Source organism: Imperialibacter sp. (assembly GCF_040222815.1).
Classification (GTDB): domain Bacteria; phylum Bacteroidota; class Bacteroidia; order Cytophagales; family Cyclobacteriaceae; genus Imperialibacter.
In genome coordinates this window covers 115,343-173,013 of the sequence record NZ_JAVKCH010000025.1, presented here as the reverse complement: position 1 = coordinate 173,013, position 57,671 = coordinate 115,343, and the positions used below count along the sequence as shown (strand labels likewise).

Annotated in this window: 46 protein-coding genes (2 of these 46 running past the window's edge); 17 read left to right on the top strand and 29 right to left on the bottom strand. The window is 46.6% G+C overall.

Annotation, left to right across the window (positions count from 1 at the left end):
• The 6 genes from RIF36_RS13630 to RIF36_RS13605 all read right to left on the bottom strand — a co-directional run.
• On the bottom strand, positions 1-369 hold the start of the coding sequence (locus RIF36_RS13630; protein WP_350119350.1) for an alpha/beta hydrolase family protein. It extends 1,032 nt beyond the left edge of the window; 369 of the gene's 1,401 nt are visible here — the first part of the coding sequence; the start codon lies at positions 367-369; its stop codon lies off the left edge, out of view.
• Positions 370-572: 203 nt separating this feature from the next.
• Positions 573-1,376 carry a DUF2306 domain-containing protein gene (locus RIF36_RS13625; protein WP_350119347.1) on the bottom strand — a complete coding sequence of 268 codons (804 nt, stop codon included), beginning with the start codon at positions 1,374-1,376 and terminating at the stop codon, positions 573-575.
• 60 nt (positions 1,377-1,436) lie between these two features.
• The gene (locus RIF36_RS13620) at positions 1,437-2,021 is read right to left on the bottom strand and encodes a Crp/Fnr family transcriptional regulator (RefSeq protein ID WP_350119344.1); all 585 of its coding nucleotides are present in this window, start codon (positions 2,019-2,021) and stop codon (positions 1,437-1,439) included.
• A gap of 347 nt (positions 2,022-2,368) precedes the next feature.
• Entirely contained in the window at positions 2,369-2,863 is a 495-nt protein-coding gene (locus RIF36_RS13615) for an outer membrane beta-barrel protein (protein WP_350119341.1), read from the bottom strand.
• A 139-nt stretch (positions 2,864-3,002) separates the two neighbouring features.
• Positions 3,003-3,497 (bottom strand): hypothetical protein, encoded by a 495-nt coding sequence (locus RIF36_RS13610; RefSeq protein WP_350119338.1) that lies wholly within the window; start codon positions 3,495-3,497, stop codon positions 3,003-3,005.
• Between the two features lie 85 nt (positions 3,498-3,582).
• Positions 3,583-4,086: a hypothetical protein gene (locus RIF36_RS13605; protein WP_350119335.1), complete on the bottom strand. Its 504-nt coding sequence runs from the start codon at positions 4,084-4,086 to the stop codon at positions 3,583-3,585.
• A 149-nt stretch (positions 4,087-4,235) separates the two neighbouring features.
• On the opposite strand from RIF36_RS13605, the gene RIF36_RS13600 reads away from it, so the two are divergent.
• Positions 4,236-4,562: a PadR family transcriptional regulator gene (locus RIF36_RS13600; protein ID WP_151996749.1), complete on the top strand. Its 327-nt coding sequence runs from the start codon at positions 4,236-4,238 to the stop codon at positions 4,560-4,562.
• Positions 4,559-7,156, top strand: coding sequence for an FtsX-like permease family protein (locus RIF36_RS13595; protein ID WP_350119332.1), 2,598 nt, complete (start codon positions 4,559-4,561; stop codon positions 7,154-7,156). The genes RIF36_RS13600 and RIF36_RS13595 overlap by 4 nt, the downstream gene beginning before the upstream one ends.
• A gap of 70 nt (positions 7,157-7,226) precedes the next feature.
• On the opposite strand, the gene RIF36_RS13590 is transcribed toward RIF36_RS13595, so the two are convergent.
• On the bottom strand, positions 7,227-7,733 hold the full coding sequence (locus tag RIF36_RS13590) for a fasciclin domain-containing protein (RefSeq protein WP_350119329.1): 507 nt from the start codon (positions 7,731-7,733) through the stop codon (positions 7,227-7,229).
• Positions 7,734-8,016: 283 nt separating this feature from the next.
• Here RIF36_RS13590 and RIF36_RS13585 point away from each other — a divergent pair, with 283 nt between their 5' ends.
• Positions 8,017-8,907, top strand: coding sequence for an NmrA family NAD(P)-binding protein (locus tag RIF36_RS13585; protein WP_350119326.1), 891 nt, complete (start codon positions 8,017-8,019; stop codon positions 8,905-8,907).
• Here the strand turns inward: RIF36_RS13585 and RIF36_RS13580 are convergent.
• The 12 genes from RIF36_RS13580 to RIF36_RS13525 all read right to left on the bottom strand — a co-directional run bounded on the left by RIF36_RS13580 (position 8,904) and on the right by RIF36_RS13525 (position 32,140).
• Complete coding sequence (locus RIF36_RS13580) at positions 8,904-9,794, bottom strand: polysaccharide deacetylase family protein (protein ID WP_350119323.1); 891 nt, start codon at positions 9,792-9,794, stop codon at positions 8,904-8,906. The genes RIF36_RS13585 and RIF36_RS13580 overlap by 4 nt on opposite strands.
• Positions 9,795-9,819: 25 nt before the next feature.
• Positions 9,820-10,530, bottom strand: coding sequence for a 3-keto-disaccharide hydrolase (locus RIF36_RS13575; RefSeq protein ID WP_350119320.1), 711 nt, complete (start codon positions 10,528-10,530; stop codon positions 9,820-9,822).
• A gap of 231 nt (positions 10,531-10,761) precedes the next feature.
• Positions 10,762-13,905 carry an efflux RND transporter permease subunit gene (locus tag RIF36_RS13570; protein WP_350119317.1) on the bottom strand — a complete coding sequence of 1,048 codons (3,144 nt, stop codon included), beginning with the start codon at positions 13,903-13,905 and terminating at the stop codon, positions 10,762-10,764.
• A gap of 34 nt (positions 13,906-13,939) precedes the next feature.
• Entirely contained in the window at positions 13,940-15,061 is a 1,122-nt protein-coding gene (locus RIF36_RS13565; RefSeq protein WP_350119314.1) for an efflux RND transporter periplasmic adaptor subunit, read from the bottom strand.
• Positions 15,062-15,083: 22 nt separating this feature from the next.
• Positions 15,084-16,439 carry a TolC family protein gene (locus RIF36_RS13560; protein WP_350119311.1) on the bottom strand — a complete coding sequence of 452 codons (1,356 nt, stop codon included), beginning with the start codon at positions 16,437-16,439 and terminating at the stop codon, positions 15,084-15,086.
• 55 nt (positions 16,440-16,494) lie between these two features.
• Complete coding sequence (locus RIF36_RS13555) at positions 16,495-17,112, bottom strand: TetR/AcrR family transcriptional regulator (RefSeq protein WP_350119308.1); 618 nt, start codon at positions 17,110-17,112, stop codon at positions 16,495-16,497.
• Between the two features lie 156 nt (positions 17,113-17,268).
• Complete coding sequence (locus RIF36_RS13550) at positions 17,269-21,027, bottom strand: PKD domain-containing protein (RefSeq protein ID WP_350119305.1); 3,759 nt, start codon at positions 21,025-21,027, stop codon at positions 17,269-17,271.
• A 241-nt stretch (positions 21,028-21,268) separates the two neighbouring features.
• A complete protein-coding gene (locus RIF36_RS13545; RefSeq protein WP_350119303.1) occupies positions 21,269-25,660 on the bottom strand; it encodes an FG-GAP-like repeat-containing protein in 4,392 nt (1,463 codons plus the stop codon).
• Between the two features lie 186 nt (positions 25,661-25,846).
• Positions 25,847-28,618: an ATP-binding protein gene (locus tag RIF36_RS13540; RefSeq protein WP_350119300.1), complete on the bottom strand. Its 2,772-nt coding sequence runs from the start codon at positions 28,616-28,618 to the stop codon at positions 25,847-25,849.
• Positions 28,619-28,777: 159 nt separating this feature from the next.
• Complete coding sequence (locus RIF36_RS13535) at positions 28,778-30,526, bottom strand: histone deacetylase family protein (RefSeq protein WP_350119297.1); 1,749 nt, start codon at positions 30,524-30,526, stop codon at positions 28,778-28,780.
• A 136-nt stretch (positions 30,527-30,662) separates the two neighbouring features.
• Complete coding sequence (locus RIF36_RS13530; RefSeq protein ID WP_350119294.1) at positions 30,663-31,163, bottom strand: SRPBCC family protein; 501 nt, start codon at positions 31,161-31,163, stop codon at positions 30,663-30,665.
• Positions 31,164-31,228: 65 nt separating this feature from the next.
• Positions 31,229-32,140 carry a helix-turn-helix domain-containing protein gene (locus RIF36_RS13525; protein ID WP_350119291.1) on the bottom strand — a complete coding sequence of 304 codons (912 nt, stop codon included), beginning with the start codon at positions 32,138-32,140 and terminating at the stop codon, positions 31,229-31,231.
• Between the two features lie 327 nt (positions 32,141-32,467).
• On the opposite strand from RIF36_RS13525, the gene RIF36_RS13520 reads away from it, so the two are divergent.
• The 6 genes from RIF36_RS13520 to RIF36_RS13495 all read left to right on the top strand — a co-directional run bounded on the left by RIF36_RS13520 (position 32,468) and on the right by RIF36_RS13495 (position 39,644).
• Positions 32,468-35,527 (top strand): PAS domain S-box protein, encoded by a 3,060-nt coding sequence (locus RIF36_RS13520; RefSeq protein ID WP_350119288.1) that lies wholly within the window; start codon positions 32,468-32,470, stop codon positions 35,525-35,527.
• Positions 35,528-35,758: 231 nt separating this feature from the next.
• Positions 35,759-37,447, top strand: coding sequence for an FAD-dependent oxidoreductase (locus RIF36_RS13515; protein WP_350119285.1), 1,689 nt, complete (start codon positions 35,759-35,761; stop codon positions 37,445-37,447).
• 106 nt (positions 37,448-37,553) lie between these two features.
• Positions 37,554-37,739: a general stress protein CsbD gene (locus RIF36_RS13510; RefSeq protein ID WP_152000033.1), complete on the top strand. Its 186-nt coding sequence runs from the start codon at positions 37,554-37,556 to the stop codon at positions 37,737-37,739.
• Between the two features lie 164 nt (positions 37,740-37,903).
• Positions 37,904-38,299 carry a hypothetical protein gene (locus RIF36_RS13505; RefSeq protein ID WP_317491593.1) on the top strand — a complete coding sequence of 132 codons (396 nt, stop codon included), beginning with the start codon at positions 37,904-37,906 and terminating at the stop codon, positions 38,297-38,299.
• A gap of 180 nt (positions 38,300-38,479) precedes the next feature.
• On the top strand, positions 38,480-39,271 hold the full coding sequence (locus tag RIF36_RS13500) for a HipA family kinase (RefSeq protein WP_350119282.1): 792 nt from the start codon (positions 38,480-38,482) through the stop codon (positions 39,269-39,271).
• Positions 39,249-39,644: a DUF3037 domain-containing protein gene (locus tag RIF36_RS13495; RefSeq protein WP_350119279.1), complete on the top strand. Its 396-nt coding sequence runs from the start codon at positions 39,249-39,251 to the stop codon at positions 39,642-39,644. Before RIF36_RS13500 ends, RIF36_RS13495 begins: the two co-directional genes overlap by 23 nt.
• Positions 39,645-39,721: 77 nt before the next feature.
• On the opposite strand, the gene RIF36_RS13490 is transcribed toward RIF36_RS13495, so the two are convergent.
• Both RIF36_RS13490 and RIF36_RS13485 read right to left on the bottom strand, forming a co-directional pair.
• Positions 39,722-40,585 carry a sigma-70 family RNA polymerase sigma factor gene (locus tag RIF36_RS13490; protein ID WP_152000029.1) on the bottom strand — a complete coding sequence of 288 codons (864 nt, stop codon included), beginning with the start codon at positions 40,583-40,585 and terminating at the stop codon, positions 39,722-39,724.
• A 222-nt stretch (positions 40,586-40,807) separates the two neighbouring features.
• A complete protein-coding gene (locus RIF36_RS13485; protein ID WP_350119276.1) occupies positions 40,808-41,821 on the bottom strand; it encodes a helix-turn-helix domain-containing protein in 1,014 nt (337 codons plus the stop codon).
• Between the two features lie 196 nt (positions 41,822-42,017).
• Here RIF36_RS13485 and RIF36_RS13480 point away from each other — a divergent pair, with 196 nt between their 5' ends.
• From RIF36_RS13480 to RIF36_RS13470, 3 genes are all read left to right on the top strand, one after another.
• Positions 42,018-42,683: a c-type cytochrome gene (locus RIF36_RS13480; RefSeq protein WP_350119273.1), complete on the top strand. Its 666-nt coding sequence runs from the start codon at positions 42,018-42,020 to the stop codon at positions 42,681-42,683.
• Positions 42,684-42,708: 25 nt separating this feature from the next.
• A complete protein-coding gene (locus RIF36_RS13475; RefSeq protein WP_350119270.1) occupies positions 42,709-43,212 on the top strand; it encodes a hypothetical protein in 504 nt (167 codons plus the stop codon).
• A gap of 216 nt (positions 43,213-43,428) precedes the next feature.
• Positions 43,429-44,154, top strand: coding sequence for a hypothetical protein (locus RIF36_RS13470; protein WP_350119268.1), 726 nt, complete (start codon positions 43,429-43,431; stop codon positions 44,152-44,154).
• A 26-nt stretch (positions 44,155-44,180) separates the two neighbouring features.
• Here RIF36_RS13470 and RIF36_RS13465 read toward each other — a convergent pair whose 3' ends face one another.
• From RIF36_RS13465 to RIF36_RS13455, 3 genes are all read right to left on the bottom strand, one after another.
• Positions 44,181-44,675, bottom strand: coding sequence for a GNAT family N-acetyltransferase (locus tag RIF36_RS13465; protein WP_350119265.1), 495 nt, complete (start codon positions 44,673-44,675; stop codon positions 44,181-44,183).
• A gap of 82 nt (positions 44,676-44,757) precedes the next feature.
• Positions 44,758-45,108, bottom strand: coding sequence for a DoxX family protein (locus RIF36_RS13460; RefSeq protein WP_350119263.1), 351 nt, complete (start codon positions 45,106-45,108; stop codon positions 44,758-44,760).
• The gene (locus tag RIF36_RS13455; RefSeq protein ID WP_350119260.1) at positions 45,108-46,850 is read right to left on the bottom strand and encodes a serine hydrolase domain-containing protein; all 1,743 of its coding nucleotides are present in this window, start codon (positions 46,848-46,850) and stop codon (positions 45,108-45,110) included. The genes RIF36_RS13460 and RIF36_RS13455 overlap by 1 nt, the downstream gene beginning before the upstream one ends.
• Positions 46,851-47,013: 163 nt before the next feature.
• Between RIF36_RS13455 and RIF36_RS13450 the strand changes: the two genes are divergently transcribed.
• Genes RIF36_RS13450 through RIF36_RS13440 form a run of 3 tightly spaced genes read left to right on the top strand, consistent with a single transcriptional unit; the run spans position 47,014 to position 48,759 of the window.
• Entirely contained in the window at positions 47,014-47,820 is an 807-nt protein-coding gene (locus tag RIF36_RS13450) for a hypothetical protein (RefSeq protein WP_350119257.1), read from the top strand.
• Entirely contained in the window at positions 47,810-48,322 is a 513-nt protein-coding gene (locus RIF36_RS13445) for a DUF350 domain-containing protein (protein WP_350119255.1), read from the top strand. Before RIF36_RS13450 ends, RIF36_RS13445 begins: the two co-directional genes overlap by 11 nt.
• A gap of 23 nt (positions 48,323-48,345) precedes the next feature.
• Entirely contained in the window at positions 48,346-48,759 is a 414-nt protein-coding gene (locus RIF36_RS13440; RefSeq protein ID WP_350071471.1) for a nuclear transport factor 2 family protein, read from the top strand.
• Positions 48,760-48,793: 34 nt separating this feature from the next.
• Here RIF36_RS13440 and RIF36_RS13435 read toward each other — a convergent pair whose 3' ends face one another.
• The 5 genes from RIF36_RS13435 to RIF36_RS13420 all read right to left on the bottom strand — a co-directional run bounded on the left by RIF36_RS13435 (position 48,794) and on the right by RIF36_RS13420 (position 55,091).
• The gene (locus tag RIF36_RS13435; RefSeq protein ID WP_350071468.1) at positions 48,794-49,327 is read right to left on the bottom strand and encodes a hypothetical protein; all 534 of its coding nucleotides are present in this window, start codon (positions 49,325-49,327) and stop codon (positions 48,794-48,796) included.
• Entirely contained in the window at positions 49,324-50,103 is a 780-nt protein-coding gene (locus RIF36_RS13430; RefSeq protein WP_350071465.1) for a succinate dehydrogenase/fumarate reductase iron-sulfur subunit, read from the bottom strand. Before RIF36_RS13430 ends, RIF36_RS13435 begins: the two co-directional genes overlap by 4 nt.
• Complete coding sequence (locus tag RIF36_RS13425) at positions 50,103-52,010, bottom strand: fumarate reductase/succinate dehydrogenase flavoprotein subunit (protein WP_350119413.1); 1,908 nt, start codon at positions 52,008-52,010, stop codon at positions 50,103-50,105. Before RIF36_RS13425 ends, RIF36_RS13430 begins: the two co-directional genes overlap by 1 nt.
• Positions 51,923-52,726, bottom strand: a complete 804-nt coding sequence (gene sdhC / locus RIF36_RS28440) for a succinate dehydrogenase subunit SdhC (RefSeq protein ID WP_502880856.1) — start codon at positions 52,724-52,726, stop codon at positions 51,923-51,925. The genes RIF36_RS13425 and sdhC overlap by 88 nt, the downstream gene beginning before the upstream one ends.
• 169 nt (positions 52,727-52,895) lie before the next feature.
• Positions 52,896-55,091 (bottom strand): acylase, encoded by a 2,196-nt coding sequence (locus RIF36_RS13420; RefSeq protein ID WP_350119253.1) that lies wholly within the window; start codon positions 55,089-55,091, stop codon positions 52,896-52,898.
• Between the two features lie 169 nt (positions 55,092-55,260).
• Here RIF36_RS13420 and RIF36_RS13415 point away from each other — a divergent pair, with 169 nt between their 5' ends.
• Positions 55,261-56,346, top strand: a complete 1,086-nt coding sequence (locus tag RIF36_RS13415) for an alpha/beta hydrolase (RefSeq protein WP_350119250.1) — start codon at positions 55,261-55,263, stop codon at positions 56,344-56,346.
• 137 nt (positions 56,347-56,483) lie between these two features.
• A protein-coding gene (locus RIF36_RS13410; protein ID WP_350119247.1) for an ammonium transporter crosses the window boundary here: on the top strand, positions 56,484-57,671 show its 5' portion. It continues 141 nt past the right edge of the window; only the first 1,188 of its 1,329 coding nucleotides appear in the window; it begins with the start codon at positions 56,484-56,486; its stop codon lies beyond the right edge, outside the window.

Below are 57,671 nucleotides of genomic sequence, written 5' to 3'. Positions count from 1 at the left end.
AACAACCCTTTCCTTTTCAACGATATCCTTTGATAGATTCATGGCAAAAGATTGACCAGCTTGCTTGAAGTTTCCAACCACCACACCGTCGCTGCCTAACTCGCCTTCATACACAATTCCAGCATTTGCGACGATAAGTTTCAAAGTGGCATTTTCAAAACTTGTGGTGGTAACGGGTATTCCTCTGGCCCCCTGGTCGGGACTGTCCATTGTGGATCGGTAGCCATCTCCAACCTTGTTGATATTAAACACAACCCTTAATTGTATTCCCTGCACTTTCAGGATACCATTCCACTGTCCTGTTATGTCTTGCCCATACGTTGATACAGCTATCAGGATCATCAATAACAATGCGACCAGGCTTTTCATGTTTGGGCTTTTTTAAGTATTGACTAAAAGCGGGAATGTGGATCGGAGCCTTTCTCAAAAATGATTTTGGTAGGTAATAATAGTAAAATATTTAAAGAGAATGATTGTTTCCCGTTGAGAAAAAGAGGTTACTCTTGTGGTGCTGGCTAGAGTAACCCCTTTAATCAACAGGTTCAGTTGAGTAAACGCCTCCCTTTCTACACCTACATCCTTGGCACCCACAACCCAATGGTAGCTGCGACAATGCCCAGGGCAGTGCCTATAGTGATCAAAAAAACGAGGCCGGAAAACGCCCATTTTGTTGCGGACACCTGTGACTTTTTAGCCAAAAAATAGAAAGCCACAATGGCTTGCGGAAAGACGTAGACCATGAAGCCAAGAAAGTTCAAGAATGGCCCGGTGAAAGTTTCGGGGTCAAAACCTACAGGTGCTCTCCATGCCATGATCCACAACATCAGGAATACCCGGAACAGCCAAACGCCACTCATTGCCAGGAATAAATGTACTGCCCATTGATTGTGTGAAGCGATGTTTCTGCGAATAGCATTTTTCACGGCAAAAAAGGCGCAAATCATAATAATTACAGCATTCATGGTGATAACCACAGAACCTTCCAGCCCTCCAACAGACCCTTTTATCCAGCTGAGGTACAGGCCTGCCAGGCTGATAATAAAGGCAGAGGCAATGTAAATGCGTCCACTAGCTCTGTGAAACCTGGGCGCATAGCTGCGAACCTTTGGAACGAGCTGCATAGGACCTAAAATGGTGATGATGGCTGCCAGGGCTACATGTAAGCCAAAGATGGTATTACCCAACAGGTCGCCCTTGATGTAGAAGTGTCCTGTGGCGCTATTCCACCTTTCAAAGTCACCGAGAGCCGCCGACTTCCAGTAGAGCATGAGCACGTAACAGGCAAAGATCATTTGCCCTATTACCGCCACTACAAACCACGACTTTGCGGCAAGATCCACAGCCTTCGTTACTGCGGAATGATTCTGTACTTTCATATTGAGTTTTTTTGACCAGACAATAATAGCTGACCAAAAAGCAAGCACACTTAACAATTGTTAGGAAAGCAACTCCCGCCTGATGCGACTCAGGCTCTCGGGCTTGATGCCCAGGTAAGAGGAGATGTATTTGAGCGGGACGTTTTTTGGAATGTTTGGCCTTTCGTCAACCAGCTTGAGGTAGCGCTGCTCGGCGCTGAGGGTAGCAAGGTCAGTCGTTCTTTGCTTGTCTTCTTCCATGAGCTTCTGAAAAAGTAATAAAGCGTAGTCTTTTGCGGTCAAACCAGTGGCCACCGTGATGTCAAAACCTTCCTTGGTGATTCTAAGCAGCTCGCAGTCGGTGATACAATGAAGGCTCTCGTTGGAAACGGTTTGGTTAGCAAAGTGAAAATAAGAAGTGAAAAACCTTGGGCCATCGTTCAGGTCGACTGTTACTTCTTCCCCTTTTTCATCAAGCCGGAAATTCCTCATATAGCCCGACACGATGAAATTGTGGTATTTGGGCACTTTTCCAGCTTCTTCAAGTATGGTATCTTTTGGCACCCAAAGCGGGGTAAAATACTGTCTGCATTGCTCCTTGTCACTTTCAGGCATGGTAAGAATCTGTTCCACATAACTAAAAAATGTTTCGAAGTAGTGGTTCATTGTGCGTGAGAGTTAACCGGAAGGACAATATAAGAGATATCCCTTTAATAATTGAAGAGCGCAAGAAAATGACCAACTGAGAAGGGTTGTCTGACTGCCGCTCTTCCCTGTGCGAGGGAATTTTCCTTCTGGCAGAAGCTTTCTCTCTGTCAACCTGCGGACTACGAAATGGCTTCGCTGCACACTGATTTGGTCCCGAAACCGGAAAAGCTTAAACAGTACGATGTCTCTGTTTTAAAAAAATAGGAGCCGCAGAGCTGAATTGCGAAGTTGCAATTGTGGTTAGCATGACACAAATAAGAACAGCCGGTCTCCCAATGCAGACCGGCCATCCTCCCTGCGAACTATTATAACTTATAGAACACGCCAAATCCCAACATGCCCTGGTCTGCATTGCCCAGGATATATTTGATCTCAAAGAATCCGTCAATCTTGCTCGTGAAGGAATAAGCCAAGCCGCCACCCATGTTCAGACCTACTTCAGTGTTGGTCGTTTTGGTGTCATTGACTTTTACTTTTCCGGTTGTGAAGTTTATCCCCACCAAAGGATACAATTTGACTGCCCCTCCCGGTGTGAAATTGTAGTGTCCGTCCACGTCGAACATCCATATGTTGGACTTCACTTTAGTTCCGTTTCCATTATTATAGGTATCAGGAAAGAACAACCCAAAACCTCCTGCTAGATCGATTTTCGGCGTGAGGCCTACCCTGGCTCCAAGTAGCACCCCTAATTTTTCACTTTGCATGGCGTACCCAAGACCCCCTTTCAGGCTTACATCCTGGGCTTTTACTTGCAGAAAACAAAGGGCACCAAAAAACGATAGAATGATAAATTTTCTCATAATGCTGGTTAGTTAAAATGATCTGATAATTCAATGCCCGAATAAAAGCAAAATAAATCAGTTTTGCTTATCAAAATTGATGGATACAGCATTTGAAAAGAAGGTCTCCAAATTATGACTTCGGCTTAGGCCCCACTACTCAAAAAGGTTGGTAAGTAAGCAGATAAGTATCAGCTAGCTCCTCTCTGGTTCGATGCAGTTGAAGTACAAGAGACTTTTCCTTTAGCTCGATGATGTCATACACTGTGGTTGCTGGGCCGTTGGTTAGAATGAGCTGGCTCCCTCCTTTGCAAATACACCAGGTTCCCTTCTCATACACCTGTGGGCTTTCGGGCCGGGCTTTGACTGGCCCCTCGTCGAAGACATAGGTGCCTTTCGCATCAAAGATGGCTACGTCATCAAGATCAGATGGATTGAATTGGCCGGTAACGTCTTTGAAATCTTTTGTGGTCGGCATTGCACCGTCGGATAACCTCCTGGCCTCTATGCTTACCTCCTGCCACCTTTTGTTGGCAAGCAACAGTGCCTGTTGAGTAAGGCGAAATTTACATGGAGGCGTATTTCTGGTCAGCAGCGTTCTATTGCAAGAACTAAAGGCTAACAGCAAAAGAACAAGCGCCGGAAATCTATTCATACATGAGGAAGCACGGTGGTGACTCCTCAAAACTAAAAATATAGTTAAATATAAACTAATGTTTTAGTTAATAATTAGTATGCTGTCAAAGTTGTCTCGTTTCAGCCTCTTTTGGAAAATGGCTTTTGAACCGCCTGTAAAACCAAAACATGAGGGCTGCCCCTATCCCACCCCAAAGAATGAAGCCAACCCAATTGTTGGGGTCTGCTTCGCCCGCTACAATATAGGCTTCAGGTACTGTGGGGTTTACAAGAAGGCTGAGTGTGTCACCGGTATGCACTTCGGAAGGATCGTCGGTGCTACCTTTCAAAATCACCCGAGTAAATTGGCGGGCCGTATCAATAACAGTCTTTTGCGGATGCTCAAAAGTTAAAACTGGCGTTATTTCCAAATAGTCTCTGTAGCTACCGGTGCCGATTCTGTCTCTTTTTTCAACAACACTCTCCCCAATCACATAAGCCTTTGTTGGTAAGCCATAATCATAAAGGGTCTCTGCTTCGAGTAGGTACTGGCAAGTTGACTGGTACAATACAGCTATACCAAGCAGACCGATGCCGATTGTCAAAACAAATGCGAATCCCTTTTTCATCTTCTTAAACTACGCTATTCCGCTCAACAATGAAACAAAAGTTCTATCTAAAGGCCATATGATACCGATCAATTGTAAAATTCTGTCATGTCTTCATTTAAGAAACAAATAAGTCTTTATATTTAGTCTTCAATTAGGACACTAATACTATGAAGGGAACGCAGCTCGGTGAATTACAAGAGGTTATACTTCTTTCGATACTGATACTTGATGAAGATGCTTATGGACTGAAAATTCAGCAGGACATCAGTGAAAGACTCAACAGGCGTTTGAGCCGGGGCGCATTGCACACAGCTCTCACACGATTGAGCGAAAAAGGGTTTGTTACCTCCCACTATGGCGGTGCTACTCAAGAACGTGGCGGTCGGCGCAAGCGCTACTATGCGCTCACTGTGAGTGGCAAAGCCAGCCTCAGGGAAATGAAAACCCTCAGAGACGAAATGTGGAGCCTTGTCCCTTCAACACAACTGTTATGAGTCATCCGCACTTACCCAAGTTTTGGTTCCGGCTGCTACAATGGTTTTGCAGGGAAGAACTGTTCGAAGAGCTTCAGGGAGACCTGGAAGAGGCTTTTGGAGAAAACATTGAAAGCTTTGGTTTGAAGCGAGCACGAAGCATTTACCGGCTAGAGATACTAAAGCTGATGCGTCCATCTGTAATCAAAAACGTACCTGCCGTGAGGATCAGTCAGTTGCCAGGAAATTACCTTATTACTTCCATTCGGGCCTTCAAGCACAATCCATTCTATATAGGAGCCAATATTCTGGGTATGGCCCTTGCGCTTTCCATCGGCACCATCGGGTATTTCAACTATCGGTTCAACGATACTTTCAACGAATATTTCCCTGAGGCGACATCCCTTTATAAAGTCAACGGACTGCGCATTGGTGAGTCAACCGTAGGTACCAGTCCGGCAGCCCTTGCCCCTGCCCTGAACCTCGTCGGCATAGCAGCCTTTCGCTATCACGACGAGCGCATAGCTGTGAAGCTTGAGAACCAGGCTGGCACCGGAAGCGGACATAAGCTGTTCATGGAAGGCTTGTCCTTTACCGACCCTGGCTTCATTCGCTACTTTGATTTGATAAATATCAACAACGAACCATTGCCAGCCCTGAGCCATGGTGAAGTTTATGTGTCGGATGAAACGGCTATGAAGTTCTTTGGCGAGCCTTATCCGGTTGGCAAACTGCTGACGGTTATATTGCCAAATCATCAGGAACGGCTATTGACTGTGAAAGACGTTTTCCCAAAGCTCCCTAACAATACGAGCTTCAGGCTGTCTGTCATTGCCGACTTTGATCACTTATCAGACTTTTATGGAATAGATGAAAATAGCTGGTCCAATTGGATCGATGGCACGTTTATTTACGCACCTGAAGGCGATATGACCAGGGCGGTGTCACAAATGAATACTTACCTGGATGTTCAGAACCAAGCGAACAAGGACTTACAAATCAGTGGGTACAGACTCGACAATATACTGGAGTGGCCAGCCCTAGAGGCATCGTTGCACAACTCGGCTTTTGTACCGCAAATGCATCCGGCAGCAGTAGCTGGCACGTTGGGTTCTGCCATTGGTATTTTGCTTTTGGCCTGCTTCAATTTTATCAACACCAGTATTGCGCTGTCGGGCAACCGCCTCAAAGAGATCGCTGTGCGAAAAGTGCTGGGAGGAAATAGAACGAGCACAATTGCCCAGTTCATTCTGGAAAACTTCCTGATGATAGGGATAGCTGTGGTGATTGCGCTGGCCCTTACCTATTATATGATTCCAGGCTACAATGCCATGATGAGCTACGAGATCATTCAACCTGATCAGATTCCATGGACCACTTTTGTATACTTTGGTTTGGTACTGGTGTTGTGTGTCGGGCTGATGGCAAGTTCCTACCCTGCTTTCTACATTTCAAAGTTTCCCTCGCTTGCCATCTTCAGAAACAAAGTAGTGCTTTCTGGTAAGAATAGGCTGATGACGGTACTGCTTACAATGCAGTTTACGCTCTGCTTCTACAATATATTTGGCCTGCTGGTCACCGCCGACAACGCATCGTATCAGGAAAGGCTCGATAGAGGCTATGACCTTGGGGGAGTGATTAATATTCCTTTGAGTCAACCCCAACAGTACACTGCATTAGAAGATCGCCTGAAACAGCAAACTGATGTCAGGCAAATGGCTGGTACGAGCTCGCTGATTGGGTTCAGCTTTAACAACCACTCAATTGGTTTCAATGGTCAGGAATATGAAGTCGCCGAACTGGGTGTAGGTGCCGGATACCTTGAAACACTGGAAGTAAGGCTCATCAATGGCTCAATGTTTTCGCAAAGTGAGACCAACACAGGCGAGGCCAGGAAAGAAGTGGTGATCAACAAAATGCTTGAAGAGCAGCTGGGAGGCGATGCGCTCAACAAGCCGGTCACATTTAATGGGGAGAAATACACTGTGATTGGCGTAGTGGAGAACTTCAATCTGCGCCAAATCATGTTCGACAACAAGGTAAAGCCTTGTATGATGCGCCTTGAAGCTCCTTCAAGTTACAGCTATGCCACACTGAAAGTGGATGGATTGACAACAGACAAAAACAGGGAATTGGAAGCCCTATGGTATGAGCTGTTTCCACAGGAGCTCTACGGTGGGTTTCTTCAGGAAGACGTTATGCAGCAGGTGAGGCAAACCAACTTTATCATGATCAATATCAGCACGATAGTGGCCACTATTTCCATTCTTATATCTATTCTTGGGCTGTACACGCTCATTTCACTTATCGCACAAAAGCGAAAGAAGGAGTTTGGTGTTCGGAAAGTAATGGGCGCCTCGTGGCAGCAGATCACCCACCTGCTGGGAAGGGACATCTATTGGATCCTTGGTATCGCCGCCCTCATTGGCCTTACCGGCGGGTCAGTGGTGATGAACGCTGTTTTTGATAGTATCTATGCCTACCATATCGACATTGACCTTCTCCACTATGTTTGGCCAACCATGATCATTCTTGGGATTGTTGTAAGTGCTGTGGGCTACAAAATGATGCAAACCAGTAAGTTGAATCCTGTGGAGCAGTTGCGAACGGAGTAAGATGGCTTCGAATAAATTAACAAAAAAGCCCTCCGTGAAAGGGGGCTTTTGATCAACTCAATAGGATAAATTACTTGGGTAACACCACAGTATCAATGACATGAACAAAGCCATTTGTACCCTTTAGATCAGTTGCTGTTACATATGAAGCATTGCCTGATTCGTCAGTCAATTTCACCTTCATTCCCTCCATCGACGCAACTAGCCTACCACCACTCACAGTTGTTAATTCCGCCTTTCCCTTCCCACTTTTGATAGCGGCCACAACGGCAGCAGCATCGAATCTTCCGGGTACTACATGGTAGGTTAATATTTTTGCCAACTGTGCTTTGTTCTCCGGCTTCAATAAGCTTTCAACAGTGCCTGCCGGAAGTTTTGCAAACGCAGCGTTGGTTGGCGCAAATACAGTGAAGGGCCCTTCACCTTTCAGCGTGGCAACTAGGTCAGCCGCTTTTACTGCAGCAACAAGCGTAGTGTGATCCGCAGAGCCGATCGCAATATCGACAACATCTTTTCCCTGACTGAAAGCCACTGATGAAGTAGCTAAAGCGAGCATTAGAACGAATAATTTTTTCATGATTGCTTTTGTTTGATTGCAGTCCGAACAGAGTGTTCGCAAATAGGTTTTCGAAAAAGGATGTTTTTTTTTGAGCTAGCTCAAAAAGCCAACTATCCAAACTTGCCATGTGAAGGCAATCAATAGCCTGCGGTACCGGCGTGTCGTCTGAAGAGAAAATGCTCTGACTTACTAGTTTGATTTTGGTATAATTGTTTGCCATTTCGGTGAAAGGCACAATTTGAATAGTGGGTATTTGCCCTTTCGATTGCTCTGGTAAACGTGGAATTGTATAACTAAGAAAATGAAAAGAGTACTAGTAACTGGTGCAACGGGAAACATCGGAAGAGAGGTGATACACTTTCTCAACGAATTGAACCAAGAATGCGAAATAATCGCCGCCGCCCGAGATGTTGAGAGCGCAAAAAAAGAGTTTTTAGGGTACCCGAGCTTGTCCTTTGAATGGTTTGATTTTGAAAATCGGAATTCGTTTGCTTCGGCGTTTGAAAGTATTGACACGCTGTTTCTTCTTAGGCCGCCCCATATTTCGGAAGTTGAAAAGTACTTTCAACCTCTTTTGCTGGCAGCTAAGGAAAGTGGCATTGAAGAGATAGTTTTTTTATCGGTTCAAGGCGTGGAAAAGAGTAGCATTATCCCTCACAACAAAATAGAAGCTCTTATACGGAGTTATGGCTTCAAGTATATTTTTGTCCGTCCCGGCTACTTTATGCAGAACCTGACAACGACGCTTTTAGCTGAAATCCGGAAGAACCACACAATCACACTCCCTTCAGGACACGCCAAATTCAATTGGATTGACATAGGGAACATTGGAGAGGCTACAGCCATGCTAATTAACTCATTTCCTGAGTATCAGAATGCTGGCTACGATATTACTGGCACCGAAAACAAAGACTTCTACCAGGTCACTTATCTAATGAGCAAAGTGATCGGCACAGAAATTTGTTTCAACAGTATCAACCCGTTAAGTTTTTACTTTAAAAAGAGAAATGAGGGCGTTCAAAAAGGCTTCGCATTAGTGATGACGATGCTTCACTTTTTACCAAGGTTTCAAGAAGAGCCTGAAATCTCTGAAAACTTCGAAAAACTAACAGGCAAAAGCCCCACTAGGTTAGTTGACTTTATCGAAAGAGAAAAAATAAAAATGACCCCGGCTCAATTGGATGTGAGCTAGGATTTGCTGATCACATTTTTTATATCACTCCAGGTAATCAATTTGATGTCATTTTCAAAAAGCGCAGTTCGGCATCGCTGACTGGAAAAATAGTCATAGTCAGTCTGCCTCCATTCTGACCCAAAGTTGGGATGGTTGATGGCAATACCTTGCATCTCATGGTTATCGAAGGCTGGGTGGATCAAAATGACATTCAAACCAGAAGGTAACCGGTTCAGTACCTGCTCATAATAGTCGGCAAGACGGCCTTTCTCAAAATCAGAAAACGTGCCGAGAAAAACTCGGTCTACAACCAAATCGTCTTTGCGAATATGCAAGTCTGCGTTTAGTCCAACCTGTTCCATCATTTGCCTATTGATCAATGTCGGTAGGCCGTAAAAACGTCCTAAACCTCTGTAGATATCCAGAAATTCGGCACGTGCGCCAACACTGTACATGTGTGAGTCCAAATGAGAAGGCCTCAAACCAAAATTTAAGGCTCTTTCTACCTGAGCCTTAAGCTCTTTTCGTATCTCGTCGCTTACGGCATGTTGGGCAAGCAACTTCCTGCTTGGGTAAAAATACCCATCTTTGTCCACCAGGCTCGGAACTTCATCAGCCGGAAGAACCGGGCCAAACTTATAGTCCTGCCATTCACAAGTTAGCGTTAAATGGATGCCGTAATCTATGCTTGGCTTGCGTTTTGCGTATTGTGCCATCTCGTTAAACCAAGGGCACGGAACCATGATACTGTAGGAGTTGACCATTCCAGTTTCAACTGCCTGCATCGTAGCTACATTTTCAGCATGACAAAGGCCAGCATCGTCGGCATGAATAATGAGCAACTTACTATTCTCCGAATAGCCAAGAGCTTCTATGAGTTTAATAAACAGAGTACCGGTTTTCAACACAGGGACAGCTTAGGCGCTTCGATTATAGTTGTCTGATTTTGATGTTCCTGTAAACCACCTTTCCTGCATTCTGCAATCCGATATGGCCTGATTTCGCTTTGCCATAGTTAGGAACTTCTGCCCATTTACCCGATGCTTTTCTATTTTCCCAATCTTCGCTGCCAAAGTCATACTCTACCACTTTGACTCCATTAAGCCAGTGCTCAACATGGGGATAGTTGACAGTGATTCTAGTAGTATTCCATTCTCCAGCCGGCTTCACTTCGGTGCCAATCGGTGCATGCATCGCATAATTGGCAGCGGTATATTGATTGGGTTTCATTTGCTGCGGCCATCCTTTATCATCCATCACCTGATACTCCGGGGCAGACTCGTAAATAGGCTGATCGCTGTCTCTCTGAACATAAAAAAATATGCCTGAACTATTTTCGGGTGCGACCTTCCATTCTAACGATAAGTCGAAATTGGCGAATGTCTTTTTTGTAATAATGTCCTCATTTGCATCCCAGCCAGCGCCCGAAGCGTGCAGCTCTCCATTAATCAGGCTCCAGCCTTTAATGCTATCCTGGCTATACATTTGCCACTGATCCAGTGTGTTCCCTTCCAAAAGTAGCGTCGAATTTTCAGGCTGATCGCCTGTAGCCGCTGTCGCACTTTCGCTTCGCTTTTCACTGGTACAGGAAAATAGGGCGAACGTTGCAAAAAGTAGGGAAAGTGATTTAATCTTTTTCATGCTTTAAATTCTTCTTGTGCAACCACAAATATAGTGGATAATCCAATTTAATATATGGCATACTGTCTCTGACAACGGTATAGAAATTGAACGAATCAAATTTAGATTTCTTACAACACGGAGCATACATTGAAACCAAATCGAATGACAATTCGACCAAAAGATAGAATAAGAAGGCCCGGATTATCCCCGGGCCTGTTCAATTTTTGCTGTATCAGTTTGGTTAAGGCACTAGCTGGTTGCGGCCTTCCTCATTCTTCTCCTATAAGCAATTTTCGAAATAGCGACGTAGAGTACCGGCACCACAAAGATAGCCAGGGAGCTAGCCGCCACCATCCCTCCTGCCACCGTCCAGCCAATGGTTTTTCTGGCTTCAGCACCGGCGCCCGTGGAGATCGCCAACGGCAGCACACCCAAAATGAACGCCAGCGACGTCATGATAATGGGCCGCAGACGCAGCCTTACAGCTTCTAGCGTTGATTCTATAATGTCCTGCCCGGCGTCAACTCGCTCTTTTGCAAATTCCACAATCAGAATGGCGTTCTTGGCTGCCAGCCCTATCAACGTAATCAAGCCAATTTGAGCATAGATATTGTTGGTAAGCCCCGGAAGAAATGTGAGGGTCAATATTGAGCCAAAGGCACCGATAGGCACGGCAAACAGCACCGAAAATGGAATAGACCAGCTTTCGTAGAGTGCCGCCAGAAACAGGAAGACAAAGACAATGGACACGAGAAATATGATACTCTGCGTATTGCCAGCCTTTACTTCCTCGTAGCTCATGCCACCAAACTCATAGCTATAACCATTTGGGAGTACTTCGGCTGCCACTTCCTGCAACGCTTTCAGGGCATCGCCGCTGCTATAGCCCGGAGCGTAAGTGCCGAGAATCTCAGCCGACCGGTAGATATTGTAGTGTGAGATAAGCGCCGGCGTTTCTATCACCTTGGTGGTGATAAGAGCGCTCAATGGTACCATCTCACCCATACTGTTTTTCACAAAGTACTTACCGATGTCATCGATGTCTTTTCTGTACACAGTATCGGCCTGGGTTACCACCCTAAAGTTTCTCCCGTAGATATTAAAATCGTTCACGTAGCTGCTTGCCAGCAAAGTCGACAAAGTACTATATGCCTGCGCCACGTTGACGCCCATCTTTTTTGCCTTTTCCTTGTCAAGGTCGACCTGGTAAGCTGGGGTACGGGCCGAAAAGAACGAGTAGGCCGCTGCTATCTCAGGCCGCTGATTAGCCGCTGCAATAAACTTTTGCATGGTCGCCTCAAAACCGAAGATATCATCGGGGCTACTGGTTTGCAGCAGCTCGAAAGTGAATCCGGACGACCGTCCAAGACCCGGGATAGGCGGAGGGGCAATTGCCAGTACCCTGGCTTCTTTAATATCAGAAGTCATGGCCATGACCTGCCCAATGATTTTTTCCACACTCTCCGTTTCGGGGTCACGTTCGTCCCAGTGTTTTAGGTTCACAAACAGTGTTCCTACGTTCGATTTATTGGAAAAGGTGAGGATGTTCAATCCGGCCAAACCTCCCACTACATCCAGCGATGGTAGTGTCATGATTCGCTTTTGAAGCTCCAACTGCATTTCAATACTCCGATTTGTAGACGTGCCTTCTGCCATTTCATACGTCACAAAAAAACGTTTTTCGTCCTCAGTAGGAATAAAGCCGGTCGATTTGTTTTGAAACAGAAAGAAAAGCCCAACGAAGAGGCAAATCATCATCACCAGCACATACGGAGTTCCCTTGATCCACTTTCTTACCCCGTTGGTATACGAACCCGCCACTTTGTCGAACCAACGGTTGAACCGGCTGAAGAACCACTCCAGCCCTTTCTTGCTTTTAGACTGATCAGACGGTCTCAACAGCAACATACACAACGCCGGTGTCAACGACAGCGCAACGAAGGCTGAAATCAATACTGAAATGGCAATGGTAATGGCGAATTGTTGATAGAGTTTGCCGATAATACCTGGCACAAAGCCAACCGGAACAAACACCGCAGCCAAAATAAGGGCGATGGCAATGACCGGCGCAGAGATCTCCTTCATGGACTTAATGGTAGCGTCCTTTGCTGAAAGCTTATGAGTATCCATATTGTGCTGAATCGATTCCACCACCACAATGGCATCATCGACGACTATACCGATGGCAAGCACAAACGCAAACAGTGTAAGGGTGTTAATCGTAAAGCCAAAGGGAATAAAGAAGATAAAGGTGCCAATCAGCGACACTGGGATCGCCAGGATGGGGATCAATGTAGCCCTGAAGGTCTGAAGGAAAAGAAACACTACCAGGATCACCAAAATCATGGCTTCCATGAGCGTAAAGGCCACCTCTTTGAGCGACACTTCCACAACAGAAGTCGTTTCTAACGGAATCAGATAATCAACGTCTTTGGGGAAGCTGGCTTTAAGCTCTGCAAGAGTTTCCCGCACACCCTGATTTGCTTCGAGAGCATTGGCACCCGGCTCCAGGTAGAGAAGAACAAACGAAGCCGGCTTACCCATTACAAAAGGATGGTTACCATAGCTGGACTTGGCCAGTTCTACCCTGGCTATATCCTTGAGGTAAACCATATTTCCCGTGACTGGATTGGTTTTTACCACAATATCTTCAAAATCTTCAACGGTGCTTATCCTGGCGTTTGTTAGTATATTGAACTCAAATGTCTGCGTCGATGCCTGAGGTGTGCTGCCAATTGTTCCCGCCGAAATCTGAAGATTTTGCTCCTGCAGGGCGGCGTTCACTTCGGCTGGGGTAATTTTGAGATTGGCCAGTTTTTGAGGATTCAGCCAAATACGCATGCCAAAATCGTCGCCCACTGAAAAGATATCCCCCACTCCCTTTACCCTGAGCAGGGCATCTTTCATGTAGATATTGGCGAAGTTGCCAAGGAAAGTGGCATCATGTGTGCCTTCAGGAGAGTAGAGAGCCAGTGCCATAAAGATACTCGGGTTCCTTTTACGCACAGTAAGTCCCAACCTCCTCACAATCTCGGGAAGAGTGGGCTCAGCCACACTTACCCGGTTTTGGACGTCGAGCGTAGCAATGTCGATATTAGTGCCTATGTCGAATGTGACAGTGACGCCACTCGCACCGCTGCTGGTACTATTGCTCGACATGTAGGTCATGCCCGGCGTACCGTTTATTTGCGTTTCTATCGCCGTGGTGGTGGTTTGCTCCACTGTTTCAGCATCAGCTCCTATATACAGGCCACTCACTGCTACCGTGGGAGGCGTAATATCAGGGTATTGAGAGATGGGCAATGTGCTCATCGCTATCAGACCAACCAGCACAATCACAATAGATATGACGATGGCGGTTACGGGTCTTTTTATAAAAACATCTGCGACCATTTTTTCTTAATTGAATAGATTCTGGTTGAATTATTTACTTCGCTACGGCAGGTGAGGCAACGCTGATGGCTGCGCCTTCTCTAAGATTCTGAACACCCTCTACCACAATTACCTCTTCTTGCTTCAAACCATCTACGACGACGATGTTGTTGCCAATTTGTTTCCCCAGTTTCACCCGTCTTTGCGATACCTTGCTACCGTCGGACACGTAGACAAAGAATTCGCCCAGCTGCTCCGTCACCGCTTTATGAGGTATGGTGATAGATTTACCCGACACATTCGACAGCACTTGCAGGCTGCCACTCATGCCCGGGCGCAACATGTGCTCGGGATTTGGCAGTTCCACCCGAATTTTGATGGTGCCCGTTTGTGGATCTACCGCCCTGTCGATAAAGCTTAGCTTTCCAAAATGTGGATACAAAGACTTGTCAAGCACCAGTTGGAAAGTGGAATCGATGTCGTTGTCACTGCCTTTAGCCAATATCTGGCTAAAGCGACTGATTTTACTTTGGTCTATAACTACATCCACTGCCATGGGGTCATCGGAAGAAATAGTGTTAAGCAGCGTTTGGCCGGGCGTTACCGACGCACCAAGCTTCACTGCCGAAATGCCAATGGTTCCGTCAAATGGCGCCACAATCGTCGAGTAGCGCACATTGGTTTGCACGCTGTTCACAGTGGCTTTCGCTGCCTCTACAAGTTGCTTGGCTGAGGAGTAGGCCGACTCAGCATAGTCTACCTGTTGTTTGGCAATCGCATCGTCTTTTTCAAGCTCTTTGTATCTTTCAAGATCCTTTTTTGCTTTATCGAGATTAGCCTCCTGCACAGCAAGGTTCGCCAATGCCTGGCTATATGCCGCCTGCGACTGCTGCTGATCGATGGTGTAGAGCTTCTGCCCTTTTTTTACTTTATCACCTTCTTTAAAGAAGATTCCCGTGATATAACCGCTGACCTGCGGACGAAGCTCCACTTCCTGCAAAGCCTTCACAGTAGCTGGGTATGCTTCATAATAAGGAGCGATTGTGTAATTGACCTCTTGCACGGTAACGGCTACCGGGCCCCGTGCTGGCCTTCCTTGTTGATTGTCACTTCCGCATCCTGCGGCAATTAGCAGTAAGCCAAAGGCAAAAAAGATGTAAATTTTATTCACTGACATGTATGGTTGAGTAATTAAAGAATTAATAATTGATTTGGCCCAGGGCTTTCAGCACATCCATTTTGCTGGCAAGCACCATGTACAGGGCATTGTAATAATTGATACGGGTAGTTCTCAAGTCGCTTTCTGCGATAGTGACTTCGAGGTAGGTTTTTACGCCACTCTGGTATTGAAGCTGAATGATGTCATAGACTTCCTCAGCAAGTTCAACATTGTCCTTTTGAGCCTGATAGAGTCCCAAATTGCTTTTGTAGGAAGCCAGCGCTCTGGTGTACTCAGTATTTATGGCGCTCTTCAGGTTTTTCAGTCCAAGGTCTAACCTCCCGTTCGACAGGTTCGCTTCCTGTATCTTAACAAGCCTTTTTCCTCCCTGCAAAAGCGGAACACCTAATGTAACACCCACAAAAGAAAAGGGATAGGTGGTGTTGTACAAGTCGCTGAAGTTATTGTTTTGATAATTTAGATTATAGTTCCCAAACAAACTGACAGACGGTAGAAAGGCCCACCTACTGTAGTTCACATTGGCCTCCTGAAGGCTTTTCTGTGACTGCATGATCTGAAAGTCAATATGATCAGCGTAATTCACTTGCTGTGTAGTGTCGAGCATTATTTCCTCTTCCATCAACAGCGGATCATACTGCACCGGCAAGTTCTGATCAAGCGGATAGCCCATCAGCGTTTTCAGGTACTCTTGCTTGTACTTCAATAGTTCCTGGTTGGTTTTCAAAGAGGCTTTGGCGTTGGTTAGCAAAATAGTGGCTCTTTTGTAGTCCGTTTTATCCGACACACCCGAATTATACCGGCTTTGTGCATCCTTCAGGCTCCGCTCCAGCCTAACGATTGATTCCTCGCTCACCTCTATTTGCTGCATCATGGCCAGGGCATCATAAAATGCCTTGGCCACATTCATTACCACGTCAATTTTACTGCGGCTGGTATTGAGACCTGCCTGACTTCTTACCTGAGAAGCGGTACTGCTGGCCAGTAGTACATCTCTGTTGAAGACAGCCTGGCTGGCACTGAACTGTGCCGAAGAGGTATTATTAACGCCAAACCGGATCACGTTCCCTCCTATCACGCTCGCCTGCAAGTCAATAAACCGTTGGTAGTTATAGGTGAAATTAACCTGAGGATACCAGTCGGCCAGCTTCCCTTTGATGGCCTTGTCGGTAATTTCTTCGTCAATCAGGGCTTGCTGCACATTGGGCTGGTGAGCCAGGGCATATTCCACCACCTTGTCAAGTGTGGCAACCTCCAGTGGGTCGCCACTCTGGCCCAGCGATAAAGTGGTATTCAATAAAACTAACACAAGTGTCAGCATCGACATCCTGAGGGATGCTTTTTGAAACAAATGTGCTTTCCGTAGAAAAAGCTGCATACTCAAATTTGTTCTTAAAAGTTTGTTAATAAGTTACCGGTTGAAGAAGAAGTCATTAGCTAACTGATGGCATTTCTTCCTTAAAAATGGTCATGTAGATGACCTGTTTTCGTTCAAGCAAAAATTCGTGGTAAGCCTCTTCCGTCATGCCGTGAATAGTTCTCAAAATAGGCTTAGCCAGCATTGGATAGTTGCATAACGCAATAAGGTTAACCAAAAAATGTTCGGGCGTAATGGGTGCCAGCCTTCCCTGCTGGATTTCTTCGGCCAGCTGATCACGAATCAGGTCACTTGATCGGGACTGGTTCCTGGCGCAGTAGGCTTCGGTTCTATCCTTGTTTCTCACAGTTTCGCTGATGATGAAGTTCTCCAGATATGGATACGTCATGTTGTAAGTAATGATCGCATCAATGTACCTGGCTATCTTTTCCCTAAACGGTAGGTCGAATGACAGAATGCTTTTTACCCGTTCTCGCTTTTCTTCCATCGCTTCGTCCAGCAGAATACTCAGCATATGCTCCCTCGACCTGAAGTAGTAGTGGATCAAAGCCCTGTTCACCCCAGCGGCGTCAGCAATTTCCTGGGTAGTTGTTTTGATCAGCCCTTTCTTAAAAAACAGCTCTTTGGCCTTCTCTTTGATCACCTGCTCAGTCTGTGCTTCTTCTATTTTCATGGACAAAAGCCCTTTACTTTTTTGTTTAACATTTTTGTTAACGCAAGCTTTAACTTTTGGTTCAGAAAGGTCAAAAGAAAAATTCAAGTGGTTGCTAACAGTGATTCATGGCAGTAGATTATACCAGGGCAGCGCCTTTACCGCTCACCTTTAGCATTACCTGACAAGGTGAAGGTAGCCCTTCATCTTTTTTTCAGGCCGCAGCTCGTTGGCGAGCTGATAGAAGTAAACACCGGCGGCCAGTTCTCCTCCCTCCCAGTCATTTGCGTATCTTTCCCTGCGAAATACCTGATTGCCCGACCGGGAGTATATTTCAAGTGTCCATAAGCCGTTTTCCACACCAGGCAGGTAGAGAGAATTATTGAAACTGTCGTTGTTTGGAGAAAAGGCATTGGGGAGATCTGTGACTTCCTCTTGCACAAAAAAAGAATGGACAACAGCAGACCCGCATCCCACTGTGTCTTTTGTAAAGAGCGTCACATCGTTGTCTCCATAGTTTTCGAAGGCCACGGCAACTTCATTTCCCTCCCATTCTATGCCATCTACTAGCCAGAAGTAGGCCAGACTATCTGAGCCATCGGTTACTGAGACCACCACTTCCTCATGGGTAAAAGGGTATATTTCACTGATTGTAAAGTCGGACTCGGGCCCGGTTGCCACGGTGATGGCAGGTGATACCTGATAGGGCACAGTACACCCTTGTGAATTGATGAAGACCAGGTTTAAAAAATAGCTACCAGCTTCATCGTATGCTCTGTTTATGGAACTACTTTGCGTATCCACCACGTCTCCATCACCAAAATCCCATCTGTAAGTCGATGTGTTTGTGCCATGTGCTTCAAACAGTATATCAAAACCTTCGCAAGTGCTCAAACTATCAAAGTCAAGTGAACCATAGGGGCCGCCTACGCTGACTATAGTATCTTTTGTAACGCTGCTTGTGCAGCCATACTCATCAACTACAGAAAGTGACACTGAGTAGTCGCCTGGAATGAGATAAGTCACCACCGGCTGGGCCAGTGCCGATGTTTGCCCATCGCCGAAATCCCACTGGTAAGAGGCAATGCCTTCTCCAGACTTATCCTGAAAGGTGGTGATCAGAGGTGGGCATTCGGTAAAAGTATTGACAGCCTCGAACTTAGCCTGCGGCTGTGCAACAATGACCTCTTTGATCGCTGGTTCTTTGCTCAGGCATCCATCAACGTCTTGCGCAAGAAGCTTGATGGTGTAACTGCCCGGCGTGTTGTAAGAAACAACCGGCCCCAGCTCAGTGGATGTGCTGCCATCTCCAAGTTCCCAGCTATAGCTGACGGCGTTCATCGATATGTTTTCTAATACCAACGTATCATTCACACAATACGCATCGGCTTCCGTCATGAACCTGGGAACAGGCTTAACAAACGAAATAACGTTTTCTCTGAATATTGAGCACCTGCCTTCGGTATTTGTTAGTGTCAGCCCGATATTGTAGTTCATCTCGTCGTAATAGGCATGTACAGGGTTTTGCGACGTGGACGAGCCGCCATCCCCAAAATCCCATTCCCAGGCGACTATGCCTGGCGATCCACGGGAGAAGTCTTTGAAGTCAACTACGAGAGAGTCACATTTATTATTTGTAATAAAACTGAATGCACCATCGATGTCCAATACCCTGACGACTTCCTCTTTTTTTATGGTAGAAGTACACTCGTCGGGGTCAGTAACAGTCAACTCTGCTCCAAAGTAACCGGCATCATAGTAGATTTGCATCGGGTTGGTAACATCCGACCTGCTGCCATCAGGAAACGTCCAGGCCCAGTGTTCGGCATCAGTTGATGCATCGTTAAATTGAACAGGGATACCTTTACAGGTGGTGGTGTCGACAGTGGAAAAATCAGCCCGAACGTTGTAAATGCTTACTCCCTGCTCTACCGATACCACGCAGGACGTTTCATTGTTGAATGCGGTAGCTTTCAATGTATAAGTGCCCCGGCCTGGATAGGTGTGCGATGGGGCTATTTCGTTGCTCTTAGTGCCGTCGCCAAATTCCCACGTGATGCCATCGTAGTCACTTGAAAAGTTACTTATACTAATCGTGTTAGGATCGTCGCAGCTTTTCGAAAAATCAAAACCAACAAAAGGGTTCAATACCTCTATTAGTTCTGTTTTAATAATCTCGTCTTCACAACCGGCATTTTTTGCTTTCAGCTTCACCGTGTACAACCCCGGCCGTTCATAACTATGTATCGGGTTCTCTTCAATAGTCCCTGTACTATCACCAAAGTCCCAGCAATAAAAAGTAGCATTCAGGGACTCGCTTGTAAAGTTGATCGGCTCCCAGGCACAAACAACCTGCTTGCTGACAGTGAAGGCCGCTGTTGGCACTGTGGATGACACCACCACGTCCACTTCTTTCCTGCTCGTGCAACCAGATGCGCTTGTCGCCAGCAGCACAACCTCATAGGTACCCGGCTGAGCGAAAACATGCATCGGATTGGCTTCGGTGGTCGACGTATTGTCGCCAAAGATCCAGAGTAAGGAGTAGCTTTCACTTGCCTCTGTTACAGAAGTAAACGGAAGTGTGAACGGTGCGCAACCCGACAGCGAAATTTCGCTACAGCTTTGCTGGTCTTCGGGGAGAATCTTTGTATTGACAATATGAACCACCTCAACTTGCTGACTCAGAGATGCTTCGCATCCCACATCGCTATAGCTGGTTAAAGTTATCTGATACAACCCCGGAGCGGCGTAAGCATGAATGGGTGACTCGTCTTCCGATGTCATTCCATCACCAAAATTCCAACTCCATCGGGTGCTGTTAGTCGAGCTGTTCGAAAACTGGATTTGAAGTGAGCACTTTTGCTGGACGGTAAACGACGGTGCCGCATCTGCCCCCACGATGATCTCTTTCACTGTTTTTGCTTCACAAGCCTGCCCTTGAAGCTGCGCCGTGAGCACTACCTGATATTTGCCGGGCTCGCTGAAGGTGGTGACCGGAGAAGCTGCATCGGATGTCTTCCCGTTTCCAAAATCCCAGTGTCGGGAGAGTATCGTCTTGTCAGATGTTTCTATAAAGTAAACCTGGTTGCCAACACAAGTCTGTGCAGCAGACGCTGTGAAGGAGATACCAGCGCCGCTGCCTATGACAACTGAAAGCTGCTGGCTATCCTGGCAGCCTTTTTCGTCAGTTGCTGTCATTGTTACCTTATAATCACCCGCAGTTGAGTAGGAATGCGGCGGGTTTTGGGCTGTGCTGCTGCTGCCATCGCCAAAGTCCCATTTATAGCTAGTGTTCAGGCCAGTGCCGGTTACGGTTGAGCTAAAGCTCACTTGTGCTGGCGTTTCACACAAAACGGTTTTATCGGCCCCGATAGTTGCCTTGATACCGTGCGCCTTGATTATAGCACTTTTTGAAACAGTGTTTTCGCAGCCAAATTGGTCTTTTGCGACAAGCGTAACTGAATAGTCGCCCTGGCTTTGGTAAGTGTTCGTAGGTGCTTCGTCGTTGCTGGAGCCGCCATCTCCAAAAACCCACTCGAAAGACTGTAGGGTCTTTCCTGCTGTTAGGCTCTCAGCAACAAACGACACTGGCAATGGGCTGCATCCTTCCGCAGGGGAAAACGAAAAATCAACGGGAGGCTTATCATGTACCACAATGTCCATCGTTTTAGTCCCCAGCGTAGTGGCGCCAGATTTAGCCACCAATGTCACTTGAAATGTGCCAGAACCGGTATATACTGCGCTGGGGTTTTGAAGTACGGAGCTATTTCCATTGCCAAAAGTCCACTGATAGTTAGTGACCGGGCTCGCAGTGGATTTGTCGGTAAAATTGACAGTCAGCGGAACACAACCTTCCGAAAAATCGACTGAAAAATCGACACTTTGCGCAAGGCAGGACAAAGGAGGCAAACAGAGAAAAAACAGCAGATATTTCATGAATGACGACTCATTCAAATATATTGGAAAAATACACAACTGATTGAAGCCAAAAAAATAACCCTACTTACAAAGGCTAGTAGTCAAAAGTATAGCGAATGCCACGTTTTAGCAAACAGGAATGTGTTAAATAATCGTAAGGTATTGCTTTAAATGAAAGAGAGACCTCATTTTCTCCAGACCAGAAGTGTTATTTTATTCTTTGAATTAACCCATTCTTAATCAAAGAAGTGTTCCACACCTAGTGCTTGATAAATGAGGTTCTCAGTGAACTATCGCTGCTGTTGTGTTTCTTGAATATAAGGTGGTATACACCTATTGGTAAGCCTACTACAGACAGTTTGACCTCCACTTCGCCTGCCCTGACTGTTTGTTTGACGACTGGCGTGCCTGTAAGGTCATACACATACACCTCTCCATTATCAAAGCTGGTGTCTTTCGCAGACCTCATCATTATAAAATCTGTAGCCGGGTTTGGATAAACGACAACGTCGGCTGCCAACGCATCCTTAGCTCCCAGCACTTCGTTGCAGGTGCCTTCTACGGTTAATTCTACTGTTTGCGACGATGTGTTCCCATAAACATCGACACCTGTGAATTCTATTGTACTCGTCCCAAGGTCTTCACAGGTAAAAACTGTCCTGCTCAATGTGTATTCGGCCGTTGAGCAGTTGTCATAACTCCCGTCATTTACCTCATCGACGGTTATTTCGGCTTGCCCAATCTCGTCCAATGTAACAGTGAGAGACCTGGTAAAAAGGTTTGGAGGTTGGTTGTCCGCTACAGTCATGGTGATCTCTTTCACGGTGGTGTTACCACTTTTATCAACGCCAACTAAACCTACCAAATGGTCACCTACTTGTTCGCAATCAATGAAACCGGAAGGCCAGTCCAAATACAGAGCGTCAAGCTCGCAGTTGTCGGTCGTCCCAAAGTCGATAGCTATATCAGCCACTGCTGCTACCCCATCTCCATCGAGGTATACAGTTATGTCGTGTCCAACAACCACTGGTGCGATGTTGTCCAGTACCTGAACCTTCACGGCAGCGGTAACCGTGTTGCCAGTGGGGTCTTTCCCCGTCACTGTAGCTTCATTTTCCCCAAGATTCTCACATGTGAAAGTTGTCTGGCTCAAACTAAGTGTAATGCCACAGTTGTCGGTGCTCCCATTGTCAATATCAACAACAGACAGGGCGGCAGCTCCCTCATTCCCAAGGTATATAACAGCCTCCCGTACCTTCAAAACGGGAGGTATGTTATCTACAATGGTGACGGTAAAGTCTATCGAGGAACTGTTGCCAGCCCCATCTGTTGTTGTAAAGGATATTACGTTTTGTCCAATATTATCACAGGAAAAGGAAGTCTGGCTTAAAGAAAAGTCAATCTCCCCTCCTGCCGGGTCAGTGCTTCCATTGTCAACCATGGAAGGGTCTATTGTTGCGGTGCCGTCTTCGTTTAGTGCAACCTCGATGTCTTTGGCTACAGCAATAGGTGCGATATCATCCCCCACGGTTATTTCAAATACCTTTTCAATTTGTCCTCCGTTCTGATCGTCGGCCATTATTCTTACGGTGTAAGTGTCTGCCGGTAATGCAGTAGCATCCAGTGCCCGCAAGGCATTATCAGCCACGGCAAATAGTTCGTTGTGTTCATCGCCCTCACCACTGGACAGCGAAAAGGTGTGAGTGTCGGCATTGTCGGGGTCTATCGCAGAAAAACTACCAACCAGGGCCTGTGAACCGGCAGATTGTTTGAGATGAGCATTGTCAAGCAGTATGTCGGCAGGCGCCTGATTGGAAAAAAGCTGGTTGAGATATAATTCAGAAATGACGTTACTCCCATTGAACCCTGTGATCAGATAGTCCAGGTCGAGGTCGCTGTCAATATTGACCCATTGCAGCTGGCCAAGGATTGCCCCCGGCAAATCCATTAGCAGGTCGGAAAAAGTCTTGTCGTTGTTTTCAAAAACACGGGTAGTAATGTTTTCCGACACCACCAATGAGCCTGTGGCAATGATGTCGAAATCACCGTCATGATCGTAATCTGCCCAGTCTACGCAACTGCTTCCAAAACCCAGAAAGAGCTCCGTTTCTACAAAGCTGTCGCCGTCATATTCGTAGATGTAGGTATGAGTGACCCAATCAGTATCAATGCCGTGAAGCAATAAGTCTAAGTCACCATCATTGTCATAATCACCCCACGTCATAGAGTTAACCCCCACTGCCGTGATGCCAGCCTCAATGTCGACGAATTGTCCACCATCATTTCTGTAAACCTTGCCAACAAATTCAAACCAGCCATCACCAGCCAAAGCCAGGTCCAGATCTCCATCACCGTCATAATCGCCCCACTCTACAACTCCATCCGACACCACGGCCAGTGTAGCCTCAATGTCGATATAGGTTCCGTCATCGTTTCGATAGATTTTTGAGTACTTTATACTGTTGGCGGTAGACCCCGTCAGCACCACATCCTGGTCACCATCCTGGTCATAATCCGCCCAATCGGCATAACTTGATCCAAGATCGCCAACGTCTACAAAGTTGCTGGCATTCTTATTCCACCCTCCATTCTCGTAATGATAAACACCTGTTTGAGCAACTCCGTCGACTGAGCCTGTCAGCAGCAGGTCGGCATATCCATCAGCTGTTTTTTTGCCCCACCTCGCAGCACCACCCAACACAGCTGGTAGGCTGGCTTCGGTATCAACAAAAGTACCCTGGTCGTTTTCGTAGATTCTTGCCACCGGCTGGCTGGATTCACCTGTTCCAACGATGAGCAAGTCCTGATCGCCATCGCCATCATAATCCGCCCAATCAGCGTCGGTGAAAGTCATCGCATGCAGAACTTCGGAGGCAAGGTCATTGCGCACGAATGTCCAGGGAATGTCATCAATCACGTCAATGACAAAAGCTTGCTCAACGGCGGCCCCATCCTGGTCTACTGCCATTATGCGAATGCTGTAGGCTCCCGCCGAAAGGCTTCCCGGACTGTTGACAGTCAGCGCATTGCCTTCAATATTAAATTGGCTATTGAAGTCGTCTCCTTCTCCGTTGGCCAGAGAGTATTCATGCTCATTATCTGCATCTGGGTCGTTGGCTGCCAACGTCCCTACGAGCCCTCCATTTCCGACTGATCTATTGACTGACGGGTTATCTAGTTGGATGGACGATGGCGTCTCATTCTGATCCGTTACTTCAATTGTAAGCCATTGAGAATGTATCACTTCTCCTTCGGTGAACACCTCAATGCTGAGCGAATAGCTGTTTCGTGATTCATAGTCAAATACAATGTCGGATATGAGTTGATTTCCGACTATACTGAACGACTCGTTGTCTTCTATTCCCTCTGCTAAACCATAGGTATAGGTACCGGCCGGAACGGTAGACAACGTACCGATGAGGGTGCCTATCGGCGTGTTCTCATCGACAATCGCCAAATCAATGGATGTCTCCGGCAGCAATGTATTGGTATAAATCTTTCTGACCCGCAGGTCGTCATAAATGTATTGTTGCCCAATGAGAACAAAATCAAGGTCGGTATCACCATCATAATCGCCCCATTGCCCATGGCCAAAAATGGTTACTGGGAGTGGCACGTCTAAGTCAGTAAAAGTCCCGTCACCATTACTTTGATATATTTTAGTAATAGCTTCCCCTTCCTGATAGTTTGTAAGACCAGTTATGATAAGATCGTCATCGCCATCATTGTCGTAGTCACCCCATTCGGAGGAGCCATACATCACATTGTCAATCCCAGCATTTATGGCCGTGAAAGCACCGTCGTCATTTCTATAGATAAAAGACTTGGGCACCCCTGCCGAGTGGCTGGCGAGGCTATTGGCGGAGCCTGTTAGAATAATATCAAAGTCGCTGTCTCCATCAAAATCACCTGCACTGGCTGAACTATACATAACGCCGGAGAGCCCGGCGCCGATGTCTTCAAACACACCCTCCACTCTTTTGAAAATGCTGCTTTGTGTTTTGAATGCCGTTCGGTTGAACCCTGTAACCAACAGCTCCAGGTCGTCTGATTCATCAAAATTCGCCCAGGTTACTGTGCCTTCTTCAGCTTCGGGTAGGGCGGCACCAATGTCCGTAAACACACCACCATTGTTCTCGTAAATAATAGCTTTGATTTTGCTGTCTTTTGTGGCGATCACCGCCAGGTCGAGGTCATCATCGCCATCAAAATCGCCCCAACTCCCAAAATGTGAAAGCGTGTTCGGTAAGCCCACTTCATTAGTTACATCTGTAAAAATCCCCCCCTCATTTTCATACAGTTTCAGCAAATAATCGTCGGAAAATGATCTGGAACGAGTAACCAGTAAGTCGAGGTCATCATCTCCATCGTAATCCCCCCATTTTATATTGCCGCCGTTGGTGCTAAAGATGCCTGGGTTTGAGAGTGTAAAAGTGCCCCCCTCATTGATATATAGCTCCACGAAAAGAAAACTAAAGGAACCAATGACCAAATCCAGATCGCCATCATTGTCGTAGTCGCCCCAATCACTTACTCCACCGGCTGAAGTCTCGTTGATGACGATGCTATTGACTGCGTCTTCATTAAACTGAGCCCAGGTTGGCCTTACAACAGATAGTACCAAAAGGGCGAAGATCATTCTGACTTTCATAGAGCTGAATTTGGATTCGTCTTAATTCAGTCTCAAAGCTCAGTATTAGCATTTTCTTCGGCTTAAGGATTTGATGCAAATGCTTAAGGTTTTGAGGCGAAGAGGGATATTTCCAGAATAAGCAGGGTTTTGTCGAAGCAAAATTGCCTTACTGACTAGCATGTCGAGAGTGGTCGGGTTGATTCTCTAATCCGGCTTATTGCGTTGAACCTGTCCCGGCACTATACCAAATTCATCTTTGAACACGGCATTGAAGTAGTTGGGACTGGAAAAGCCGGTCATATAGGCAATTTCAGCTATCGAGCCAGCGTTCTTTGCCAGTAGTTCATAGGCTTGTTGCAGCCTGAAGCTCCTTATCAGCTTATTAGGTGTTTGGCCTATCAACGCCTGTAGCTTGCGGTTGAGCTGGCTTTTGCTCATGCCCACCTCCCTGCTGAGTTCGTCTACTGAAAATCCTTCATCGGCCAGGTGGGTGTTAACCGCCGCAATCACCTTTTCCAGGAAAACCTTGTCGACGGAAGAGACTGCAATCTCCTGGGGCTTCAGGATCGTCTGCTGACTGTATTTACGCATGAGCTGCCGCCTGCTCTCCAGCAGATTCCTTAGCCTCACAATGAGCTCCTTTTGATCAAACGGCTTGGTCAGGTAGTCGTCGGCCGCCGTCTCCAGCCCCTTGATTTTACTTTCCTTGTCGGCTTTGGCAGTCAGCATCACAATGGGAATGTGACTGGTCTTTTCGTTTTGTTTCAATTGCGCACACACCTCAAACCCATCAATACCCGGCATCATCAAATCGCAGATGATCCCATCAGGCATTTGCTCAATGGCTGTTACGATGCCTGAGGTTCCATTGGAGGCGGACAACACCTCAAAATCGTGGCTTAAGACTTCTGCAATAAGCTGGCGTACCTCATCATTGTCTTCAATCACCAGTATCCTGGGAGTTTCCCCGTTGGCGGTAACGCCTGTCGCCTCTTCGGAAGCAATAGCAGCACCACCAATTGTGGAGCTGCCCTCGGTCTCGTCTTTCTCCAGGGGTAAGAAAAGCCTAAAACAGGTTCGAACGCCCGGCTCACTCTCTACCGTAATCTCACCATTTAGCTGATCTACCAGCGCCTTTACCAAACTAAGCCCGATACCTGAGCTTGCCTGCTTGTCACTCTCTGTATGGCAGAACCTGTCGAAAATGAAAGGCAATTGATCTTGCGGTATGCCAATACCAGTGTCTTCAACATCGATTCTGGCTTTTGTGCCTTCCAAAGAAAGTGTCAGGGTTATAGTTCCTCCGCCCGGCGTAAACTTGAATGCGTTCGACAATAGGTTCAATACGATCTTTTCAAGCGCATCAGGATCGGTCCAGCCTGAAATCTGATCGCTGGCCCTTAGCAAGAGCTTGATACTGTTTGATTTCGCCTCCAGTTGAAAGCTCTCCACAGTTTCACTAATGAATTTACTGACGTCAACATACTCTTTCACCAGCATTTGGTGCCCGGCATCAAGCTTTGCCAACTCCAGAATTTGGTTGACCAGCTTTAACAAACGGCTGGCGTTGTTTTGGATGGTTTTCAAATACTTTCTGGGGCGGCTATCGTGAACGGTTAGTAAGAGCTCCCGCACAGGCCCAAAAATCATGGTAAGCGGGGTGCGGAACTCATGAGAGATATTGGCGAAAAACCGAGATTTGGCTTCATCCAGTTGCTTCAATTCTTTGGCTTGTATTTCAATCTCCCGTTTTTGCGAAGCAGTTTCAAGCTGTAGCGCCCTTGCGGAACTAAAGGCTTTGCCAATTTTCTCAGCAAAGGCAAAGGACATGACAAAAAAAGTGGCCGTAAACAACACGCTGATGGCGTTGGGCCTGGTAAGAATCAGGTTATAATGGTAAGCCGACAAAATCACGATCGCCAAGGTGCAAAGGGCCAAGCCTAGAAAAATAGACAAAGAGCCTCCCCTTTTCCGCACTCGTGCCACCAAAGTGATGTAAAACCCATAAATGATATACAACAAAGCAACAACACTGAACGGAACCAGGGTTAGCGTATAAATGCTCATGGGCAATACCAATGCGGAAAGGCACAGGGGAACAGCAATAATGAGAGCAATCCTTGAAACAATTTTATGAAAATCCTCCTTGAACAGTTCGCACAGAAAAAGTGTGTAAAACAGCCACGCCAGATACATGGTCAGGTAGGTGATTTTTAGCTTGATCCGGGCAGGAACGGCAGGAAAAACTGTACCGAACACATACTGACCATAGTTGCTGATATACAAGGCGTACATAATGACAAACAGACCGTAGAAAAGGAATGATTTGTCTTCGCCCAGATAGAAAAACAAGCCGACAAAAAAGCATCCGATAAGAAACACCCCGCCAATATTGAACGTTTCGATGATGAGGTTGAGGTCTCTTTCGTGTGGAAGAATATCGGGGTCGCCAATAATGATGGGTTTAAAAAAGCCTCCATTGGAGTGATCAAAATTGGCCACCTGAACCACTATTTCATTTTCGCCCTCGTGCAGCATCACGGTTTTCATGCTGACGGTCCAGTCGGGGACGTAGGAGCCTTTCGAGTAGGACACCACGCCATCGCCGCTGATCAGTTCGCCGTTGAGAAAAAGTGCATACGACAAATTGAAGCCAGGTATTTCCATGGCGACCCTGTAGTCCTGAGTTGACTTCACAACCAGCCGATAGGTAGCATAGCCAAACGCTGGTAGCTGCTCCTCCAGCTCTTGGTGGGTATTCCAATAGGACACTTGTTTTACGTACGTAGGTGGGTTGGCGGTAAATGCCTCATCTCCGGGCTCCAGAAGCTGCTTCCAATAAAAGGCCCATTCACCATCCAATGCCAACCTTTCCTCTCCGGCATATGTTAGAACGCCCTTCACTGCCTGCGCATAACTACCGAGTGGAACGTGCAGTGTCAAAAAGATTAAAAAACTGAAAAGTCCTCTTTTCATGAAAAAATAGCCAGCTGATTGATTGGTCAATATAGGCCGTTCAAATTGTTTGGCATAACAATACATTCCATAAACATACGAATGCATGCGTGCTAGCTAACGCAAAGAACGCATTAAGATTCACTAACAACTATAAGCAGGCAATACCTTTCCGGGAGCTTAGGCTTCATTCAAATAGTAACCCTCCCACAACCCCTGAAAGAACCTTCTGGCATTCACACCAAGCACCTTGTTCTTGTAGCCACCTTCCTGAATAACTAAAGTGGGCAGCTTGAGTTCGGCAATCATTTTGCCGTTGATAGCAAAATCGTCCGGCGACAGCAACCAGGTGCCGGAGGGGTCTCCCTTGGCGATATCAAGACCGAGCGCTATCACAAGGTAATCGGGTTTGTACTTTTTTATGGCCTCAAGTGCTTTCTTCAATGCCTTATGATAAGCTGGTCCTTCTACGCCCTTGGGCAAAGCGATATTGAGGTTAAACCCTTCTCCCTCCCCTTCACCAATTTCGTCAGTAAACCCGGTGAAGTTGGGATAGGCGTATTCCGGATCGCCATGAATAGAGACCGTAAACACATCAGACCTGTGATAGAATATGTCCTGCTGGCCATTACCATGGTGATAGTCAATATCGAGAATCACCACTTTTTTGCCCCTTTTACTCAGGTAATGCCCAGCCACGGCATTGGAGTTTAGGTAGCAAAAGCCGCCAAAATATTTCCGCTCGGCATGATGCCCCGGAGGCCTCACCAGGGCATAGGCCATAGGTTGGCCGCCCAAAACGACATCAGCGGCAGTGAGTGCACAGTTCACGGCACCTCTGGCAGCCTTGTAGGCATTGGCATTGAGCGGCGTGGAGGTGTCGATGCAGTAGTAGCCAATTTGAAGCTCAATGTCCTTCGGAAGCCTGGCTGCGTTTCTGATAGGAAACACATCACCGTACATGGTGGTCGTTTCGCCGATCCACGCACAAATCTTCTTCAAAAACTTCAGGTATTGCCTGTCGTGCACTGCTTCAATATGGCTATCGGGGTACGCTTTGGCGGGCGTATCTCTAAAAATTGAAGTCTTTTTCAATTCCTTTATGATGGAAGTAACCCGCACCGGCGATTCCAGATAGCCCCTTTCTCTGACGTGATGTATCAGGTGGCCCTCATTTACAACCAACGCTATTTGCTTATCGGCAGGAACGGATGCCTTTGTGGATTCTACCGGCTCAGATTTAATATACCTGAAAGGTCGCAGTGCTATCGATCCCTTTATCGAGCGAAGCACCTGCCCAACGTATTCATCCGACACCTTCCCTTTAGCCTTGTTTTCCAGAATACTTGAAACGATGCTCTTGCAAAGCTGAGCCGAAAGGTGGTCTTTCTTGCCTAATCCATCGAAAACGAGATAGAAGTAAGACTCGTCGTCACGGCGCAAGTCATAGCTAAACCCCTCAAGTGGGCGGGCCCCATACTTCTCGTAAAATTTCAGTCGGGCCAGATTCTGTTTGTGCTCCGCTGCGTCAACGGCCCACTCCCGTTTGTCTGTCAAACAATCAAAGAATACTCCAACGGCCGAGATACTGTGCGCTTCGTCTCTCAGTCGTTCGTAAAGCGCCCCGCCTATTCCACCACTGATGCGGTGCTTATTGGTAGCGATAAAATCGAGAAATATAAAATTGTCTTTTATAAAGTGAGATGCTATGGCTACCCCCAGTACTTGCTTGTCTCTGCCTTCGGCAATGATCACGATGGGCCGGTAGGGCTTGATTGAATGCTCGCCCGCATCAAGTAGCAGGTCATCAGCTTCCTTTTCGCTCATGTAGGGAAACTGGGAGAGCAAAATAGCCCGGCACTGTTCAAGCGCAACGATGTTGTATTCCGTGGTGTGATCGTATATTCGGCGAATGGAGTTAAGACCCATACTTAAAAGCAGTTAGTTAGCCATTTGGTGGCGCAAAGCTACTTTAAGTATAGGTCAGTTGTAGCTATGAATCGGTATTATCTTTAGCCGTCAATCCTCTTCACACCGCTCGGAAATATACCTGCAAAGTCTGGGATCAAGCTGTAATGACGTTTGTGATTTCCATCCTTTTGTTTCGCAAGTCCAGCCCTCCTTCCAGCACCGACTTTAAATTCGCCAGGTAAAAAATCCACCCCCTTGAGTCGCCTACAAAATGCTTCATCGCTGTGTCGTCGTCAAGAGGCAGTCCGCTTTCAACCAATTGAACAATCAACTCGCCAGCTTCTTCGTACATATTGATAGTAACAGGGCATTTCATGGAAAAGGTAAAGCTAAAGAAGTCTTTACCATTGGCTTTCAGCACTGTCCCCTTCTCCACCACACTATCGGGATAGCCGTGCCAATACCACTCATACGTATCGCCTTGTTCAATAGGTGCGTCCTCTGACTTTTTCATCCCAGCCTTGTCCCTGAATAAGGCTTTTCTCAAAAACCATTTCTCCAACCCGCCGGGAGTTGCCCATGAGTTGTAAACTTTATCTGCCGGGGCGTCAACATTTACCCTCAGCTTAAACTGGCTCCATTGATCTCTCTCCATTTTATTGTGTTTTTTTTCAAAACTAGTATCACCAACTCCCTCCGGCTTATCGAAAATGGAGAATTTTAGTGCAGCCTCATTTTCCGCCGGTAACGCCCAGGCGCTTCGCCATAGTTTCTTTTGAACAGACTAGTGAACGAAGGAACACTATCGAAGCCTACAGACCGGCAAATGTCAGAAACGGCCAAATCCGTCTCTTCCAATAGTTTCTCTGCCCTTTCTAGCCGCACTCTGGTCAAAAAGTTGTGAGGTGTAATTTGATAGGCCCGCTTGAAAAGCCTGAGGAAATGCTGCTTATCAAGCATGGCAACAGCTGCCGCTTGCTGCAAATCAATTGGCTGCTGACAATTGTTGATTATCCACTCCCTGGCGGCAGCCAATCGCTTGTACAGTGCTATTTTTGTAACTGTTTTCACAACTCTGAGCTTCTCCGAAATTTGAAGGGCATGATGATTTTCGCTTATCAAGCTATCCAGTATAGATCGCACAACCATGTCAGCTTTTAATGAGTGAAAAGAGGCACAACTGTTTCCAAGCTCCATCAGAAGTTGAAACTGTTCTCTGAGCGAAGCATTCATGAAATGTACGTGCTCCACGAGCGAGAAGTCCTCTTCACTAACTGCTGACCAACCGGAAGTTTCATCGCTGATTTTCATCAGTCCGTTGTATAACAGCTTCGAAAGCGCTGCGTCAAAGTACAGCAAGGCGACCTGGGTATCGTCCCGTTCCAGCTCAAAAGACAGCTTGCTTCCTCTGTTAACCACCAGAAAGCTATCCTCATTTATTGCTATCACCTCCCTATTAATCCGAAACGTTGCCTCGCCGCTCATGACCACCGCTACTCCCAGTCCTGCGATGTGTGCGGGAACCACCGCCCCTTTGCCTCCCACATATTGGCAAAGAGTGTGATCAGAGAATTCGGGTGGCTTGTTGCTAAACAGCGGAGCGTCTGCTACCGGCGACCGACTAATTATCATACGTTTTCAATTTGACTGCATCCCACATTACGCTCATCAAAGTAACAAAATGCATCAATACACATTCGAAAGCCTGGTGCCGACTGGTAAAAACCTCTTAATATGTAAGATGCCGCTTAAGCACAGAATGGGTGAATCTTGGCAAATCGGTACTTGAATAGGTAAAATAGGCGTATCTTTCCTATATTTAACTCCCATCCCCCTCAATAGTCAGTGTATTACTGAAATATCCTTCTGTCCTACACTTCTAGTTAAGTTCCTGTTGAGGCTTTCAATATTTTTAAGGTGCTGGTTTTCGCACAGAAACTGGCTGAATAAAAAGCATTCATGTTAAACAAGTCATCAAATCATGATGCACACCAGGGCATCGATTTTGGAGTACTGTTTGCTGACCACATCGGGGCAATGCTCGCCTATTGGGACAAAAATGAAGTCTGCCGATTTGCCAATAAAGCTTATCGGGAATGGTTCGGTAAAAGCCATGAGCAAATGGTCGGCAAAATCACGATGCAGGAGCTCCTCGGCTCTCTTTATGAGAAAAACCAGCCCCTCATTGCCGAGGTACTGAAAGGGAACGCTCAGCATTTTGAACGTGAGTTAACCAAGCCGTCCGGGGAGGCACGCAATGTCCAGGCCAACTACTATCCCGACATTCAAAACGGTGAGGTAATGGGCTTTTTCGTGCATGTAGCAGATATCTCAGCCACCAAAAAGCTTGAAAACGAAATAAAGGCCTCAGAAATGAAATTCAGAGGCCTGCTCGAAAGTGCTCCAGATGCCATCGTGTTAGTGGACAAAACTGGTGCTATCAACATGATCAATTCAATGAGTGAAAAGCTTTTTGGCTACACCAGAAATGAATTACTTGGCAAACCAATAGAATTACTGATCCCGGAACGCTTCAGAAAAGCGCACCCAAGCCAGCGTTCAGGGTTCTTTACCAATCCTCACGCCAGGCCCATGGGTGAAGGGCTCGAACTTTTTGGGTTGAAAAAAAACGGCACTGAATTTCCGGTTGAGATTAGTATCAGCCCTATTGAGTTGCCCGAAGGCATGTTCGTGTCGGCAGCCATCAGGGACATTTCCTGGCGAAAAAAGGCGGAAGAGGAACTGCGTGCGTCAGAAATGAAGTTCAGAGGTTTGCTAGAAAGTGCTCCTGACGCAATGGTAATGGTGGATAAAAATGGGGTTATCAATATGGTAAATTCCATGACCGAGGAGCTCTTTGGATATAAACGAGATACCTTATTAGGATGCCCAATTGAAACTCTTATCCCAGAACGCTTCAGAAAGGCCCACCCTGGCAAGCGCTCCAGGTTCTTTGCCAATCCTCACGCCAGACCCATGGGCGAAGGGCTTGAACTTTTTGGATTGAAAAAAAACGGCACTGAATTTCCGGTTGAGATCAGTATCAGCCCTATTGAGTTGCCCGAGGGCATGTTCGTGTCGGCAGCCATCAGGGACATTTCCTGGCGAAAGAGCGTTGAGGAGGAGGTAAATGCCAGCAACGAGCGAAACAAGATTTTTGTTGATCAGTCTCCTAATGCCATTGCGATGTTCGACACTGAACTTCGTTATATGGCTGCGTCCAGGAAATGGATAGACGACTACAGTCTGTCAGGCCGTGACATTCTGGGGCACTCCCACTACGAGGTTTTTCCGGAAATCGGAGATGAGTGGAAGACAATCCACAGGGAATGCCTGGCAGGAGCAATTAATACTTGTGAGGAGGCCTGTTTTAAACGAGCTGACGGCACTGAACAATGGATTACCTGGGATATTCGACCCTGGTACATTTCTGAAGGAAAAATTGGTGGATTGCTCATGTACACCACCGACATAACACAGTCTAAAATCAGAGATATTGGAAAAAAGCGAGTTGAATACATTCTGGAAAAAACGAATCAAATAGCAAAAGTCTCAACCTGGGAGTTTGATATTGACAGGGGAATCACCATCTGGGACGACATTGCTAATGACATTTTTGATCTCCCCCAGGGCACCCGTCCCGACAAAGACGCTATCATCAACTGCTACGAGCAGGAAAGCAGGAACAAGCTGCTGGCGGCCACTGAAGAACTTGCAACAACGGGCAAACCCTATGACCTCGACCTGCAGGTAATTTCCGCCAAAGGAAACCAAAAGTGGCTGAGAATTATCGGAGAAGCTGAGTTTGCTGACGGGCGTTGCGTGAAACGATATGGAATGATAGAAGACATTACCGACAGAAAACTGGCGGAAGAAGCGCTTCATAAAGCCAACGAAGAGCTGAATGCCATCGTTAATACAGGCCCCATCGCCATCATTGGCACAGACAAGAATGGAACAATCACCCACTTCAACCGTGGCGCAGAGCTAATGTTACAATACTCAGCCAAAGAAATGGTAGGGCTACAGACACCCCAGCTGATTCATGTCGAAGCGGAAGTACTGAAACGGAGTACCGAGTTGACAGAACTGTTTGGCCGGGAAATCAGTGGGTTTGACACGTTCGTGGAACTAGCCAAACAGGGTAACCACGAATCCAGGGAATGGACTTACGTAAGAAAGGACGGAACCAAATTTCCCGTTCAGCTTATTGTAACTGCGCTTAGGAACCAGACGGAGGAGATTTCTGGCTTCCTCGGTATTGCCACTAATATTACCGAAAGGATTGAGGACCAGAAAAGGCTACTAGAGGCAAAAAACAACCTGGAAATTCTTGCCGAGCGCCTGACCAAACAAAATTCCCAACTCACCAATTTCACTCACATTATCTCGCACAACCTGCGATCTCCAGTTGGCAACCTTACATCATTACTTCACTTGTATGAGATTTCAGAGGAAAAGGAAGAAAAAGAGCTGATATTCAGCAAATTTGAAATCGTTATCGAGCACCTTTCCTCTACTCTAAACACATTAATTAACACGTTAAAAATAAAAACAGAGGATGCTAATATACTGGAGTCTGTCAGGTTCGACGAAGTGCTCAAAAAGACAATGGAAATCATCACGGTTCAAATAGAAGAGTCAGAAATAGCCATTAAAAGTGATTTTTCCGCTGTGGCCGAAATACAATACAACCGCAGCTACATTGAGAGCATTTTCCTCAACTTGCTTACCAACGCTGTTAAGTACCGGTCGGCAAAGCGAAAACCTCAGGTGTCAATTGTTTCAACAAATGAAAACGGAAGGGTAATCCTGAAATTCTCCGACAATGGTTTGGGCATCGACATGGACAAATTCGGTGACAAGCTTTTCGGGTTAAACAAAACTTTCCATGGCAATGATGAGGCGAAAGGAGTCGGTCTTTTTCTGACGAAAACGCAAATAGAGGCCCTGGGAGGCTCCATTACCGCTGAGAGTGAGCCAGGCAAAGGCACCACCTTCATCATCACGTTTTCCTAAGCCACGTGGCAATTGTACTGTAGGTATTCTTTTGAAAACCATAAAAATGGCGCCAGGGTGGGGCGATGGGAGAACAAGAATCTCCTACCAAAAAGACTAGTACCTTTTCCAGTAACGACTGCTTTAGTCCTCTAAGAATTGACAAATGTCATAACACATCTGTCACATTTGTCACTGCGCAGCAGCTGTGCCTTCTCCAATTTTGCTGTCATATTTTAGCGACAGCAAAAGATGAAAAAAACGAGGATAATAATCGTAGGCGGCCTTTCTGCAGGCCCCTCAGCAGCAGCTAAGGCACGACGGACAGACGAAAACGCAGAAATCATCATGTTTGAAAAGACATCACATGTGAGCTATGCGACCTGTGGCATCCCGTACGCACTTTCTGGCAAAATAAAAACCAGGGATAAGCTCATTGTAGTGCAACCAGAGCTGCTTGAAAAGAGGTTTGGAGTAGAACTTCATCTGGATGAGCCAGTAACAGACATTGACCCGGAAGCACACATAGTATACACCGACAAAGGCGTTTATGAATATGACAAACTTGTATTCGCAACCGGCGGCCAGGCGGTTTTGCCTCCTATTAAAAACATTGAGAGCTTCGAAAATTGGGCTCACGCCAAAACACTTGAAGATTTTGACAGGGTGATGAAAAGCGGTGTGATGGACAGTGCCGAGCATTTCACCATCCTGGGTGCCGGACTCATAGGACTGGAAACTGCTGAAAACCTTGTTCACGCAGGGAAAAAGGTGACAGTGATAGAGCTTGGCGTCCAGGTATTGGCAAACTGGGATGTGAAATTTGCCCATCTTGCAAAGAACGTGCTTGAAGACCATGGCATTGATGTCCGCCTTGGCGTGTCAGTCGTGGAAGTTGACCACACCACCAATGAGTTGATCCTGAGCAACGGAAAGCGCCTTTACACAGACTACCTTTTGATAGGCATTAGCATTAAGCCAAATACGCAAATGCTGGTTAGAAAAGGCGCCAGGCATCTGCCAAACGGTGCTCTGCTGGTAAACAAGCACATGGAGACCTCCATTCCTGATATTTATGCGGCTGGCGACTGTGCAGCCATCACCAACATGATAACGGGTGAGCATAGCTGGTACCCCATGGGCACTCATTCCAACAAAGGAGGCCGGGCCGCTGGTGCGAATGCAGCCGGGGGTAATGTAACTTTTGAGGGGGGCTATGGCACAGCAATTATGAAAATATTTGACTACGCCATTGCACGCTCAGGTATGGGCCCTAAATCACTCGAAAGGGCTGGTATTCAATTTAAATCGACTCTGATTATCGCAGGCTCCACTCCCGGTTTCTTCCCCGATCAAAAAGACTTGTTGATAGAAATTCACTACGACCCGGGAACCGGCGTTTTGCTCGGTGCAGAGCTGTTCGGTGAGCATGGGGTTGACAAGCGGGTTGATGTGCTGGCCACCGCTCTGTATGCCCGACTGACCTTTGATGACCTCCCCCGTCTTGATCTGGCCTATGCGCCACCCTTCTCGGCCGCCAAAGACCCCGTGGTAGTGGCTGGGTTCGTAGCAGGCAATTCGATGGGAGCCGGTTACCACGAAGTGTCGGTAGTTGAAGCAGCGAGGGCTCTCAGTCAGTCCGTTTCCCCCGCAAGCTACACACTGCTTGATGTCAGAAACCCTACCGAGATTCATAAGGAAGGATTCATTCAGCATGCTCTCAATATTCCTCTCGACGAGTTGCGGGGGAGAATTAATGAAATTGACCTTGATAGGCCCACCTATGTTTACTGTGCAAAAGGATTAAGGGGCTATATGGCATCCCTTATATTGCTTCACCACAACTGCAAAAAAGTTTACAATTTAGCAGGGGGATTTACCGCCTGGAAGACGATCATTGGCGAGGTAAAGCAGGTGGAAGAAGTATCACATGTGTCTTAAAAATCGAGCACCCCTCCTGCTGAAGAAAATGAGGAAAACCTACAACTCTATAATGTAAAATCCAAATAACAACAAATATTCCGCAAATATGCTTACCTTGCAGCATATGGAGATCGTTAGAAGCTGGAGAGAGCAAAAGGTAATGTTGAAATGGAGATTTCCTGACCTCAATGACAGCGACTTTTTCCTGGCTGATACTGACCGGGAAAGTATGCTGGTTAAGCTTGAAGAAAAGCTGAAAAAGACCAGAGCAGAGCTGGAACACATATTCGCTGAACTTCAGCGTTACTAGATTTGTTCCTATTTAGAATCCACAACATGTAATTATCTGCTCTAAAAAATACGACTATCCATATCAGCTCCTACTGAGGGTGATACATGAGTCGACTACCGTTATAAACTCGTCGGCAAAAAATATTCATAGAAAAACAATTTGTAAATAATCAATATAGTTCAATGGCCAATTATTCTTCTGAAGTTTCCCACACTTACACTTATTTGTGGAACAAGTACAGACCGGCAATTCTCAAGCACATGATAGACTCGGCAGAAGGTCCACAGACCTACAAGATGTCTAAACATGAATTTACTATCATCAACCCTAAGGAAAAGGGTGGTTATTCTTTCTCATTGAATGTGTTCAAAGGGAAGGCTCAAAATGATATCAGGACTTCTATCGTAGCAAAAGACCTTCTGGTGATTTTGCAGTCGTCAAAAACTGCCAATGACCTGGTAAGCACAGCTACTTATGAGTTCGTTATGGACAAACACTTCGTGCTGCACATCAACCGGGGCGAGGAAATTGTTGAAGAAGAAACAGAGGTGGAAGAGACTGCTGAAAAAGAAGCTTAAAAGCAGGCGATTAACGCTGATACTATTTATGGGGGAATATGTCGACAAGACATGTTCCCCCATTTTTTTGAGCTTGCGGCGAGTAAGTCACTACCTACCGCAACTCCCTCCCGCCGAAAGATTGCTTTTTATTAACAGGCGGCGTTGTGTTACATTTGCCACAAAGGTTTACAATAATTGATGGCACAGGAAACTGAAATCCGCACAGTTGACGTTACCCGCTACGTCACTCCTCTCCGGGAAGGCGGTTCACTGCCTGCCATTGTTGAGGCTGATGATGAATTTCTATATGTACTGAAATTCAAGGGAGCCGGACAAGGCAAGAAAGCACTGGTAGCAGAGCTTATCGGAGGCGAAATTGCCAGGCTATTAGGCTTCAGAGTACCTGAAATTGTTTTTGCCGACCTGGATGTAGCTTTTGGCCGGATTGAGGGCGACGAAGAAATACAGGATTTGCTGAAGGCCAGCGCCGGTATTAACCTGGGGCTGCATTATTTGTCAGGCTCTATCACCTATGATCCGGTTGCGACTAAGCTATCCCCTTTGCTGGCGTCTCAAATCGTGTGGCTCGACAGCCTGCTGATGAACGTCGACCGCACGGCCCGCAACACCAACATGCTCTGGTGGCACAAAGAGCTTTGGCTGATCGATCATGGTGCTTCCCTTTATTTCCATCACAGCTGGGACAACTGGGACAAGCCAAAAAAACCTTTCCAGCTGATTTCAAAGCACGTACTGCTTCCCATTGCCAGTGAACTTGATGCCGTCGACAAGCAGTTCACACCTGTATTGACTGAGCAGGCCTTCAAAGCTATTGTGGCCCTAATACCCGATGACTGGCTGGTAGAGGACTCTCCGTTTGAAAGCACCGAACAACACAGGGCAGCCTACATTCAGTTTTTGGTTACACGAGTGGCCGACTCTTCTTTCTTTGTTAACGAAGCACAACATGCCAGAGAGACAGCTATTTGAGTATGCCGTCGTTCGTGTGGTGCCACACGTGGAGCGTGAAGAGTTTCTCAACGTGGGTGTGGTTCTGCTGTGCTCGGGGCAAAAGTTTTTGCGGGCTCGATTTGACTGGAACGAGTCAAGATTGTTGGGATTTTGCCAAAAGACAGATTTTAGTGAATTGAAAGGGTATGTAGATTCCTTTGAGAAGATTTGCAAGGGAGGAAAAGACGCAGGGCCCATTGGCCAACTCGGAATAACAGAACGTTTCCGCTGGCTGACAGCCGCCAGAAGTACCGTGCTGCAGACCTCCAAAGTACACCCCGGCTTGTGCGTAAATGCTGAGGAGACGCTTGACAGGTTGTTTGAAGAGCTGGTGAAACTACCTGAAGCCTAGCAGCCTAACATCAACAAAAAAGCACCTACCCTTTCGGATAAGTGCTTCTTATATTTTCACTGAAATTATTCTTTAGGCTACTCCAAGAACGATTTCAATATCTTGCTTCTGGTTCCACTGCGAAGCCTGCGAGTTGCGGTTTCCTTGATCTGGCGAACTCTTTCACGGGTAAGGTTGAATTTGTCCCCAATCTCTTCCAGTGTCATGCGCTGCTCCCCGTTGATGCCGTAGTAGAACGATACTACTTCAGCTTCTCTGGCGGTAAGTGTTGACAAACAACGCTGAATTTCTTTTTGCAAAGAAGCCACCATCAGGCCGGCGTCAGGTCTTTCTTCATTTTCGTCAACCATCACATCAAGCAAGCCGTTTTCTTCACCACTCACAAATGGTGCATCAATACTTACCTGACGGCCTGATACTTTCTGTGTTGCAAGTACTTCGCTCAGACTGACATCAAGCACTTCTGCCAATTCCTCGGCAGTAGGCTCACGCTGAAACTTCTGCTCCAGATCAGAAAATGCCTTCGATATTTTATTCAAAGAGCCTACCCTGTTCAAAGGCAAACGCACAATTCTGGACTGCTCGGCCAACGCCTGCATAATAGACTGGCGAATCCACCACACGGCATACGAGATGAATTTGAAACCACGGGTTTCATCAAAACGCTGAGCCGCTTTGATCAAACCAACGTTGCCCTCACTGATAAGGTCTCCAAGGCTAAGGCTGCCTGTTTGATATTGTTTAGCTACTGAAACAACAAAGCGCAAATTGGCTTTTGTTAGTTTTTCAAGTGCTATTTGATCTCCTTCTCTGATCTTTTGGGCTAAGATCACTTCCTCGTCTGCGGTGATGAGGTCTACTTTTCCAATTTCCTGTAAATACTTGTCGAGAGACTGACTCTCCCTGTTGGTAATCTGTTTACTTATTTTGAGTTGTCTCATCCAAGCTTTTTAAATGTGAAGACAAAGGTAACCTTTAATTTTGAGAACGTTTCTCTTTCTGAGGCAATTAGATGAAATAAAGATGTTCTTTATGCCTTTTCAGATCGACGTCACTAAAGGTTTATGCGATAGTAAAATGATATTTGGTGTTAAAAAGTTCTTCATTTGGCACGATAGCGTAAAAAAACACCTTCAGAGGCGAAAATTGCCGGAAAATAGCCGCTAGTATGTTGGTTTATACCTGAATTCAGTTGGCACAACACCGTAAATCCTTTTGAAAGCTGTAGAAAAATGGTTCGGGTTTTTGTAGCCGAGCGTTCGAGCCACATGTGAAACTTTCACGTCTTTGTCGTGAAGAAGATGCACCGCATGTTGCATTCTTAGGTCGCTTATGTATTCAAAGATGCTTTTTCCTTCTACGGTTTTGAACACCAACATCAGCTTATTGCTATTAGTTGCAAACTGCCTGGCAAGACCAGCAATGGAATGATCCTCCAAATAGTTGTTTCGGAGGTATTGCTTGACTGTGTGGACCAGGTCCTGATCCCTTCTAGGGGATTGAGTCTTATCAGTCAACCTGTACTCCTCCGCAAAAAGCGAGTGTAGCTGCAATAAAATAATCTGGGTTACCGAAGTCTCAACCATCATTATACCCAACCTGCCAACTAACGGGCAATCGGTTAGGGTTTGAATGGCCCTGAGCTGAGCGAGGCTGAGCGGTTGATACTCTTTACCAAAAACCCTTTCTTTTTTGGCTATCTTTTCCCTCACCCAGTCAGCCCATGGCTCGTTTTGCGGCAGGAAGCTATCGAGATATTCCGGTGCATACGACACGTGAACATAATGAAGCTCGCTGTTAGCGGCTATATGATGACGGTATTCGTTGTTGGGGTCAAATTTGAAGTTTTGAGAAGCTTGCTTAGTGGCTATAACCTGGTTCGACCCACTCAGGTAAGTCTTTACATCAGCTTTCATTAAAAGGCAGCTTCCAGGAAGATCCGCTCCCTCACTGCGGAGGTTTTTAAGCACCACATCCCTTGAGAATATCCCCTCAACCTCCCGAATAGAGAAATTTGGCAGGTACATGTCTCTCGATTTGAAAGATGCAAGTTCCGAGTCCGGCAGCGTATCCACCTCAGCAGGAGACTTAATAAAAACACCATAGGGAATGGTGTTGTTCTCCCCATGTCTCAATATCGGGACATTGGGGGAGTCAAGCGTAATGTAGTCACTCATATTAAAAAATACCGGCCATCAGGCCGACGACAAAGCTCTTCCACGAAAAAAGCCGTCTATAAGTTTCGCTTCAGCAAAAAAACATACAAAGAGCTGCAAATAGAAGGAAAGTGTTTTCACGTACTATTCTCTCTTTTTTACGTAGGCTGGCCGGTTAGTTGTTTCGTAAAACCGGTCAAATCATAATAATTCAACCATGAAAATGTTAGACAATCTTCGATCAAACAATGTAAAAACGAAAAACAGGTTCATTAAGGCGCTACACTCAAGCATCCTTCAGATGGCATGCTTTGTGGCTTTCGCCGCCGCTGTGTACTCCTGCTCTCCATCAACAGCTGTGAACGAGCAACAAATATCGCCAGAGGTGGTAAAAAAAGAGCAAATTCTCCGTGGCCAATACCTTGTAAATACCAGCGCCTGCCACGATTGCCATACACCTAAGATTCTCACACCGCTGGGGCCAGAGATTGACACTACCCGACTGCTGTCTGGCCATCCAGCTGACGAGCCTGTGGCTAGCGTACCTAATCAAAGTGACTGGATTTTGTTCTCGCAAGGGTTCACTGCCGCAGCGGGCCCATGGGGTATCTCCTTCTCTGCGAACCTAACTCCCGACGATGCCACCGGAACCGGTCGTTGGACCTATGAGCAATTCGAAACCGCCATCAGAAAAGGCAAGTCGAAGGGGTTGGAAAGAGCACGTGACCTGCTACCGCCAATGCCCTGGCAGATGTACCAGCAAATGACAGATCAGGATCTGAAGGCCATTTTTGCTTACCTGCAATCTATAAAGCCCGTGCCAAATGCAGTTCCGGCGCCAATCCCACCACAAGACATTGTAGCTGTTAACGTCAAGAATTAGCGTCTATTTTTCAAACATACAATTAATGAAAGCACTAGCTATTTTTTCAACTTTGTTGCTCGGAATACACTTCGCAACGGCTCATTCGCCTGAGGAAGAGAAGGGTACGGCCGCAGAAAACCTGGGCAGGCAAATTCTGAGCTCATTTCAGAACAAATCCATCAAAGAGTATTATCATCTGTTCCCATCATTGGAAGAACTCCACGGTCTAATGATGGCCAATTCCGAAGCGTACAGCGTGTTTCTGGACGTGGCCAAAAAAGACTTTGCCAAGGTTTACCAAAAAAGGATAAAGCCCGAGATTGAGTCGGCTTATTTAAGAACTTTCTATGCTGGCTGTGAGCTTGGTATTGAGTGGTCGGAAGTAATATTTGTTGGCGCTTACGAAACAGAAGCTCCCCGGGCAGATGGCACAAACTCGCTGGTAATCGATTTTTTATACGGACAGAAGAATTACAAACTGTTGGTGGAGAAAGTGATGATGCTAAGTGGCGAGTGGAAAACGACACAATACATTACCCTGATTTGAGTTTTTAGTTTAAATGTTGTGCTGATATGGTAAAAGGGGCTCTTTTTGAGCCCCTTTTTATTGTTGCGAATTCATATACTGACTGCCCTTCTTCGGGGCGCCATATCAGGATTTTCTTGCGGCGACTGCGATTCTATTGACAGTTTTCGGAAAATGATTTTATGGCGATAGCCGTTTTTTTATCTTTATCCTTTTTTGCGCCGAATACCAACTGCTATGAACTCTGTCCCCGGATACATTAACCGCCTCAGGAAGCTTATTATAGTGAGCTTTTTACTGCTGCTTTGCACTGACGTGATAAACGCCCAGATAGTTTCCTATAAGGATAGGAATGTGGTAGACTATCAGGACTATATCAACTACTCAAAGGCAATTACAGGAGCCAACAAGGGCGAAGAGTACGAGGGCTCTCCGTATATGGACGACGAGTTTAAAGACGGCATCGTCTTTATAGAAAAGGATCGAAAGACAAATCCGGTGCCCATGCGGTACAACATGTATGCCGACCAAATGGAGTTTAAGCGGGCAGACTTCACCTATCTGATGGAGCCTGTTTTAAGTATCGACATGGTGTCGGTGGGTGAACATTTGTTCATATTGGGAGAGTATATTGAGGCAAACAAGTACAACCTCGGCTTCTTTGAGGTAATTGATACCGGTAGGTTGAATGTGATGATGAAACAGGTGGTGAGGCTGCGACCAGGACAAGCCCCGAAAGCCATGGAAAGTGCACCAACGCTCCCCACCTACCTCAAGCTGGGCTTCGAGTACTACTACCAGATCGATAAAGGAGAAGTATTCAAGATATCAAAGGTGAAAGCGCTGGTTGAAAGATTACCCGATCACCAGGACGAGATGAGGCAATTTGTTAAAAAGGAAAAAATCTCTCGTAAGAAGGAAGATTTGAAGAAGCTGGCTGCCTACTACAACAGCCTAAATTAAACCTCCTGAAAATAATCGCTGATACCCTAAACGTCTGTATCAGCCATTACCCATTCAACAGAGTCATCTTTCGAAACCTCCCCGATCAATTGAAATCCGTTTCTCTTGTAGAAGGAGGTTAACCTGTAATCGTCTATTGTGAGCCAGAACTGTTTGTCGTCAAAAACCTTTCTTGCCTGCTCAATCCATTTGGAGCCAAGGTTGCATCCTCTCATCTCTTCCGAAATCCACAAAAAGCCGATATAAAGCAGGCCTTTGTCAAAAAGCTCTTGAGCCATTTTTTCATCGAGTGTATCTGGCGGAATTGTGCTGAATACTATGCCTCCTCCCATCACTTTTTCATCACTTAGCAAGCAAAAAACACGGGCTGTAGCAGCGTATTGACTCCAGAACGGCACTATACATTCCTGCCAATCGTCAGGAAGTATATCAAAAAGAACTTGAGGGGTGTTTGTTACTTCCTTAAACTCCTGTAAATCAGGTGTTTTTACTTCAACCAGCAGGCTGGGCTCTGTTTCCATATTGTTAATAAAACTGCTGCAAAATTAATGGAAAGTAAAGCAGTTTTTTAGCATGAAAGTCATATTATTTTTCAGCCTTACTTTAAACGTACTGCCATGCCCACCAAATCAATAAGCCCTGTAGCGGAAGCCTCAGCCAAAGTCCCCAAATGGGTACCTTCATCCCGGCTCCCTTTTGCATCAGGTGATATACATTGGCGGGAAAGACAGCGATCAAAAGGCCGATAACGGCGACGGCAGCGGTCGACCGGTAAGGAGTCAAGAGCAAGACCCCAAAAACTATCTCAGCGCCGCCGCTTACGCTATTGATCAGCTGCTTGTATTTCAAAACAGGTGGAATAATGCGGAGATAAAACGTCGGGTTAACGAAATGATTAACTCCCGCCAACACATACAGCACAGCCATCACGTACAAATCCCATTGCGCTCCCATTACTGCTTTTCGAAAGCCACGTTTCTTACCCTGCCGGCATTCACTTTGAAGCCATTGATAGCGCTACTACTGTTCCTGGTAAAATCGATGTTTCCAGTCCACCAGGCCGATGACGAAAATCCATCTTTTTGCTTAATGGTCAGTTTAATATCATCATGCCTCTGATGGTGAGCTACGAGCGTATCGTTGACTACCTCAAGCATGTAGTTCGTTTCAAGCTCTGGACTGTAGAACCTGCCTGTATATTCTGAAAGGACTACAGAAGATGGCTCGAAGGCTTCTTTAGATTGATCGCTGGCCGGTGGAGCTTCCGATGGTTTTGGAGGAGCCTCTGTTAGCTGATCGGCGAGGTATATGTCTGCAATTTGATAGGCAATATTGCCGGGATTGAATGAAGCCAGGTTGCTGAAAACAATCACGGAAAAGCGCTGCTCAGGAAAGCGGTTGATAAAGGTTCGGTAACCCGCATCAGCGCCACCATGGGTTTTGTTAACCAGTCCCTTGTAGTTTCCTATTCCCTGCCCGAACCCATAACCCATGGTGTCGCCTTTGTTGAGAATATAACGCTGATCCATCATTTTCATAACGTTGTCGTTACCTACACTAACATTTTCAAAATTGACAGCCCAAAGTGCCAGGTCTTCTACCGTAGTAAACAGACTGGTGGCACCCACGTTGGCGTAGCTGAGCACCGATTTCTTTAGCTCTCCCTGGTCATCTTTGTAATATGAGTAGGCTCGTCCCTTCACAATCTTCTCATGGTCGTCGTAAAAAAGCGTGTTCTTCATTCCAAGGGGGTCGAACATGTTGGCCTTTGTCCACTCAGCAAATGACTGTCCGGTAACCCTCGACACGATTTCAGCCAGTAGTGTAAAGCCCGTGTTGCAATACAGCATTTCCTCACCCGGCTCAAAATTGAGTTCCTTCTGGTTAAAAATCAGTCTCAGCACCTGCTCTCTGGTGATTACATCATCCAGTCTCCAGCCTGCAAGCGCCAGCAAACTCCATTGATCCCTCAGTCCACTGGTGTGGTGTACCAGGTGACTGAGTGTGATCTTTTTGCCAAAGTCGTGCATCTCAGGCAGGTACTTTCTGATGTCGTCGTCCATCGACACCTTGCCCTGATCGGCCAGCATAGCGATGGCAAACCCTGTGAACTGTTTGGAAACTGACGCCACATGAAAAATGGTGGTTGACGAATTTCTTATGTCATATTCGAGATTGGCGTAGCCGTAACCTTTACTAAAAACTACTTTTCCATCCTTGACCACTGCAACGGTCGCTCCGGGAGCGGCCTCGCCAGCGCCAATGGCAAACCTCATGAGCTGATCGATTTTGCCTTCGTTTGTGGTAGCCACTGCTTCTACCCTGTCCAGCATCATTACGTAGTCACCCTCGCCCTCCTGAAAAGGGGTAACAACTATCTGGTAAACGCCTCCTTCACTTGTAAATTGAAATGGTTCGGGGCCCCGAGCCGGATTGTCAAATTCACCTAACAGTTGACCGTCGGGGCCAAATACTTTCACTACCACATCTACTGACAATTGGTTGGCAAACCCGCTGGCAAGCGCACCTTTTTCAAGATGAACCCTGAATGTGTCAGCCGCCCCTTTTACCAAGTTTGACTCAAAAGGTGACGAAACGGACAAATCAGACCCCTCCTTTATCAGCAGGGTGGTACCCGATTGCTCACAACCAAAAGCTAAAAACACCACTAGCAGCAGATAGCTAAATTTCTTCATGTTATTGAAAGATCAGGTTATTTGAATTTTTAATGAATGTATCGATTTTAGGTGAAAAATCAGCTTATTGCTGTTACCAATCAAATTGCTAAACATCAGGGCTGAAGCCGCCATTCATGAAAATGAAATCAACTAAACGTGGAAGTTTAAAGTCAAAGGATCAATGAAAGCTACAGTTAAGATAATAGCACTCTTTTTTCTGTTCTTCTGGATCATCAGCTTACTCATAGATGGGCTCAAGCATTCAGAGGTGGCCTATGAGATGAGTTTGTGCGAGGACTACACGGAGTTTGATTCAATAACCGCAAACAGAACTCACCACCGAAACTGGGATTTGATCGACTACCGGGCTTCCTATTGTACGCACTATCGCAGCTACGAAGACCTTGCAAACCAGAGCCGGGAGAAAAGGAATCTTATCAATCCGTCCAACGATGAATATGGGGCTTATTGGGGGAGTGTGTACAAGCAGTTAGTGGAAGAAAACGATGAGCGGGTAAGCTTTATGGCGGATAGTCTTCTGCAAACTGCGTTGCTCGACAGCCTCGACGCTGCATCACTTGCCGAGTTAACGGTGTCGTTTGTGCAGGATATTCCCTATCATTTTATCAGCTCCGGCGACTGCGCTGAAGTCGACGCAAAGAAGCATCCCTGCGTAGCCCTGGCCAAGTTTGGAATCCTGTCGCCTTATGAGTTTTTGCACACTTTGTCTGGCGACTGCGACACAAGGGCGGTGTTGCTCTTTTCTTTGCTTCGCAAGTTGAATTTTGACCCCATGATAGTGGTGAGCTACGAATACCGGCACGCCATGCTGGCACTCAATATCCCGTCTTCCGGAGACCACATTACTTTAGGTAGAAAAAACTACTATTTTTGGGAGACTACCGCCAAAGGCTGGCCTGTTGGCATGCTACCACCTGACATGCAAAATATTGATTACTGGGAAATTGCTTTAGCGAATGAACTATAACATCGCCATACTTGGGCTCATCGAGATAGTGTCGGCCGTCACTATTGGTATCTTCATCCTTGCTATTACCTACAAAATATTGCAATGGGTAGGTAGAAGGTATTATAAAATCGCCGAAAGCAATCTGGCCTACAGTATTTTCACTGCCAGCATCATGTCTTCGGTTGGTTTTATGGTCAATGAGGTGATTCAACCACTTATTTCTTCTTTCAGGCTTCTTAATCAGGACGCTGCCAGCTATGTGTTGGCCTTCAGGTATATTGGTCAGGGTGCTGTTTATATTGCCATTGCCTACTGCGCTTCTATTGTGATAGCGCTACTAAGCACCTCCCTTTATGCCCGGCTCACTCCCATTGATGAATTTGAAGAAATAAGAAAAAACAATGTGGGCATTGCCATCATCATTGGTAGTATCATCATAACCCTTACCTTGCTTACTAAAAGCGGTGTGGGGCTTTTGATAGAGTCCATCATTCCCTACCCTCAATTACCTCCAAAATAACTGAACACTTAAACTATAAAAATATGCGTACGCAATTATTGACTGTCTGTCTGGCTATGTTTGCTTTGACAGCGTTTGGCCAGAAAGAACTACTGGATGCCGAAAAGTACCGATTCGAGGTCATGGCGAAGAAGGACACCAAGACACTTGAAACCATTCTTGCCGACGACTTGATGTATACTCATTCTCACGGAGGCGTTGACGGCAAAGCCAAAATTATTGAATCGGTGGCCGCTGGCACTTACAAAAATGTAGAGATTCTTGAGCAAAATCCAATTTCGTGGGGAAACACAGGCGTAATCTCAGGAAAGGCCCGGTTTCTGATTGGCGACCCAAACGGCGATCGTACCATTATCCTTAAGTACACCGACGTTTACCGCAAGGAGAAGGGAGTTTGGAAGCTTGCTGCCTGGCAGTCGCTGCTGGTCGAAAAATAACGACTGCACATTTCTGATTGGCAGGGCACTTTCCTTACTCCAGAATAGGAATAAAATTGTCTTTGGGGCGAGGCCCGAGGTTATTGTCCATTATTATTCTGGCGCAAGTATTCCAGCGCAGAACCGACTCGTCGTTTCCGGATACACGAATGGCTTCCGATTGCTCATAAAACTCCATGGCATCGATGAGCCACTCGTAGGAGTCATACTCACATCCATGGTTTCCAGAGTTCAGAACTGAGGTACCCTGCCGTTCGTTGATGATTCCCATGTAGTATAGTCGGCTATAGTCGTCCTTGAAACTTTTGGTCAACTCTATAGCCTGGTTAAACTTATTCTGTGTACCAAGCTGGGAAAATTGATCTGTCAAAGCCAAAAGCAGAACCTTAGACGCTTGTTGGTTGTCGGGGTCTATGGCTAAAATATCCATACAAATGCTTTCAGCTGGCAGAGGATCGTTCAGAAGTCTGTATCGCTCTGCTTTTTGCATAGCAGCATCAATACTTGCCCTCGAAAGCTTCTTTAGTGTAAAGGCGACTTGGCCTGGGTGTGATGTTGGTGTGCTCATGATTGCCTTTCTTTTTTATGTAAACGAAATAACCTGAATATTGGATCATAGAACCTGTCAGCTACCCGCTCTTTGAGCGGAATAATTGCGTTGTCTGTTATAGTGATATTCTCCGGACATACGTTAGTACAACATTTGGTGATATTACACAGGCCAATGCCATCCTGCTTTTTTAAATCCTCCCGCCTGTCCTCAATGTCCAGTGGGTGCATTTCGAGCGATGCATTGTACACCAGGTTTCTTGGGCCTGCGAACTGATCGTGCATACTATGCTCCCTCAAAACGTGGCAAACATCCTGACATAAAAAGCACTCAATGCACTTTCTAAATTCCTGCACACGGTCAATATCTTCCTGCGCCATATTCCAGGTGCCGTCGGGATGATCGGGCTTTCTTGGCTTGAACTTCTTGATTTGCTTTTTGGCTTTGTAGTTCCAGGAAACATCGGTAACCAAATCCTTTATAGAAGGAAAACATTTCATGGGCTCAATAGTTACCGGTTTGTCCACTGGCAAGTCGCTCATGCGAGTCATGCACAACAACTTGGGGTGACCGTTAATTTCCGCTGAGCACGAGCCACACTTGCCTGCCTTACAATTCCACCTGACGGCAAGGTCAGTAGCATCAGTTTCCTGAATCTGGTGCACTGCGTCAAGCACCACCATCCCCTCCGAAATGTCTGTGCGATATTCCTGAAACTGCCCCGTACCCCCCAGACTTTCAACATTGTCAGTTGAGGGGTTTGTTCTCCATATTTTGAATGTTACCTCTCCCATTATTCCATTTTTACTATTACTTTCTTCAAGTCATCTCTCAATGGCACTTCAGGAATCACCTCCACCTCCATCTTCCCATCACTCCCCTTCTTTACAGCTATATTCACACTTCCCAGTTCCTCATTTTTCTCCGTATAGTCAAGACGACAGTGTCCTCCACGGCTTTCTTTTCTTTCTTTGGCCGCCTTGGCAATTGCTTCAGCTACTGTCAACATGTGTTTGAGCTCCAGTGCAGTGTGCCAGCCGGGATTAAACTCCCTATGCCCCCCGCATCCAGCCGCTTCCGCTTTTTCTTGCAGTTCTGAAAGCGATTCTATCGCCCTCGCCAGCCCCTCTTCATTTCTCACAATGCCTACCAAATCCTGCATCACGTCCTGTAATTCGTTTTGCACCTGAAACGGATTGGTGGACTTTCCTCTGTCATATCTTTCAAAAGGCTTTTCCGCCCACTCAATCATTGCGGCAACTTCTGCCTCATCTATTTTCCCGTCCTTCGTCCGACTGGCTTCTTCCGCTGCATGGGCTCCGGCTCTCTGACCAAAAACAAGAAGGTCGGACAGAGAGTTGCCACCAAGTCGGTTGGCACCATGCAAACCAGCGGCGCACTCACCGGCAGCATATAGACCCGGCACGTCAGTTCTTTGAGAGTCAGCATCTACTTTCACTCCGCCCATGATGTAGTGGGTAGTTGGCCCCACTTCCATGGGCTCTTTCGTAATGTCTATGCCAGCAAGCTCTTTGAATTGATGGTACATACTTGGAAGCTTTTTCTTGATGTGTGCTTCCGCATCCTTCATTTTTTCTTTGATCCATGCGATGTCCAGGAACACTCCGCCATGCGGTGAGCCACGGCCCGCTTTTACTTCCCTGTAGATACATCGGGCCACATGATCCCTGGTTAGTAATTCTGGTGGCCTCTTGGCATTGGGATCTCCCTGCGTGTATCGCCAGCCCTCTTCTTCGTCGCTTGACGTCTGATTCTTATAGAGGTCGGGGATGTCGTCGAACATAAATCTCTTCCCTTCACTGTTTCTAAGCACGCCGCCTTCTCCTCTCACACCTTCTGTAATAAGAAGCCCCCGAACGCTCGGTGGCCAAACCATGCCTGTTGGGTGAAACTGAATAAACTCCATGTCGATCAGTCTGGCTCCTGCATGATAGGCCAGTGATATGCCGCTGCCCGTACAATCCCAGCTATTGCTCGTAATCTTGTATATTTTACCCATCCCTCCGGTGGCAATGATTACTGACCTGGCTTGATAGATACGGAATCTTCCTCTTTCCCTGTCGTACGCCAGCGCACCAACAACTCTGTCTTTATCCTTTAGCAGCGACACCACGGTAATTTCCTGGTGAAAATCTATGCCCTGATGAATGCCATGGTCTTGCAGTGTACGGATCATTTCCAGCCCTGTCCGATCCCCCACGTGTGCCAGCCGAGGGTATTTGTGGCCGCCGAAATTGCGCTGTAAAATGCGTCCGTCCTTTGTTCTGTCAAACAGTGCGCCCCAGGCTTCCAGCTCCCTCACCCTTTCCGGGGCCTCCTTTGCATGTAGCTCAGCCATCCTCCAGTTGTTCAGGTACTGGCCACCTCTCATGGTGTCAGAGAAGTGCGTTTCCCAGCCGTCTCTGGAATCAACGTTGCCCAAAGCAGCTGCCACGCCCCCTTCTGCCATCACCGTGTGCGCCTTGCCAAGCAGCGACCGACAAATAACACCGACCGTCACTCCTTTGGCAGACGCTTCAATCGCCGCACGAAGACCAGCTCCACCGGCCCCAATTATCAGCACATCGAATTTAAACCTTTGCAGCTCGCCCATCAGAAAATCCTCCAATCTGTTAAAATGCCCATGGAGCACATGCGTACATAAAAGTCCGAAAATGCCACCCAAAAAAGGCTGAACCACGCCCAATTCATATGTCGTTTATTGAGACAGCTAGAGCAATTATAGAGATGAAAACGGACAGGATTTTTGGAAAGCCTGTTACTTATCCCACCAACGAGATGGCGAAATGAGTGGCACCCAAAGGTATATCCGCCCAATAAAATAGCGTTTGTGAGAATGACCAGAGAGCCTACCCCCATACCAAATTCTTGCTCACCAGTCAGGTCATTGGCAAACCAAAAACCTTTCCACGCATCGTAGCTTAGAAAAAACACAAAGGCTATCGCCAGGTAGAGAAAATACCTGTGAGCATTTTGCAAAATCAGGGGAAGTCTATTCTCACCCCAGTATGTTTTTCGTGGCTCGGAGACAGTGCAGGACACTGGATCAGCCCAAAAGGACTTATAGTAAGCCCCCCGATAGTAGTAGCAGGTAAAACGCATGCCACCTGGCGCCCATAAAATCAGCAAGGCAGGTGAAAATGGCAAAATCATTGGCCACCAATCGGGCTTCGGCCCAAACAGGCTGTGCGGGGAACTTCCAAAAATTTCAGGAGAATAGAAGGGTGATAAATAAGGCCCAAAAGAATAATGAACTCCCTGAAATGCTGACCAGGTGGCATAAACTATAAAAGATGACAGCGCTAAAAAAACCAGTAGCGGGCGCAGCCACCATAGGTCTTGTCGTGATGTTTGCCCAAATTTTCTACTTTGAACAACAATTGTAGGGTGTTCCACGGAGAAGATGATTTAGATTGATGAACATGACATCCCCCAGCTCTTTGATCCTTCCTTTATTCTAAGATTAAGTAAAAAAATGCGCAAAAGCAATTTAGCGTTCAGGCATCTGAATTCACTTGTTCCCTGCTCCCTTCCTTTTGTTCTAAACCGCTGTCGAAAATAATTATTAAGGGTGATAAGTTTTTTCAGCTGCTCTTTCTACGTCTGCTTTGTAGAAAAGCACATCTCTGAACTCTCCTTTCCGGTACATCTCCGCCTGGTCATTGAAATGTGGTGAAGCCGGATCGCTCTTTTGTCCGCCCGTAACTATCGCCTTGGCTTTGACAGTGTCTCCAAACTCCACAACGGCCACAAAGCTGTTGCCACTTGTTCCGTACCAACGTTTCGTGCCTGCATATGGCCTGCTACCGAACGCAGACAAAGCTCCCCACATGCTGCTTGTGTAAGCAATGGGGTTGCTTGCTAATTCATCGTTGAAAGGCTCTCTGATGGCACCTTCCACCCGCTGAAAGCGATTGATTTGTCCCCAGGCTGTTTCCCATGTGCCAAAGTCTGCTGTCAGCTTTTCAACGGCTTTTTTCAATGCTTCAAGCTTCATCTGTGGCTCTGCTTCGGTGGTCATATAGTCAATCATAGCCAACTGCCTAAGCCGAACATCTTTTGTTTCGTACAAGTCTTTCATTAACTCCTGGGCCCAGAAGATGGCCAGCGCCGTACCGATAGATTCTTCTCCAAAACGTAAATCCCACTCTTTAAGCACTTTTATCGGAGCTGCCAGATCAGCTTCTTTCTCTGAGGAGCCTTCATACGCTTGTACCACAGAGGGAACGAGGTTTTCAAATCCCACCAAATACGGGTCATAAGCCGCTTCAATAAGCTTATCAAGTGTAAAGTTCGTTTTCCCTTCCAATACCCGAACAGCGTGAATACCCCGGGCGTTTTCCTGATCTGGGGCCATGTATACAGGGTAGTGTTCAGGCTTGGGGCTAAATCCTGCTGCTGCCGTAAATGGCGTTGAATTGCAGTTCTGTAGCCAGCCGCTTTCAGGGTTCAGCAAACTAACGAGTTCCTCGATTTTGTGGAGCCCCTGCCAGTCGGTGGCTGGGTTGCTGCCGTCGATCACCCCTGAGTAGTCAAACCGGGGGTCACGAACAGGCATAAAGTTGCCATGGTAGTAACCTATATTGCCCTGGTCGTCGGCATACACCGTATTGTTCGACGAGTTGGTCCGAAGCCGCATGTTGTTATTGAAGTCGTTGTAGGTGGCAGCCTTTGTTCGCATGTATGATTGACTGAGGGCATTCAATGGATCCTGCATCAGCCCTACGGCAATCCATTTACCGCCTTCTTCCCTTACGATCGGGCCGTGGTGAGATTTGTAGGTCGTGAATGTTTTGCTGACGACTTTCTCACCGTCTTTGTATTTCAAAGTGACCTCTGAGGCCTCCAGAGCCCTCTCCTCTTCGCCATACTTGTAGAAATAATTCCCATCCTTTTCTACAACAGTCTCAGCAAACTCGTCAATTACGTCGGCTGCGCTGGAAGTATGCATCCAGCCGCAGTGTTCATTGAAGCCCTGATAGATAAAATATTGCCCCCAGGTAACAGCTCCATAGGCATTAAGGCCTTCTTCACTTACCACATGCTGCTCGGAGCGAAAAAAGAAAGATGTGTGGGGATTGATTAGTAGCAAAGAGTTCCCCGATGCGCTGTTGGAAGGTGCGATAGCAAACCCATTGGATCCAGTAGGCTCTGGTTCTGGTTCGTAGGTATACACTGAAGAAACCGGAGAAACTGGCTTCCCCCCGTAAAACGCCTCTAAGTTTTCAGTTGAAATAGACTCGATGTCTCCACCGATACTACCCTCACTAAAAGTAAGGGGCATCCACGGTTCAAATCTGGTGAGTAGCATAGGCTTCACTTCGGGATGTTTGTAAAGGTAATAGTTGATGCCATCGGCAAAGCCCTTCATTTGTTCTTTCATTCCCTCCGGTGCCTCATTATAAAGGGCTTTTATCTCTTCTTCGTTGATGAAAAGCCTTTGGCGAAGGTCAGTATATAACGCTTTCTCCCCTTCCACTTCAGCCATTCGGCCAATTGAGGTGAGGTAGTTGGTTTCTATCCGCTTAAAGTCGTCTTCACACTGTGCATACAGCATTCCAAAAATAGCGTCAGCATCAGTTTTACCATAAATGTGGGGAATGCCCCAGTTGTCACGAATAATGGTGACACGAGAGGCCACGGCCTCCCATCGTTGTATTTCGTCAGCTGTGAATTCAGCAGTTGCTTGTTGAGGAGTTTCGCAACTTTGAAAGATGAATATGGAAACTAAAACAAGGATCAGTTTAATTGGTCTTCTCACAATGGGTTACAGTTTGGTCGTTCAACAATATACAGGTTGGTCAGTAAAATAATAAAACCGTTTAGGTAAATAACCAATATGGAGCCGCTTTGGGTGTAGGTCCAGATCAGATCAAAATGATTTTTTCTACAAATAAGTACTTTTATATCCTGAGTTGTCATATCGTTATATGAGAGCACTTTACCAGATTGCCTTCCTGGCCTGCATCCTGTTCAGTTGCGGCTGTAGTGATTCCAACCCATCACCGTCAGATGATGACAACGTACCACCTCCGTCGGGAACTTCAAGCTTTGACATCATCACACAGGAGTTATCCAATGACCTAACTATCGACATTTACGTGCCGAGGGTAGAAAATGCCTCGGGGAAATATCCTATTATTTACTTCAATGATGGGGACGTTTTCAAAGGAGCCATCGCCAGCCTTACTTCTTACAAATTTGAAGCATCCTCGGGGATTGAACCTTTTATAATGGTGGGTATCTCAGCAGCGGGCCATAGGTACGGCAGATATATACCCTACAATGATCAGTGGATCAAAGAAAACTGGTCTGATTACTCTCCGGGGTCTATTAACTATACTCAAAGGCTGATCAATGAGGTGATTCCGAAGGTTGAGGAAGACTATCCTGTTGACACAAAAAGGAGGGCCATATTTGGATTCTCGCTCAGCGGGCTTTATGCGGCCTGGGCCGGAATTAATTACCCGGAAGTCTTTTCCTTTTCCGCCTCCATGTCACCCTCATTCTGGGTGGCCGACTATGCTATTTTCGATGAGCCAAGGGAATTGTCAAACACCCGGTTCTATTTTGACATAGGCACTAAAGAGTGGAACTATTACGTGCCAATGATTGAAAGCCTGGAGAATCTGGGGTTTAGGTATGGGAAAGACATTTTCTACTATGAGGTGCCAGGTGGTATCCATGCTGAAAGCGATTGGGCCAGTAGGTTACATATTCCTCTTGGACTATTCCTAAATGGAACGCCAGAGGAAGTTGAAGGCTATGAGATCATCAAAGAGTGCATTCCCAGCCAATCGACCGCCGGGCTGGTTTTCCAAAGGCTTAATCCCATAGTTACTTTTACGAACGGCATCAGGTATTCGCTCTCCACAAGCGCCTCCTTTCAGGTCGTTAGTGGCGATGGCGTAGTGCTGGAAGACGGAAGGTTCGACACTAAGGGTGGGAGCATGACCGTTGAAGTTAGCCACGGAAATTGGAGCGAGCACATAAGCTTAAATAATTGCAATAATTAGATTTCTGACGCTTCCGAACCGGCTACTTTCAGGTTTAATGCGCCTCGTTCAGGAAGTTTAAATCTGAATTCCTATATTGCGTCACCCTAAACAACATGTCCCAAAAAGCTGGTGATTGAATTTTAAACACACCCTACATGAAGCTTTTTGTTCGACCAATTCTATTGAGTGGATTGGCTATTATTGCCTCTTCCACTGTTGCCTTTGCCCAGGAAACGTCTGAGATCGACTCAGGTGCCACTGCCTGGATGCTGACATCTACCACACTTGTGCTCCTTATGATTCCCGGCCTTGCCATGTTTTATGGTGGCCTTGTCAGGACTAAAAACGTGCTCGGCACTATGATGCACAGTTTTACAGCCATGGGTATCATGACTGTTCTTTGGGTAGTTTGCGGCTATAGCATGGCTTTTGGTGAAAATGTACTTGGTGGCTGGTTTGGCTGGAATTCCGACTATGTGATGCTTTCAGGTATCGATGACAGTATTATTGACGGCATCCCCGAGTATGTCTTCTCCATGTTCCAGGCAAAATTTGCCATCATCACCCCTGCGCTTATTGCCGGTGCCGTGGCCGAACGAATCACGTTTAAAGGTTATTGCTTTTTCATAGCGCTGTGGGGCCTTGTCGTTTACAATCCGCTTTGCCACTGGGTTTGGGCATCCGACGGCTTCCTTTTCAACCTGGGAGCCAACGGTGCCATTGATTTTGCCGGAGGCACGGTTGTACATATCTCCGCCGGTGTTAGCGGATTGGTTGCCGTGCTCTTTATTGGAGCCAGAAAATCGCACCCACATTTGCCCATGCAGCCCAACAACCTTGTGATGACGATGATCGGCGCCGGGCTTCTTTGGGTGGGTTGGTTTGGGTTCAATGCCGGCAGCAGTATCTCAAGTGGGTTGAGCACTGCCCAGGCCCTGACCGTTACACAAATAGCAGCTGCGGCCGGTGCACTTACCTGGCTGATCGTGGAAGGCTTCCATCAGGGGAAAGCAACGGCACTTGGTTTTGCATCGGGCATCCTGGCAGGTTTGGTAGCCATCACGCCTGCCGCTGGCGTTGTTCAGCCAGGAGGAGCTCTTGTACTGGGAGCACTTTCTACTATTGTGTGCTACCTCGCTATTATACTAAAAAACAAACTCGGCTATGATGATACACTAGATGCTTTTGGTATCCACGGTGTTGGCGGTATCATAGGTGCCATTTTCCTTGTTTTCTTCATCAGAGAAAGCTGGATGGCTGATGCAGCAACGGCTGTAGGTGGCACGTGGACAGTAATGCAACAACTTGGAGTGCAACTAACTGCTATTGTGATAGCCATAGTT

Bases quoted from the DNA above. Each gene is read 5' to 3' on its own strand.
- RIF36_RS13535 (WP_350119297.1), bottom strand. From the start codon at position 30,526: ATGGGTCTTAACTCCATTCGCCGAATATACGATCACACCACGGAATAC.
- RIF36_RS13510 (WP_152000033.1), top strand. From the start codon at position 37,554: ATGGAGATCGTTAGAAGCTGGAGAGAGCAAAAGGTAATGTTGAAATGG.
- RIF36_RS13575 (WP_350119320.1), bottom strand. From the start codon at position 10,530: ATGAAAAAGATTAAATCACTTTCCCTACTTTTTGCAACGTTCGCCCTA.
- RIF36_RS13470 (WP_350119268.1), top strand. From the start codon at position 43,429: ATGAACTCTGTCCCCGGATACATTAACCGCCTCAGGAAGCTTATTATA.
- RIF36_RS13620 (WP_350119344.1), bottom strand. From the start codon at position 2,021: ATGAACCACTACTTCGAAACATTTTTTAGTTATGTGGAACAGATTCTT.
- RIF36_RS13465 (WP_350119265.1), bottom strand. From the start codon at position 44,675: ATGGAAACAGAGCCCAGCCTGCTGGTTGAAGTAAAAACACCTGATTTA.
- RIF36_RS13450 (WP_350119257.1), top strand. From the start codon at position 47,014: ATGAAAGCTACAGTTAAGATAATAGCACTCTTTTTTCTGTTCTTCTGG.
- RIF36_RS13440 (WP_350071471.1), top strand. From the start codon at position 48,346: ATGCGTACGCAATTATTGACTGTCTGTCTGGCTATGTTTGCTTTGACA.
- RIF36_RS13505 (WP_317491593.1), top strand. From the start codon at position 37,904: ATGGCCAATTATTCTTCTGAAGTTTCCCACACTTACACTTATTTGTGG.
- RIF36_RS13415 (WP_350119250.1), top strand. From the start codon at position 55,261: ATGAGAGCACTTTACCAGATTGCCTTCCTGGCCTGCATCCTGTTCAGT.
- RIF36_RS13590 (WP_350119329.1), bottom strand. From the start codon at position 7,733: ATGAAAAAATTATTCGTTCTAATGCTCGCTTTAGCTACTTCATCAGTG.
- RIF36_RS13455 (WP_350119260.1), bottom strand. From the start codon at position 46,850: ATGAAGAAATTTAGCTATCTGCTGCTAGTGGTGTTTTTAGCTTTTGGT.
- RIF36_RS13560 (WP_350119311.1), bottom strand. From the start codon at position 16,439: ATGCAGCTTTTTCTACGGAAAGCACATTTGTTTCAAAAAGCATCCCTC.
- RIF36_RS13610 (WP_350119338.1), bottom strand. From the start codon at position 3,497: ATGAATAGATTTCCGGCGCTTGTTCTTTTGCTGTTAGCCTTTAGTTCT.
- RIF36_RS13520 (WP_350119288.1), top strand. From the start codon at position 32,468: ATGTTAAACAAGTCATCAAATCATGATGCACACCAGGGCATCGATTTT.
- RIF36_RS13480 (WP_350119273.1), top strand. From the start codon at position 42,018: ATGAAAATGTTAGACAATCTTCGATCAAACAATGTAAAAACGAAAAAC.
- RIF36_RS13545 (WP_350119303.1), bottom strand. From the start codon at position 25,660: ATGAAAGTCAGAATGATCTTCGCCCTTTTGGTACTATCTGTTGTAAGG.
- RIF36_RS13540 (WP_350119300.1), bottom strand. From the start codon at position 28,618: ATGAAAAGAGGACTTTTCAGTTTTTTAATCTTTTTGACACTGCACGTT.
- RIF36_RS13445 (WP_350119255.1), top strand. From the start codon at position 47,810: ATGAACTATAACATCGCCATACTTGGGCTCATCGAGATAGTGTCGGCC.
- RIF36_RS13555 (WP_350119308.1), bottom strand. From the start codon at position 17,112: ATGAAAATAGAAGAAGCACAGACTGAGCAGGTGATCAAAGAGAAGGCC.
- RIF36_RS13485 (WP_350119276.1), bottom strand. From the start codon at position 41,821: ATGAGTGACTACATTACGCTTGACTCCCCCAATGTCCCGATATTGAGA.
- RIF36_RS13430 (WP_350071465.1), bottom strand. From the start codon at position 50,103: ATGGGAGAGGTAACATTCAAAATATGGAGAACAAACCCCTCAACTGAC.
- RIF36_RS13585 (WP_350119326.1), top strand. From the start codon at position 8,017: ATGAAAAGAGTACTAGTAACTGGTGCAACGGGAAACATCGGAAGAGAG.
- RIF36_RS13615 (WP_350119341.1), bottom strand. From the start codon at position 2,863: ATGAGAAAATTTATCATTCTATCGTTTTTTGGTGCCCTTTGTTTTCTG.
- RIF36_RS13595 (WP_350119332.1), top strand. From the start codon at position 4,559: ATGAGTCATCCGCACTTACCCAAGTTTTGGTTCCGGCTGCTACAATGG.
- RIF36_RS13625 (WP_350119347.1), bottom strand. From the start codon at position 1,376: ATGAAAGTACAGAATCATTCCGCAGTAACGAAGGCTGTGGATCTTGCC.
- RIF36_RS13490 (WP_152000029.1), bottom strand. From the start codon at position 40,585: ATGAGACAACTCAAAATAAGTAAACAGATTACCAACAGGGAGAGTCAG.
- RIF36_RS13525 (WP_350119291.1), bottom strand. From the start codon at position 32,140: ATGATAATTAGTCGGTCGCCGGTAGCAGACGCTCCGCTGTTTAGCAAC.
- RIF36_RS13500 (WP_350119282.1), top strand. From the start codon at position 38,480: ATGGCACAGGAAACTGAAATCCGCACAGTTGACGTTACCCGCTACGTC.
- RIF36_RS13550 (WP_350119305.1), bottom strand. From the start codon at position 21,027: ATGAAATATCTGCTGTTTTTTCTCTGTTTGCCTCCTTTGTCCTGCCTT.
- RIF36_RS13475 (WP_350119270.1), top strand. From the start codon at position 42,709: ATGAAAGCACTAGCTATTTTTTCAACTTTGTTGCTCGGAATACACTTC.
- RIF36_RS13435 (WP_350071468.1), bottom strand. From the start codon at position 49,327: ATGAGCACACCAACATCACACCCAGGCCAAGTCGCCTTTACACTAAAG.
- RIF36_RS13600 (WP_151996749.1), top strand. From the start codon at position 4,236: ATGAAGGGAACGCAGCTCGGTGAATTACAAGAGGTTATACTTCTTTCG.
- RIF36_RS13515 (WP_350119285.1), top strand. From the start codon at position 35,759: ATGAAAAAAACGAGGATAATAATCGTAGGCGGCCTTTCTGCAGGCCCC.
- RIF36_RS13495 (WP_350119279.1), top strand. From the start codon at position 39,249: ATGCCAGAGAGACAGCTATTTGAGTATGCCGTCGTTCGTGTGGTGCCA.
- RIF36_RS13570 (WP_350119317.1), bottom strand. From the start codon at position 13,905: ATGGTCGCAGATGTTTTTATAAAAAGACCCGTAACCGCCATCGTCATA.
- RIF36_RS13530 (WP_350119294.1), bottom strand. From the start codon at position 31,163: ATGGAGAGAGATCAATGGAGCCAGTTTAAGCTGAGGGTAAATGTTGAC.
- RIF36_RS13565 (WP_350119314.1), bottom strand. From the start codon at position 15,061: ATGTCAGTGAATAAAATTTACATCTTTTTTGCCTTTGGCTTACTGCTA.
- RIF36_RS13605 (WP_350119335.1), bottom strand. From the start codon at position 4,086: ATGAAAAAGGGATTCGCATTTGTTTTGACAATCGGCATCGGTCTGCTT.
- RIF36_RS13460 (WP_350119263.1), bottom strand. From the start codon at position 45,108: ATGGGAGCGCAATGGGATTTGTACGTGATGGCTGTGCTGTATGTGTTG.